Genomic DNA, 55,363 nt, shown 5'->3' on the forward strand with positions numbered 1-55,363 from the left:
ACATTTTTCAATGTACCCGATCTCATTGTAGGTGATGATCAGGGCGGAAATTTTTGAATGCTGGGGCATGGGCAGGTGTTCGTTTACCGGATTAGGGTAAAATCATAACAAAAAAACGACTAAAAAATTGTTTAAGCACCATAAAATCAGGGATTCGGGTGCGAATTATCAACAATTTAACAAGAACCCAATGGTTTTGAGCAAGTCGTAATTTTGCAGGAAAGGTATTACAAAAATATCAGGGAAACCCCTGTGGTTTTGCCATTTTTCCGAAATCCGGGAAAGGGAATCAGACCGCTACATCGTATTGACGAAGGGCGTCGTTCAGGGAAGTTTTCTTGTCCGTACTTTCTTTCCGTTTTCCGATAATCAGGGCACAGGATACCTGGTAATCCCCGGCCGGGAACGACTTGGTATAGCTCCCGGGGATAACCACGGACCGCGCGGGTACCCGCCCCTTGTATTCCACGGGTTCGCCGCCGCTTACATCAATGATTTTGGTAGAGGCGGTAAGGACCACATTGGCGCCCAACACGGCCTCTTTTTCCACATGTACGCCTTCCACCACAATACAGCGGCTGCCAATAAAGGCATTATCCTCTATAATCACCGGGGAGGCCTGCAGGGGTTCCAGGACGCCCCCAATGCCCACGCCCCCGCTCAGGTGCACGTGCTTGCCGATCTGGGCACAGCTGCCCACGGTGGCCCAGGTGTCTACCATGGTGCCCTCGTCCACATAGGCCCCGATATTCACATAGCTGGGCATGAGAATGGCTCCGGGCGCAATGTAGGCGCCGTGGCGGGCTACCGCATGGGGTACTACCCGGACGCCCTTTTCCTGATATCCGCGCTTCAGGGGAATTTTGTCGTGGTATTCAAAAATGCCGGCCTCCAGGGTTTCCATCTTTTGGATGGGAAAATACAGCACCACCGCTTTTTTCACCCAGGCATCGATAACCCATTGGTCCCCGTCCGGATGGGCGCAGCGCAGCTGCCCCTGGTCCAGCAGGTTTATGACTTCCCGTATAGCTTTTTGGGTCTGGTCTTCTTTCAGCAATTCCCGGTTATCCCAGGCCTTTTCGATGGTGGTGCGCAAGGCTTCCATAAGCGTGTTCAGATTTTGCGCAAATATACGGCGGGTCGGGCGGGGTACCCAGCAAAATTTAGAGCTGTAACGATTTATCCGTTATTTTTGTCAAAAATTTCCCTTGGGCAGAATTTTGGCATTGGACTATGGAAAAAAGCGGACCGGCGTGGCGGTTACGGACGCCCTGCGGCTGATCGCCTCCGGCCTGGAAACCGTGGCCACTTCCGAATTGTTGCCTTGGCTTGATGCCTACCTGGCCGCAGAGGCGGTAGACCTGATTGTGATTGGCGAACCCCGGCGGATGGATAACCGGCCCTCGGAGGTGGAAGCGGACATCCAGGATTTTATCGCCCGCCTGCTAAAGCGCCAGCCAGGGGTTCAAATCGCCCGGCAGGACGAGCGGTTCACCTCCAAAATGGCGGCCCGCGCCCTGGTTGAAGGGGGGATGAAAAAGAAAAAAAGGAGGGAGAAGGCGGTACTGGACGAAGTGAGTGCCACCCTGATCCTGCAATCGTATTTAAGCAGTAATAATTTATGATCTTGCCTATTGTAGCGTACGGAGACCCCGTATTGCGGAAAAAATGTGAGGATATCGATGCCGGGTATCCCGGGTTGGAAACCCTGCTCTCGGATATGTGGGAGACCATGTACCAGGCCAGCGGCGTGGGATTGGCCGCACCCCAGATCGGGAAGGCCATTCGCGTATTTCTGGTCGATACCAGCCCCTTTGCCGAAGACGATGTCCTGCCTGCAGCGGAGCGGGAGCTCCTTAAAAGCTTTAAAAAGGTTTTTATTAACGCCCGGATAGAATCCGAAACCGGGGAGAAGTGGGCCTTTAACGAAGGCTGCCTGAGTATCCCGGATGTGCGGGAGGACGTGCAACGCATGGATACCATTACCATGACCTATATGGACGAAGATTTCAAGGAGCATACCGAGACCTTCGATGGGCTGCTGGCCCGGGTTATCCAGCACGAGTACGACCATATTGAGGGCATCCTCTTTACCGACCACCTGTCTTCCCTGAAAAAGCGGCTGCTCAAAAGCCGGCTGGGTAATATTTCCAAGGGACGCATCCAGGTAGACTACCGCATGCGTTTCCCGGATGCCAAACGGGCCCGTTAACCGGAATCATCATTTTTTTTGACATCTTTGCAGCCAGATAAAAACGCGCTATGAGTTTAGATAAAATCCTTTCCATCGGAGGCAAACCCGGGTTGTACCGCCTGGTGACCCAGACCCGTACCGGCTTTGTGGCCGAGTCCCTGCTGGACGGTAAGAAGATCTCCGTGGGGATGGCCGGGAATGTAAGTGTGCTCTCGGAAATTGCCATCTACACCCTGGAAGAGGAAATGCCCCTTCGGGAAGTCTTCCGGAAAATCCACGAAAAGGAGGGCGGGGAGAAAACCCCGGTGAAGCACAAGGCGGACAAACTCGAATTGGAGGAATACTTTTTCGAGGTCATCCCGAATTATGACGAAGACCGGGTTTATGCCAGCGACATCCGCAAGGTTATCCAGTGGTATAACCTGCTTTGCGAGAACGGGATAACCGATTTTGCCGAAGCAGATCAGGGAGAGGAAGCGGCTGCAGGAGACGAGGCCTGATAGCGGGTGTGACAGGGGAGCTGAATATGCCTATCTTTAGGCCGCTAAGCTAAACCTGTATCACCGATGAAATACCTGAAACCCTGCCGGAGGTGGCTTCCGGCATTTGCCTGTATAATGGGCCTTATGGCCTTTGGGCAAGAAGCCTCCAAAGATTCCCTGCCGGACGGTAAGGAAGACCTCCCCCTAAAACCCACCCGGAACATTACCTTTGAAGCCCAGGAAGGAACCTGGATGTCCGTGGATGTAAGTCCGGACGGACAAACGGTGGTCTTTGACCTGATGGGCGACCTGTATACCGTTCCCATTACCGGAGGTACTGCCAAGGCCCTCACCCAGGGCCTGGCCTACGAAGTGCACCCCAGGTACAGCCCGGACGGGAAATCCCTCCTCTACATTTCCGATAAAAGCGGGGCCCAGAACGTCTGGATCATGGACCTGGAGACCCAGGAAGAAACCCAGCTCAGTAAGGAGAAAAACAAGGTATTCTTTTCTGCGGACTGGTCTGCAGATGGGGATTACGTGGTGGCCGCCCTGGGCCGCCGGAACATTAAACTACGCCTGTACCACAAGGACGGGGGCGGGGGAACAGCCCTGATTGCCAAGCCGGAAAACCTCAAGGCTATAGACCCGGCCTTTTCGGCCGATGGGAAAACCGTTTATTTCTCCCAGCGGCGGGGCGCCTGGAATTACAACGCACAATTGCCCCAGTACCAGATCGGGACCTACGATATGGCCGATGGGGGCATGGCGGTGATTACGGACCGGTACGGCTCCGCTTTTACCCCCACTCCAAGCCCGGATGGGAACTGGCTGGTCTATGGCACCCGTTTTGAAGACCAGACCGGGCTCAGGCTGCGCAACCTGAAAACCGGGGAGGAGCGCTGGCTGGCTTATCCCGTGCAGCGGGACGAGCAGGAGTCCATTGCCCCCCTGGGGGTACTTCCCGCCATGGCCTTTACCCCGGACAGCAAGGAATTGGTGGTATCCTACGGCGGGAAACTCCATGCCATAGCTATTGCCGACCAGGGGGTACGCGCCATTCCCTTTACCGCCCCGGTAAAGCTGGATCTGGGGCCGCGCCTGGAATTCAAATACCCGGTTTCGGATAGCCCGCAGGTACAGGTGACCCAGATCCGGGACGCGGTGCCTTCCCCGGACGGGACCCGCCTGGCTTTCACAGCCCTGAATCGGCTGTACGTGATGGATTTTCCAAATGGGACCCCGCGCCGGCTCACTAACCACGATTTTACCGAAGCCCATCCCGCCTGGTCGCCGGATGGTTTGGAGATTGTTTTTACCGGCTGGAAACCTGGCGGCGGCCACCTGTACAAAGTTCGCAGCGACGGCCGCAGGGCCCCGGTACAGCTCACCCGTACCCCCGGGATTTACAGCCAACCGGCCTGGTCCTACCGTTCCGGCCGGATTGCGTTTTTGCGCGGCACGGCCCAGGCCTACGAAGACGGGGTAGGGCCCCGTACGCGCGGTAGTGAGGAAGACCTGGTATGGATCCCCTCCGAAGGGGGGCAGGCGGTGCTGATCGACAAGGCCGAGGGCCGGACCACCCCGCATTTTACCCGGGTGGACGACCGGGTGTACCTGAGCCACCCGCAGCGGGGGCTGCTGTCCCTGCGCTGGGACGGCACGGACGAAAAGCAACACCTGATCCTTAAAGGGATTGAGACCTATGGCTCCCAGGATATCATGGTAGATGCCCATGATCATAATAACCCGAATGTGCTGCCCAACATAGCCGGGGAGCAGAACGACAAGGCCTCCCGCCCTTCGGAAATCCGGATGGCGCCGGATGGGGGCCATGCCCTGGCGCTGATCAACAATGACATTTATTCGGTAGTGGTGCCCAGGTTCGGGCAAACCCCCACTATTTCGGTCAGCAACCCGGAATCCGCCGCCTTCCCGGCGACCAAGCTCACGGAACTCGGCGGGGAATTTCCCGCCTGGTCCGGGAATAGCCGCTATGTGCACTGGTCCTTGGGCGCCAGCCATTTTCGCTACGACCTGCCCGAAGGCAAACGCTTCAGGGACAGTGTGGCCGCTGCGAAGAAAAAAGAAAAGGAAGACCCGGTAAAAAAGGATTCCACGGCCGGGAAGGAAACCAAAAAAGAGGAGCCCAAGACCTTTGAGGCCGAGGAATTCAAGATCAAGCTTACCTTTCCCCGGGACACGCCCCGAGGCACCCTTCTGTTAACCAACGCCCGCCTGGTGACCATGGAGGCAGAAGGGGTGATCGCTTCGGGCGATATCCTCATCCGCAACAACCGTATTGCTGCGGTAGGCCCCAGTGGCACCCTCGAGGTACCGGCGGGGACAGAAGTGCGGGACCTTTCGGGGAAAACGATTGTGCCCGGATTTGTGGATACTCACGCCCATATGTGGCCGGCCTGGGGCATTCACAAGAACCAGGTGTGGATCTATGCGGCAAACCTGGCCTACGGGGTCACCACCACCCGTGACCCCCAAACGGCCACCACCGATGTACTTACCTATTCCGACCTGGTGAAGGCCGGAAAAATGCCCGGCCCCAGGGTATACAGCACCGGCCCGGGCATAGGCTTCTGGCGGTATAAGCTTACCAGCCTGGACCACACCCGCAAGGTCCTGCGGCAGTACAGCGAATACTACGATACCAAAACCATCAAGATGTACCTGACGGGTAACCGGCAGCACCGCCAATGGGTAATCATGGCCGCCAAAGAGCTGGAGCTGATGCCCACCACCGAAGGCGGGCTGGATTTTAAACTGAACATGACCCAATTGCTGGACGGCTACCCCGGGCATGAGCACTCCCTGCCGATTTATCCCATCTACAGCGATGTGGTGCAGACCATTGCTCAATCCGGGATGGCCGTAACCCCAACCCTGCTGGTCTCCTATGGGGGGCCCTGGGCCGAAAACTATTTCTACGCCACGGAAGACGTTTGGGGCGATGCCAAACTGCAGCACTTTACCCCCTATGAGGAACTGGCCCAGAAATCGAGACGCCGGCCGGGCTGGTTTATGGAAGAAGAGCACGTCTTCAAAAAACATGCGGCTTTTATGAAAGACCTGGTGGAAGCCGGGGGCATTGCCGGGATCGGCAGCCACGGCCAGTTGCAGGGTCTTGGGTTTCATTGGGAACTCTGGGCGGTGGCCAGTGGGGGCATGAAGCCCATGGACGCCCTGAAGACCGCCACCATCCTGGGGGCTACGGCCCTGGGGCTGGATGGTGACCTGGGGAGCCTCAAGGCCGGGAAACTGGCAGACCTGGTGATCCTGGACGGGAACCCCCTGGAGGACCTGCGCCAGACCAACAGCATCCGCTTTGTCATGAAGAACGGCCGGATGTACACCGGCGACAACCTGGACGAAGTATGGCCCCGCCAGCAGGAAGGACCCCGTTTTTCCTGGCAGGGCGCCGCACCGGAAGGCGTTCCGGGTATGCGCGACTAGCACCTGACAGCAAGAAAAAGCCCCCCGAAATCCGGGGGGCTTTTTTGTTTAGTCGCGCAGGGGTTCCGGCAGGTCCGGCTCTTCCCAGGGTACCCGGGCCGAGGGGTAATACCGGATGTCCATCCGCTTGAAATACGGGGTCTGGGCGGCCAGCCGCAGCTTATACTCCTCCCAGGAACGCTGGCTTTCGGGGGTCCATCCCAATTCGGCATACCCCAGCAGGCGGGGGAAGGCCAGGTATTCCAATTCGGAAATCTCGGCTATGGTTTCGGACCACAGGGGGGCCTCAATGCCCAGGATGTGTTCCCGGGAAATCCCGGCCGCGTACGTGGCGGGGTTCCAGATGTAGGCCGTGTCTACCGGGATGTAGGCAGCCCAGTGCAGGCCGTATTCCGAAATACTGTCGTACTGCATGTCCAGGTAGGCCTTGCGGGCGGGAGAAAGCAAGACTTTCATCCCTTTTTCCACCGCCAGGGTGGCATTGTCCTCATCGGCCCAGAACTGGGCTATGGTGGTATTGTCCAGGTCTGCATGGGCCACTTCGTCCCAGCCGATCACCTGCTTGCCGTACTTCTGTACGATGGGCTCAACCTTGTTGATAAAGTAAACGTAGTCGTCCTCCTGGGTCACGTGGCTTTCATCCCCCCCGATGTGGAAATACGGGCCGGGGGTAATGGCCGAAATTTCCCGGACCACATCGTCGATAAACTGGTATACGGTGTCTTTGCGCGTGTCCCAGGTGCTGAAGCCCACCCGGGTACCGGTGTAAAGTTCCGGGGTTTTTCCGTTGCCGTTCAGCACGGGGTAGGCCACAGAGGCGGCATTGGTATGCCCGGGCATGTCTACCTCGGGCACAATGGTGATGTAGCGTTCGGCCGCGTAGCGAACCAGTTCTTTATAATCTTCCTGCGTATAGAAGCCCCCGGGGCCGCCGCCAACTTCCGTACTTCCGCCAACTTCCGTAAGGCGCGGCCAGGATTTGATCTCAATCCGCCAGCCCTGGTCGTCGGTCAGGTGCAGGTGCAGGACGTTCAATTTGTAATAGGCCATCACGTCCAGGTATTTCTTCACGTCTTCCACGGAAAAGAAATGCCGGGCCACGTCCAGCATGGCGCCGCGGTAGCCAAATTCCGGGACATCGGTGATTTCCCCCCCGGCCAGGGGCCAGATGGGGTAGGGGGCCAGGGTATCGTTGGCCTGTTCCGGGATCAGCTGGCGCAGTGTTTGGGCGGCCAGCATGGCCCCGTTCGCAGTGGCCGAGGTGATCAGAATGGAATCCGGGCTAATGCGCAGGTGGTAGGCTTCCGGATTATCCTGGGCACCTGCCTGCAGGTAGATGGCGCGGTGTACCTCCCCGTCCTGGGCATTCACCGGGAGGCGCAAGCCCGTTTTGCCCTGAATTTTATCGGAGAGGAAAGCCGCCACGGCCGCCCGGGGCGCATCGTCCTGGGGGCTATAAATTGCCGTGTACTGGTCCAGGCCAAAGGCCGCCCCGGAAGCGGTTACAGACACCGGTTTCGGGATCAGGGGCTGGGCCGCCAGGTCGGTTTGTGGGAAATCGATTTGCGGGGCGGGGTCCATACAGGCAGCCACTCCGGCCAGCAGGGCTGAGCCGGCCAGAAACCGGGTTAGACTACGGGGGATTGAAGGTGTTTTCATGGTTATGGTGTAATAGGGGTTGAAATCAGTTTGGGCGCAATGGCGGCACGCCACAGCCGGTAGCCGCTGGCATTCATGTGCAGGCCATCTTCGATAAACAGGTCGGGGTTGAGTTTCCGCCCTTGCAGCATGGGGGTCCAGACATCGGCAAAATCCACCCCGGGTGCCTTGCGGGCATGGCGGCGTAGCTTGCGATTAAAGCGGCGGTACCTGGAACGTAACTTCCAGCGGCTGATGCTGGGTTTTGCAGCAAGCCAGACTACGGAAGTACCCGGGTAACGCGCGTGGATTTGCGCGGTGATAGCCTGAAGGGTCTTCAGGATCCGTCGTGGGCGCTTGCCTTCGGCCAGGTCGTTGTCGCCTTCATAGATAAATACCTGTACGGGTTGGTAATCCAGGACCAGCGGGTCCAGGTAGTGATTCAGGTCGGTAGCCTGGGAACCGCCAAACCCGGTATTTAGGGTTTGGGTGCCGGGGAAGTCCTGGGCCAGGCTGGTCCACATCCGGATGCTGGAGCTACCGGTAAAAACCACCGCCGGTTGGGCGGGGTCCCAGAGGCTGTCCATCCGCGTTTGGATTTGGGCTACTTCGGTCGCAAACCGTTTGGGGTCCTGCCCCTGTGAAAGGATGGGGGCTATGCCGGCTAACAGCAGGCAGAGCCAGTTTCGTAAGGCCATATGTGGTCGGGATGTGGTTTTGAGTTGCACTAGGGAACTAAAATATGCACTTTGGCCCAATCGTAAAAGCGTTCAATCCAGTGGTCGGAAGGCAGGCCCTGGGGTTTCATGCCAAACCCGTGCCCCCCTTTGCTGTACATCTGCAAGGCGGCGGTTTTCCCGGCTTCCAGCCAGGCCGAATACAGGCGGGTGCTGCCGGCTGCCAGGCCCAGCGGGTCGTCCGAGGCGCAAATCACCAGCATGGGCGGGGCCCCTTCCGGCGCCGGCGCCACGGGATAGGCGTCGGTCCAGGGGTATACGGGAACCAGGAAATCCGGGGCACTATCGCCTTGCCCCTGGTAGCCGACCCCCATGGTTACGGCCCCACCTGCGGAGAAGCCCATAAACCCGATTTTATCGGGATCCAGGCCGTACGTGCCTGCATGCGCTCGTACATAGGCCATGGCCTGCAGCCCGTCTGCTACCGATGCCGGGAGGACTTTGCCAACCCGGGCCATCATTTCGCCGGGGTCCTTCTGGCTCAGGTCCATGATTTCTTTTACCCCGTCCACCCCGGTGGGGACCAGGCGGTATTTCAGGACAAAGGCGGTAAACCCGTGTTGCGCCAGCCACCGGGCCACCTGTTTGCCCTCGCTTTCAATACTGAGCCCGAACAGGCCGCCCCCTGGAGCCACCACCACGGCAGCCTGGTTCCCGGTACCCGCTACCGGGGTAAAAACCTCCATACTGGGACGGGAAACATTGGTCACCACCTGGGTATCCCAGATGGGGGAATAATAATGGTGTTCGCCCCCGGACCAAACCACCCCCGCTAGGGGATCAAAGGGGAGGGGGATACTGTCGGTCTGAGCCGGAGCCTGCCAGAGGATCAGCAGGGCGCACCCGGCCAGGAAGTTCATACGTTTCATAGGGTTACAGGGTTAGGGGTACATGCCTTTTACATCCATTTTCAGGGTATAGACGGCGTCCATGGCCGTGATGAAGAGGGTCCTGCCATCCTGCCCGCCAAAGGTAACATTGGCCGTCCAGTCTTCCGGCACTTCAATATGGCGCAGCAACTCCCCATCCGGGCTGTAGACATGCACTCCGTTTCCGGTCAGGTAGAGGTTGCCGGAGGCGTCCAGAGTCATCCCGTCCGATCCCATTTCCGCCACCAGGGTGCGCTCGCCCAGGCTTCCGTCCGGGGCTATGGGGTAGCTGTAGGTCTTATCGTCCCCGATATCTGCAATGTAGAGGGTTTTACCGTCCCGTGTTCCGATAATGCCATTGGGCTGCACAAAGTCTGTGGCGGCCAGGACCACACTGTCGGTTCCGGGCCGGATCATATACACCTGTTCTGCCTCAATTTCCTTGGCCTGCCGGGTCCACCAGGGGCGCTGGTAATAGGGGTCGGTAAAATAAATGGTGCCGTCCGGGTGTACCCAGATGTCGTTGGGGCCGTTAAAATGGGCGCCCTGGTAAGCATCGGCTAAAACTTCCACGGTCTGGTCCGGGCGAATGCGCCACAATTCGAATTTTTCGTCCGCTGCAGCCAGCAGGTTCCCTTCCAGGTCAAAGTAAAGGCCGTTGGCGCGACCGGCAGGCTGCATATAGGTATCTATGCTGCCGTCTGCCGCATTCCACCGCAGGATGCGGTCGTTGGGCTGATCCGTAAAGTAGATATCCCCGTTGGGGGCTGTGGCCGGACCTTCGGTGAAGGTGAAGGTCTCCGCCACCAATTGAAGTTCCGGTTCTGCCGGGGCTTCCGTTTTTTTTGGGGTGTCCTTGCAGGCCGCGACCCACAACAGCCCGGTAAGCAACCCGGTTTTAATCAGGAATGATTTCATAATCTGTTGGGTTTATTCGGTTTTTTGGTATCCGGGGCCTTTCACAAAGCGGCCGGGGGTGGCTCCGGTGTGTTCCCCGTTCCGCAATACCCCCACGCCGTTTACCCAGACGTGCTGTACGCCGGTGGCATACTGGTGGGGCGCTTCAAAAGTGGCATGGTCCTGAATAGTGGCGGGGTCAAAGGCCACCACATCCGCAAAATAGCCGGGCTGCAATAATCCGCGCCGGTCCAGTTTCAGGTTTTCAGCGGGCAGGGAAGTGAGGCGGCGGATGGCCTCTTCCAGGCTTATCACCCCTTCCTCCCTTACAAAATGGGCCAGCAGGCGCGCAAAGGAGCCATAGGCCCGGGGGTGGGTACTCTGTTCCAGGAAGACGCCTTCGTTGGTATAAGACCCGGCATCCGAACAGGCGGACATATAGGGGAGTGCCAGTTTCTTGCGGACGTTCTCCTCGCTCATGGAAAAATAGACCACCTGTATGCGGCTGTCGTCCTCGTAAATAAGTTCGGCTATGGCATCCGCCGGGGGAATGTCCCTTTCTTGCGCAACGTCGGCGAGGGTTTTACCGATCAGGTGGCGCATCTCGCGGTTGCGGAAGCCGACCAGCAGGATGTTTTCCGGGGGCACGTGGAATTGCACTTCACGGATCATCCGGCTGCGGGCTGCCGGGTCTTCCAGGTAACGCATGGTCTGCTCATGACCCCCGTCTTTGGCCCAGGCGGGCAGCAACACATTCAGGCCGGTAGAGCTGGCGTTGTACATATACATATCCGTGGTCACATGAAGCCCGCGGGCCCGGGCGTCCTCCACCAGGGTGATGGCACTGTCCAGCAGGTCCCAGTTGTCCTGGCCGGAGGCCTTGAAGTGGTAGATTTCGGAGCGGATGTCTGCAGCCTCGGCCACGGAGATCAGTTCCCGAACCGCGAACAGCAGGCTGTCTTCCTCGCTGCGGATGTGGGAAATATACATGCCGTCGTAGGCCGAAGCCACTTTGGCGAGTTCAATGATTTCAGCCGTGGAGGCATGCCCGCTGGGCACGTAAATGAGGGAGGTGGAAAGGCCTACGGCTCCTTCTTCCATCCCTTCGCGCAACAGGCGCTTCATAGTATCCAGTTCGGCCGGGGTGGGTTCCCGTTTTTCGTACCCCATCACGTATTCGCGCAGGGTGCCGTTGCCCACAAAGGAAGCGACGTTGGTCGAGACCCCTTTATCCTCCAGGTGCTGCAGGTATTCCCCAAGGGTTTTCCAGGGGACGTCGAACTGGAAATCCCCCTGGTCCGTGGCCATATCTTCGTGCATGGCTGCATTGAGCGGGCCCATGGAGCCGCCTTCCCCCATGACTTCCAGGGTAACCCCCTGCCGCAGGTCGCTCTGGGAACGCCCGTCTACCAGCAGGGAGACATTCGCCCAGCTGAGCATGTTGATAAAACCCGGGGCCAGGTGCAGGCCGGTGGCATCTACTTCCTCCAGGCCTTTCTGGCCAGAAAGGTCGCCAAGGGCGGCAATGGTGTCCGCACGGATCCCGATATCGGCCTGTACGGCCGGGGCCCCGCTGCCATCCAGCAGCATGCCGCCGCGGATCAGGACATCAAAGGGTTCGGGAGACTGGCAGGAAGCCAGGAGCAGGAGCAGGAGGAGCAGGCGCGGTCCCATAGGCGAGCGGTTAGGGTTGGTCCTGTTAAAATTACGCGAAAATATACGGGGTGCCAAAAACCCGGTCTTTGTACCTTTGCCCCAAATGCCACTGCCCATGAATTCCCGAGAAGCGCAATTGCAGGCCCTGGACCGCCTGATTACCATTATGGATGAACTCCGGGAGGGGTGCCCCTGGGACCGCAAGCAGACCATGCAAACCCTGCGGCAGCTCACCATAGAGGAAACCTACGAATTGGGCGATGCCATTCTGGACAACGATCTGGAGGAGGTCCGGAAAGAACTGGGCGACCTGTTGCTGCACATAGTGTTCTATGCCCGCATCGGCTCCGAGACCGGGGATTTTGACCTGGGGGACGTGGCCAACGGGATTTGCGAAAAACTCATCCGCCGCCACCCGCACATTTACGGGGATACCGAGGTTGCCGATGCCGAACAGGTAAAGGCCAACTGGGAAAAGATTAAGCTGCAGGAAGGCAAGAAAAGCGTCCTGGAGGGCGTGCCCCAGAGCCTCCCGGCCCTGGTGAAGGCCAACCGCATACAGGAAAAGGTGGCCGGGGTGGGCTTTGACTGGGAGGCCCCCGAGCAGGTTTTCCAGAAGGTACGCGAAGAGCTGGAAGAGCTGGAGGCCGAACGGGAAAATGGGAACCGGGCCGCCCTGGAGGCGGAAATGGGGGATGTGTTTTTCTCCCTGGTGAACTATTGCCGTTTTCTGGGTATCAACCCGGAAGACGCCCTGGAGCGCACCAACAAAAAATTCATCGGCCGGTTCCGGTTCCTCGAAGACCGGGCCCGCGATGCCGGCCGCAGCCTGCACGAGATGACCCTGGAAGAAATGGACGTCCATTGGGAGGCGGCCAAGAAATACGATACGCCCTAGCCGCCAACCCGCACGTTTTGCTCCAAGCCTATACCCGAGAATTCAAAACCAACTTTCGCCTGGCCTCCCCGGTTATCCTGGGAATGTTGGGGCATACGTTTGTGGCCTTTGCGGACAACCTGATGGTGGGGCAACTGGGGACGGCCGAACTGGCAGCGGTTTCCCTGGGGAATAGTTTTGTCTTTATCGCCATGTCCTTGGGGATTGGTTTTTCCACTGCCATCACGCCCCTGGTAGCCGAGGCCGATGCTGCCGGGAATCCGCAGGATGGCCGGAAGGTGTTGCAGAACGGCCTGGTGCTTTGCGCGGTGCTCGGGGTGCTGCTGTTCGGGATGATCCTGTTGGGCAAACCCCTGATGTACCTGATGGACCAGCCGGAAGAGGTGGTGCGCCTGGCCATGCCCTACCTGGACCTGGTGGCCGTTTCCCTGATCCCCCTGGTGGTATTTCAGGCCATGAAACAGTTTTCAGAAGGCCTGTCCCATACCCGCTACCCCATGTACGCCACCATTGTGGCCAATGTGATCAACATCGGGCTGAATTACCTATTGATTTTTGGCAGCCTGGGCTTCCCACGCCTGGGCGTGGTCGGGGCCGGGGTGGGGACCCTGGTGGCCCGGGTTGGCATGTGCGTGTTCCTCTGGTGGCTGTTCCACAAACGCCCCCTCTTTGCCCCCTATGTAAAACGCCTTAAATTCCGCCATGTGGAGCGCAAGGTGCTTCAGAAAATTGCCAACCTGGGGTTCCCCTCGGCCCTGCAGTTCTTTTTTGAGGTCGGGATTTTTACCGCCGCCATCTGGCTGAGCGGGGTGTTGGGGAAAAACCCCCAGGCAGCCAACCAGATTGCCCTGAACCTGAGCAGCATGACCTATATGTTCGGGATTGGGCTGGGGGTTACGGCCATGATCCGGGTGGGGAACCAGAAGGGCTTGCAGGATTACCCCGAACTCCGCCGCATTGCTACCTCCATCTTCCTGATGACCGTAATGCTGACGGCCTGTTTCGCCTTGCTGTTCCTGATCGGGCGGCACTGGCTGCCCACCCTGTACCTGGACCTGAACGACCCCGTGGGCCGGGCCGATGCCCTGGAGGTGACCGGCCTGGCGTCCACCCTGTTGCTGGTGGCGGCTATCTTCCAGATCTCGGACGGGGTACAGGTGGTAATCCTGGGCGCGCTGCGCGGGCTGCAGGATGTGCGCATTCCCACCCTGATTACCTTTGTGGCTTACTGGGTGATCGGTTTTCCTGTCAGCTATTACCTGGGGCTGCATACCCCCTTGCGCAGCACAGGCATCTGGATCGGTTTGCTGGCGGGGCTCACGGCCTCTGCAATAATGTTGTATCTTCGATTCCGGAATCGGACGGCGCGCCTGCTGGCGGCCCCTTAAACCCTTATCCATGGAACTGCCGAAATTCCTGCTCGCGGACAATACGGACCTGCCCACGGCCATTTTTGTGGTGCATACGGACTTCCCCCGCTTTATCCTGAACCTGGAGAACGACGAGGTGGAATGGCTGGAAGAATTTTCTGCAGACGAGCGGAAAGACCTGGAGGAAGAAGCCCTGAAGCTGATCTCTGAAGCTACTGAGTTTTACGACCGCGAAGTATCCCGATACGAAGACTGACATGTGGGAAGCCGCCTTGCAATGGGACCGCGATGCGCTGATCGCCCTGAATGCCTGGGGCGGCCCAGGCTGGGATCAGTTCTGGCTGGCCCTGTCCGGCAAATGGACGGCACTGCCCCTATACGTCCTGCTCCTGTACTGGGTGTTCCGGGCCCTGGGCTGGAAGCGCGCCCTGTTGCTGCTTGCCGGGATTGCCCTGATGATAACCTGCACAGACCAGTTATCGAATGTATTTAAAACCGGGGTGGGCCGCCTCAGGCCCTGCCACGACCCCGGGCTGGACGGCCTGATCCGGCTCGTAAAGGCCTCCTGCGGGGGGCGTTACGGCTATTTCTCGGCCCACGCTGCCAATGCCATGGCCCTTGCGGTATTCTTCGGCACCTACTGGGGGCGTGCCAAACGCTCCTGGGGCTTCTTGCTCCTCCTCTGGGCACTGCTGGTGGGGTACAGCCGCGTTTACCTGGGGGTGCACTATCCCCTGGATGTGCTGAGCGGCATGCTGGCAGGAGCCTTTTTCGGCTGGTTGTTTGCCCGTCTCACCGCCCTGGCCCTTCAAAAATGGATGCCATGATTTCCAAACGCTTTTTCTGGGTCGGGATACTGGGCCTGCTGGGGGTATACATAGCGGGGCTTCCCGCCACCCTGATGGAAAACGACTCGGCACAGTTTGCTGTCATGGCCATGCGCATGGTGCAGGAACACGATTTCTGGAGCCTCTGGAAAGGCCCGGAAGAATATTTGGACAAGCCCCACCTGCACTATTGGCTGGCGGCCTTTTCCTACCTGCTCTTCGGGGTACAGGACTGGGCCTACCGCCTGCCGGCGCTGCTGGCTACCTGCCTGGGGGCCTGGAGTGTTTTCGGGCTGGGGCGTATGCTTTATGGCACCCAGGCCGGTCGGATGGCGGCCCTGATCTTTATGAGTGCTCAGACCATAGTACTGGCCGGGATCGATGTGCGTACGGATGCCGTCCTGACCGGCTGTACGGCCTTTGCGCTCTGGCAATGGATGCGCTACCTGCGGGAGCAGCGCCTGTCCGGCCTGCTCTGGGGGGCTCTGGGCGCCGGCCTGGCCTTCTCTACCAAAGGGCAGATTGCCCTGGTGGTCATTGGGCTGCCCTTACTATGCCATGTAGTAGCCACCCGGGGCTGGAAAGCCATTTTTCACTCCAGGTTTTTACTGGCCCTGCTTGTATTTGGGCTGGTCATTTCGCCGGTCCTCTATGCCTATTACCTGCAATTTGACCTGCATCCCGAAAAAGTGATCCGGGGGCGCGACCACCGCAGCGGCGTGCTGTTTATCCTCTGGGAACAGAGCTTTGAGCGCCTGAGCGGGGAAGGGGTCGGAAAAAACAGCAGCGATTACTTTTTCTTTTTCCACACCTTCCTCTGGGTATTCCTGCCCTGGACCCTGATGGGGCTGGCTGCCTATGGCCGACGGCTCCGTGAGGCATGGCGGTACGGGAGGGGAAGGGGAGCCGGCCCTGCCGAATGGCTTACCCTGGGGGGGATTACCCTTATTTTTCTACTGATCAGTTTTGCCCAGTTCAAACTGCCCCATTACCTGAATATAACCATCCCGCTCTTTGCCGTGCTTACCGCAGGGTTCCTCTGGACCCTGCAGCAGGAAGGGCGTTTGCGCTGGCTGCGACGTGCCGCCCGGGTACAGGCGGGTATTTTCGTGATATTCCTGCTGGCCATGGCCGGAATTTTGTGCTGGGTGTTCCCCCAGCCTGCCTGGCAGGCCGTCCTCTGGATAGGGCTGGTAGTGGGGGTGGGCGCCTGGATGTTCAAAGGCGTGTCCCAACCCTTGCCGCGCCTGGTGGGCATCAGCCTGTGGGCCGCTGTGGCACTCAACGCGTTGATGAACGCCTATTTCTACCCCCACTTGTTGCGCTACCAGGCCGGTTCGGAGACCGCCCGCCTGATCCGGGATAAGCAACTCCCCGTGGACCGCATATACAAGTTGGATGCCGACCATACCTGGGCCCTGGATTTCTATTTCGGGCAGCCGGTGGAAATCACGACTGCAGAACAACTGGCGCAGAAAGGGAAAGCCTGGGTTTACCTGACGGCAGACCAACTGGATACCCTGAAACAGGGTGAATGGCAGGTTGCCGAGGAGTACCCGGTGGAGCAATTCCGAATCTCGCGTTTACAGGCGCGCTTCCTGAACCCTGAAACCCGGGGGCAGGTAGTGCGTTACCGCTACCTGGCCAGGGTTATTCCCGCCGCAGGTGAAGCTCCGGTTTCCGGAAGTGATAAATAATTCCGGCCAGGGAGACCAGGGCCGTAATCAGGAAGAAGGCCATGCTGATGGCTACCGCACTTTGCTCCTCCAGCTGAAACCATAAAGCCCCGTAATAAAAGACCAGTTCCCGGCTGCCTATACCACCAAGGGTAATGGGCAATACGGCCACAATGCTGCTCACCAGGAAGAGCAACAAATAGGGCAGGGGGTCTGCCGGGATCTGCAGTGCCAGTAAAATGCAATAGGCTGTGGCCAGTTGGGCCAACTGCACCCCGGCACTGTAGCCCAGGGAGTTCCAGAAAACGGGGTGCAGGTCCGTAAAAAACCTTCTGTGTCCCCAGAGGTACGCTACCAGGCTAAGCGGCAGGAGCAGGGCCAGCGCCCATGTATAGTCCGCCAGGGGGCCAGGGGCCGTCCACCACAGCAGGGCCACACTGTAGGCAAAAAGTAGGTACATACCGCTTACACGGTCCAGCAGGAGTACGGCAACCAGCCGCCTGACCGGATGGCCAAAGGCTTTACGCAGGGCATACCCCTTATAGGCGTCCCCGCCGATCCCCCCGGGCAGGAAGAGGTTATAAAACATGCCCAGCAGATAGAGTTTCAGGTTGCTGGCGTGGGTGAGCGGAATGCCAACCTGGCGGAAATAGGCATTCAGGCGGAATGCTGCCAGGATTTTGGATAACAGGAAGAACAGCAGGGCCAGCAGCAGGTATCCCACAAGGGCATTTTTTACCGTACCCCAGACCTCCCGGAAGGGAATGCGGTCAAAGACCAGGTACAGCAACAGGGCACTGAAAACAATCTTCAGGGCCGTGAGCCCTTTTTTACGAAGGTTTTCCACCCACTACAACCTTTTTGACCCGGTAGGGCCGCTTGCTCTGGGATTCGTAATAGGTGCGGATCAGCAATTCCATCACGATCCCGATAGTAAAGAGCTGGATGCCCCCAAGGATGAACATCATCCCGAAGATCAGTAAGGGGCGGGTGCCGATGTCTTGTCCAAACCCGAATTTGACCAGCAGCAGGTAGGCGTTAATGGCCAGCCCCAGCAGGATCAGCAGAACCCCGAAAATACCGAACAGGTGGATGGGCCGCTGGAAGTACTTGCGGATAAACAGCAACAGCATCAGGTCTGCAATCACTTTGAACACCCGCTCCAGGCCGTATTTGGATACCCCGGCGTTACGGGCGTGGTGACGAACGGGTACCTGTTTGATCTGGGCGCCTTCCAGGAAGGCAAGCAGGGTAATGAAGCGGTGCATTTCCCCATAGAGGTTCAGGTCTTTGGCAATCACACGGGTAAAGACCTTCAGGGCGCAGCCATTGTCCTTGATGTCCAGCTTGGTGGCCCGGCGCACCAGGAAATTGGCAATCTTGGAGGGGATTTTCTTGACCAGGGAATCCTTGCGTTTCTGCCGGATGCCGGTCACTACATCACAGGTGCCGTCCAGCACGTGGGGCAGCATCATGGGGATGTCCGCCGGGTCGTTTTGCAGGTCCCCGTCCATCGTGATGATGTATTCCCCTTCCGCATAGTCGATCCCTGCGGCCAGGGCCAGGCTTTGCCCGTAGTTTTTTTTCAGGCAGACCAGGTGTACTTGGGGATCATTCATGGCGTTGATCGCCTCCCGGGTGCCATCGGTGGAAAAGTCGTCCACATAGATGATCTGATAGCGGTAGCCTTCCAGGCTTTCGTGGATTTTGCGGGTGAGCAACACCACGTTATCCGCTTCGTTATACAGGGGGATGACAATGGAAAGCAGGGACTGGGTCAGGACCTCCATACTGGCGGAAATAAGGATTCGGCCTCAAAGGTAAACCTTTTCGTCCAATGGCCGGCGGCCGGTGGTTATCAGCCTTTACGGGTAAAGGCCTCCAGCAGGGCTTCGGCGGCCCCGAAGGGGCTCATCTCCAGGCGGGCAACGGCTTCCCGTTTTTCGGCATAAGCGGCCTGAAAGGCAGGATCCTCGTAGAACCTGCCAACCAGGCGGTCCTCTAAAGTGCGCCGCATCCATTCCAGGTTTTGTTCCGTGCGTTTGCGCCCGAACCAGCCCGAGGCCTTCATGATTTCGGTATACTCCCGGATCAGGGTCCAGAGGTCCTCGATCCCGCTTCCCTCCAGGGCGGAACACAACATGACCTTCGGGCTCCAGCCGCCGGCTTTGGGCGGGTAGAGGTGCAGGGCCTGCCGGAACTGGGTGGCGGCGCGGTTGGCGGCTTCCCGGTTTTCGCCCTCGGCCTTGTTGATGGCAATGGCATCCGCCATTTCCACAATCCCCCGTTTGATGCCCTGCAACTCGTCCCCGGCTCCTGCGATCTTGAGCAAAAGGAAGAAATCGGACATGCCGTGGACGGCCGTCTCGCTCTGGCCCACTCCAACGGTCTCGATCAGGATTACCTGGTAGCCTGCGGCTTCGCACAGGCTAATGGTCTCCCGGGTGCGACGGGTAACCCCACCCAGGGAAGTCCCGGCCGGGGAGGGCCGGATGTAGGCGTTTTCATGCCGGCTGAGCTCCTGCATTCGGGTCTTATCGCCCAGGATGCTGCCCCGGCTTATACGGCTGCTGGGGTCCACCGCCAGCACGGCCACCCGAATGCCCTGGTTGGCCAGCATTAACCCAAGCGCTTCGATAAAGGTGCTTTTGCCCGCCCCCGGGACGCCGGTTATGCCGATGCGAATGCTGTTCTTCCCGGAATCCAGGCAGGCTTCCACCAATTTGCGGACATCCACAGCGTCGGTCGCCAGGGCGCTTTCCACCAGGGTGATGGCCCTTGCCAGGGCACCCCGGTCTCCGGTCTTCATCGTCCGGATCAGGTGGTCCAGGTCCCTGGGTTTTCGCATTTTTTGGGGTGCCATGCTAAGGGGTTGGCAATTTAATTGGGGCGGATGGGCACCATGATCTGAGTTTGGTCCCAGGAAAGCAGCAGTACCACCTCGCTGCGCACAATCTGGAATTCCAGCGTCAGTTGTTCGACCGGGTCCGGAAGGTTCAGGGCGGGAACCACAACCTCCAGTACATCCGTGTCCGGGTTACGCGTGGTCTTGCGACCACCGCTGAGCAGGGTGGCACCCCAGTCCGGGATCTCGCTGTTCAGGATCAGGGTCCAGGCCTCCGGGTTGGGGATGGTCCATAAAGAATAGGTGCCTGCAGGCAGGGGTTGGCCACCTACCTCAACAGCATGGGAGGTGGTAAAGGTAGTGGGTTCGTTCGCCCCGGTACGCCAGACGCGGTTGTAGGGGACCAGCTCCCCGAAAATTTGGCGTCCTTTTTTATACGGGGCGCTGTAATGCACCTCCAGGGTAATCCCGGAGGCCTCGTACACCGCTTCGCGCTCCGGACTGTGTTTTTTGGTTTGTTCCCGCAGGTAAGGCATTCCAAAGAAGTAGCCCAGCAGTAACAGGGCAAGCAGGATGCCCAGGATCCATTTCAGGGTTTTCATGGCGGTCGTATTGGTTCCGTTAAAAATACGAAATCGGGCCCGAACGGCCACCGGTTAATGTGACATCCGAAGCCCCCCAATGCTAAATTTCCGACCTTTAGGAATGCCCCGGGCAGCAATTTTGGGAAAATCCCGAAATTTTTGAAACGCCTTCAGATTTCCCTCGTCTTTAAGGCAGCAACGAAAATCAACCCAACCTGGAACGTTCCGAACCGATAGCATCCGAGCTCATCCGCCAGTGCCGCAACCAGAACCGAAAGGCACAACTGGCCCTGTACCGCAAATACGCCCACGGCATGTATTGTGTAGCTATGCGGCTGGTGCAGAACCAGGCGGATGCGGAGGACCTTACCCAAGAGGCCTTCATCAAGGCCTTCCGGAAAATGGACCAGTATCGGGGCGAGGTGGCTTTTGGCGCCTGGCTCAAACGGATCGTCGTTAACCGGTGTATCGATTTCCTCAAAGCCCGCCGGCAGCATTTTGTGGAACTCGAGGAACACCGGCTGGTGGTAGCCGATGCCGACACCTGGGAGGTAGACGCCCCGGTAACTGCAGAGACCGTTTACCAGGCCATCGGGGAGTTGCCGGAGAAATACCGGTATGTGGTTCAGCTCTACCTGGTGGAAGGGTACGACCACGGTGAGATTTCCGAAATCCTGGGGATACGGGAAGCCACCTGCCGAACCCGCCTGATGCGGGGGAAGGGGGTTTTGAAAGAACGCTTAAAGGAACATCGTCATGTCGCAGAATCTTAAAGAACTATTTGAGCGGGAACGCGAGCGGGATTTCCCAATGCCGCCGGGCCATGAACAGCGGTTTGCGGCCCGTCTGGAAACGGAATTGCCTGCGCGCAGGCCCCGCACCTACCTTTGGGTGAGTATGGCTGCCTGTGTGGTGGGTCTGCTGGGCCTGGGACTCTGGTTTTACCGCCCGGCCCCGGATATAGGGGGAGGGGCTGCCGAAGTAGTGGTGCAGGATAGCACTGCCAATGGCAAGGGCCTGTCCCTGGGCGATCTTTCCCCGGACCTGAGGAAGGTGGAGCAGTATTACGCAGCCCAGATTGGGATGGAACTGGCTACGCTGGACATTTCGGATTCCTATAAGGCGGTGGCCGACGATTATTTGGGCCGCCTCAGGGAACTGGATGCCGCTTATCAGGACCTGAGCCGGGAATTGAATGAAGTGGGCCCCAACGAGGAGACTATCACCGCCATGATCCGGAACTTCCAGTTGCGGTTGGATTTGTTGCTGAAACTCAAAGCAAAGTTGAACGAATTAAAAACATCAAAAAATGAAACAGTCACTGGCAGCAGCGCTTAGCGGCCTGCTATGTATGGCCCTTACAGGGGGCGGGACGGCCTACGGACAACAGTCCAGGACCTACAAGGAAAGTTTTAAGGTAGACCCCGAGGTGGCCGTGCGGCTGAACACCAGCCATGCGGACATTGAATTCGAGACCTGGAACCGCAACGAGGTGGTAGTGGAAGCCGTCATAACCCTGAAAGGGGCCTCTGAGGAGGAAGCCCGGGCATATTTTGAGGCCGGGGGAATCAAGATTCTGGGCAACAGCTCCGAGGTAGAAATCAGCACAGGGGCCGAACCGGGTTGGGCCTTCCGGTTTAATGCCCCGGAGATCGAACACCTGGAAATCAACATCCCGGATATCCAAATCCCGGAGATTGCACCCATCCTGGAGGAACTGGACATTGCAGCCATGGTACCTCCCATGCCCCCTATGCCCCCGGTGCCCAGCTTTGATTACGAAGCCTATGAAAAAGATGGGGAAGCCTATATGAAACGCTGGCAGGAGGAATACAAGCAATCCTTCACCCCGGAACTGGAAGCGCGGATGAAAGAATGGTCCGAGCGGATGGAAGAACGCGGTGAGGAACTCAGCAAGCGCATTCAGGAACGCACCGCAGAAATGCAGGAGCGCATGGCCGCGCGGCAGGAGGAGATGCAACGCCGCAGCGAAGAACGGGCGGCGGCCATGGAGGAGCGTATGGAAGCGCGGGAACACGCCCGGGAAGAAGCAGCCAAAGCGCGTGAAATGGCACGGAAGGCCCGGGAAGATGCAGAGCGGTCGCGGGTATTTTTTATGCGCGGGGCGGAAGGCAATCGGAATTTCTCCATAGAGAAAACGATCCGTATCAAAATGCCTAAAAATGCCCGCCTGAAATTAAACGTGCGCCACGGCGAAGTTAAACTGGCCGAGAACGCACGGAACGTGCAGGCAACCTTGTCTTATGCAAGGTTGCTTGCCGCTTCCATTGTGGGGGATCAAACGGACGTTAGCGTCCGTTATTCCCCTGTGGCGGTGAAGGCCTGGAATGGCGGTCGCCTGCATGCGGATTTTTCCGAAGCCGTACAGCTGGACCAGGTGGAAACCCTGCAATTGTCCGCCACTTCCTCCGAGGTGACTATAGACCGGCTTACCCGGGAATTGTCCATCCGCAACAACCTGGGCGCCTTGCGCATCGGGGCCATTGCGCCTGAATTCAGCCGGTTGGAGGTAAACGTGCAGAACGGCAGCCTGGATTGCCTTTTACCGGATGCCCCCTACCGCATCAGCCTGAGCGATAATGCCTCCCGCGTGACCTATCCGGCCGGGGTGGTCTGGAATACCGGGCAAGGGTCTAAAGGCGGAAGCCGCAAGGGCTATTTCGGCCGGCAGGATGCACAACCCGCCATTGTGATCAACGCATCCTACAGCGATGTGAAATTGCGGGAATAATCCTGCGGGTGCCGGCCCTGGAGGCCGGGACCAACCTCTTCTTCAGGGGGCTGCCTTAATACCGTCATTCCAAAGCCCGTCCGGGTTCAGTGGGCATTCTCCTTTAAATATTCCGGAAAATTTTGTTTGAAGCGGTTCAGCCGCGGCACGGATACGTTCCGAACATAAGGGTTGTTCGGGTGTTTGCGCTCGTAGTCCTGGTGGTAGTCCTCTGCCTGGTAAAAGGTTGTAAAAGGGGTGACCTCGGTAACAATTGGGCTGTCGTATACCTTATTCTCTTCCAGGGCCTGCATGTAGGCCAGGATAATTTTTTGCTCCTCAGGAGTCTGATAAAAGGCTATGGACCGGTATTGCGCGCCCCGGTCCGGGCCCTGCCGGTTGGGGGTTGTGGGGTCGTGGGAACCAAAAAAAACTTGTACCAGTTCAAAGAAGCTCACCTGCTCCGGGTCATAAAATACCTGTACCGTTTCCGCATGCCCGGTTCTTCCGTAGCTTACCTCCTCATAGGTCGGGTTTTTCTCCAGCCCGCCTGCATAGCCGGAAACCGCTTCCTTTACTCCTTTCACGCTTTCGAAAATGGCTTCCACACACCAGAAGCAACCGCTGGCAAAATAGGCGGTCTGGTATCCCTCCAGGTCCTGTGGGGGCAGGGTATGGGTGACCGCGCTACTGGGGGCTTCAGTTTCGGGCTGTGCCGGGGTTTCTTCTTTTTTGGCCTGGGTCTGGCAGGAAACCAGCAATAAAAGGGCAAGGATCCAGCGCAGGGGATGAAATGCGGTGTACATAGCTATATTTTTCTTTTGATGTTCGAAGATACAAAGGGATTGGCGGTCCATTCCCCAATACCTTGTTAATATCCCTTTAGGTCGAAACCCAGGGTATAGTCTTACAGCCAGTCCAAAATATACCTGTTGCCGGAATTGGATTTTACCGATATTTGAGGTGATGAGACCCATTCTGGATATCCCCTATTCCCCCGGGGCGTACCGCCCTATTGATCTCACCGGCTTAACCGATGCGGGTTGCCGCGAGGCCCTGGCTGGCTATTGGGATATGCCCGGGGTACGGGTGGCATACGGCGGCTATATGGAACGGCGGGGCCTCTACGATGGGTTCTCCCATTTTCAACCCGCCCCGGGGCAGGAACGCAATATCCATCTGGGCCTTGACCTCTGGGCCCCGGCCGGCACCCCGGTCCTGGTTCCGGAAGCGGCCACGGTGCACAGTTGGGGTCATCGCAAGGCTCCCGGGGATTATGGCCCGGTTATCCTCTTACGCCACGAATCCGCTCAGGGTCCCTTATACACCCTATACGGGCATCTGAGCCCCGAAAGCCTGAAAGGGCTCGTTCCGGGTAAGGTGCTGCCGCAGGGAGCCCTGCTGGCTACCCTGGGGCAGGAATCCGTAAACGGGGGCTATGCGCCCCACCTCCATTTCCAGCTGATCCGAGATCCCGGGGATTACCGGGGAGATTACCCAGGGGTCTGTAGTTTGCAGGAGGTTGACTTTTACCGGGAGAATTGTCCCGATCCCCTGCCTTTCCTGGGGTGGTGACCGGGGAAATCCCCCGTTGAAAAACCTATTTTTTCGCTTACCGGTTCGTGGACCCGAATCCGTTCATCGGGGCTTTTAATCCCTTAATCTGAGAATTTGTCAAATACCGAAAAATAAGGGGCTTTGGCCGATTTGAGGCCTATGGGTATGCCTGGTCTGATGTTATTTTATCAGACAAGAAGCCCAAATCATGAAAGCCATTTTAACCTTCGTTTTTATCATTTTTCTCGGATTTTTCGTCCAGGCCCAGGAGCGTCCTGCTCAGGTTAAGGTAGAAGCCCTGCAGATGGAAATGGTTCAGGTGGCCCAGATTCAGCAAAACATGGCCATGGACAAGCAGGTAGCCCGCCTCTACCGTCGCAGTGGCTCCCGTGTGAAAAAGGCACTCAGCTTTGCGACCCTTAAGGATCGCGGAGTAGCCTAAGCTAAAAACACCGGCTTACCCCTGGGGTTTTACCCCCAGCCTCCCCTTTTTTTTCACGATAGAAAATTCCTACACCCCTCGATAAAATGCACCCAAAATCGCCCAGTGGTTTTTGGGGTATGTTCCGTTTATCGATCATTTTTTACCGCTTATCCATATTTTGGCCAGATACCGAAAATAAAGGGTTCTTCGACGAATGACACCCCTCCTCCAGGGGCTTTTTTCCGTTTTAATAATAGAAAAAGACCCCAAGTCATGAAAGCCATTGTAACCCTCATTTTTGTCCTTTTTATCGGTGTTGCCGCCCAGGCTCAGGTACGTCCTGCTCAGGTAAAAGTAGAGACCCTGCAAATGGAGCTGGTGCAGGTGGCCGAAATTCAACAAAACATGGCAACTGCCAAGCAGGTGGCCCGGCTGTATCGCCGCAGTGGTTCCCGTGTAAAGAAGGCGCTCAGCTTCGGTACCCGCAAGGATCGTCAGTACGCCTAGGGTTGGCCGGTCAGGGATTAAGAACGCCCTTCAAAACTTCCCATACATTATCTGCAACCATCTCATGCCCCTTTGCCGTGGGGTGGATGCCATCTGCCTGGTTCAATTCAGGTACACCCCCTACATCCTTTAACAGAAAAGGGATCAGGTAAGTTTCTTCCGCCTTGGCAATTTCAGGGAAGAGGTTCTGGAAGGTATCCGTGTATTCCGGGCCCATATTCGGGGGGATTTGCATCCCCGCCAGCACCACAGTTGCGTCCGGATACTTTTCCCGCACCCTGCGGATGATATAGACCAGATTTTCCCGCGTCTCGGTCAGGGGGATGCCCCGCAGCCCGTCATTGGCGCCGAGTTCCAGCACAAATACATCTACTTCCTGGCGCAGAATCCAGTCCAGACGGCTGCGCCCCCCTGCAGTGGTTTCCCCGCTAAGGCCGGCATTGACCACCCGGTAGGGATATCCCAGGGAGTCCAGGCGTTCCCCGATTCGCGCCGGGAAGGCCTGGGCGGGTTCCAGGCCGTAGCCCGCAGTCAGGGAGTCCCCGAAAAACAGGATCACGGCGGCTTCGGCTTTGGGTGCATCGGGTGTTTCGGCCTCCACCGCTTCGGGCCTGGCTTCCTTTTTTCCGGCCTCTGGCCCGCACCCCAATAACAGGAGTACAACTAAAAAATAACGAAATTTTAAGAGCTCTGCCATAGTGTGTATTCGGGTATTTCTTCCTGATATGCGTAATTTCAACCCTTTTAAAATCGGAATCTTAGGGGTTTATGTCAAAGATATTAAACGTGGACCAGCTACGGAAAACCTATCCCAGCGGGGATCAGGAGCTCACGGTGCTGGAAGATATTTCCTTTGCGGTGGAAACCGGTACCACCTTTGCCATTGTCGGGCCCTCCGGCAGCGGGAAAACGACTTTGCTGGGCCTTTGCGCCGGCCTGGATAAGCCGGATGAGGGCCGCGTGGCCCTGTGCGGGGAAGACCTGACCCTGCTGGACGAAGACCAGCGGGCCTTACTGCGCAACCGGGAGGTTGGGTTTATATTCCAAAACTTCCAGCTTTTGCCTACCCTTACGGCCCTGGAGAATGTGAGCCTGCCCCTGGAGCTCCGGGGGGAAAGCGGGGCTGCGGATACGGCCCGGACCCTACTCTCTAAGGTGGGGCTTGCAGATCGCCTCCACCACTATCCCAGTCAGCTTTCCGGGGGGGAACAACAACGGGTGGCCCTGGCCCGCGCATTTGCCAACCGGCCCAGCCTGCTTTTTGCGGACGAACCCACAGGCAACCTGGACGATGAGACCGGCAGCCGCGTGGTCGAATTATTGTTCGATTTGAACCAGGAAGCGGGTACCACGCTGGTAATCGTTACCCACGATATGGACCTGGCCCGCCGGTGCCATCAGATCCTTAAACTTAAAGGCGGCCGCGTACAGGTTTAGCTCCATGGACGGATACCCCCAAAATATTTCAAAGGTTAAAAACCGGGCATCGGTAGGCTGGCTGTTCCGGATGGCCTGGCGGGATGGTCGCGCCAGCCTCAGGCGGCTGCTGTTGTTTATGAGTTCTATAGTCCTTGGAATTGCAGCCCTGGTGGCGATTCAGCATTTCGGTCTCACCCTGGAAGCAAATATTTCGGGTCAATCCCGGGAATTGATGGGCGCAGATTACCTGGTAGATACCGATGCCACCCCAGGTCCTGAATTGCTGGACACCCTGGCCCAATTGCCCGGGGTTATGAAAAGGGAGGTAAATTTTGCCTCCATGTTGTCTTTCCCGGACCGCAGCGGCACCCGCCTGGTGCGTATTCGGGGGGTGGAGTCCGGATTTCCCTTTTACGGATCCCTGGTAACGGAGCCCGCAGGTGCAGGCATGCAGTTTGGCGCATCCCGCGGGGCCCTGGTGGATGCCACAGTCATGACCCAATATGCCCTGGAGCCCGGGGATTCCATACGTATTGGCCGGCTAACCCTGCCCATCTCGGGCAGCCTGGTAGATGCTCCGGGGAATACCCAAGTGTCTACCTCTGTAGCCCCTGCCATCTGGATTCCGTATCCCCTGGTCGAAGCCACCGGCCTGATCCAGGTGGGAAGCCGCGTGGAATATAATTTCTACTTCCAGGTACCTCCGGGAACAGAACTGGATGCGATATACGAACGCTGGGATCCCAGCCTGGATAACGCCCAGGCCGATATGGACCTGCATACGGACACCAGCGCACGCCTGGGCCGGCGGTTCAACAATGTGGGCCGCTTCCTGAAGCTCGTTGGTTTTATCGCCCTCTTACTGGGGTGTCTTGGGATTGCCAGTTCCGTACATATCTATATGCGGGAAAAGCGGGCTTCGATAGCCATCCTGAAATGCCTGGGAGCGTCCCGCAGGCAAAGCATGCTGATTTTCCTGATCCAGATTGCGGGCATAGGCCTGGCCGGGGGCCTGGTCGGTACCTTACTGGGGCTGGGACTGCAGGCTGTATTTCCTTTGCTGGTTGGGGAGTTTCTCCCGGTAACCCTCCAATGGGGCCTACACTGGGAACCTTTGGTGCTGGGGGTTTTGCTGGGGATTGGGATGGCCCTGCTTTTTGGGATCCTGCCCTTGTTAAGCGGGTGGTTTGTAAGCCCCCTGGCCGTACTTCGGGTAAACCTAAAGCCAACAGGTATTTCCAAACGGGTAACTGCGGCCATTCTCCTGTTGATCCTCTTTGTCCTTTGGGGGGTAACCTCCTTGTTGCTGGAGCGACCCCTGCGGGCCTTGTGGTTTGTCCTGGGCCTGGCGGTAGTCTTTCTGGTACTTACACTGATTGCCTGGGGCATTATGCGTGGCATCCGGAAATTTTTCCCCACGGGATGGGGCTTTGAAGCCCGGCAGGGGCTGCAGAACCTATTCAGGCCGAATAACCAGACCCTGGTTCTGGTGCTGGCCATTGGGATCGGTACCTTTTTAATCAGCACCCTCTATTTTACCCAGGATATGCTGCTGGCCCGGGCCCAGCTGGAAGATGCACGGCCCACGGCCAACCTGATTTTGCTGGACGTTCAACCGGAACAGACCGAAGCCGTGGCCGGGGTGATCCGGCCCACCGGGATGGAGGTCCTGGAAGACATTCCTATCGTTACCATGCGCTTGCTGCGCATTAAAGACCGTACGGTGGAAGCCCTCAGGGCCGATACCACCGCCACCCTGAACCGGTGGATCCTGAGTCATGAGTTCCGGGTAACGTACAGGGATTCACTCATTCCCTCCGAAATCCTGCGGGAAGGGGAGTGGGCTTCGTCCTACTCCGGCCAAGGCCCCGTGCCGATTTCCCTATCGGACAATGTAGCCCGGGACGCCCAGGTTGGGGTGGGGGACACCCTGGTATTTAACGTACAGGGGGTGCCCATGGAGACCTTTGTCAGCAGTATCCGGGAGGTGGATTGGGGCAGGATGCAATTAAACTTCTCGGTAGTCTTTCCTCCCGGGGTCCTGGAGGAGGCGCCCCGTTTCCACGTAATTACCACCCAGGCATCGGATGCGGAGCGTTCTGCCCGCCTGCAACAGGCCCTGGTACGCTCTTTTCCGAATATCACGGTGCTGGATATAAGGCAACTGCTCGGGGTGGTTGGAGACATCCTGAATAAGATCAGTTGGGTAATCCGCTTTATGGCCTTTTTCAGCATCCTTACCGGGTTAGTAGTCCTGCTGGGTGCCGTGCGTACCAGCAAGTATCAGCGTATACGCGAGAGCGTGCTGCTGCGCACCCTGGGCGCCACAGGAAAGCAGGTATTGCGGGTTGCGGCCCTGGAGTATTTGTTCCTGGGTGCCATTGGCAGCCTGCTGGGGGTATTCCTGGCCCTGGCGGCAACGGAGTTGCTGGCCCTGGGTGTTTTTGAGTTACCATTCCGGCCCTCCTGGGTCCCCTTTGGGGTGGTATTTCCTTTTATTACGCTACTGGTGCTCACCATTGGGCTGCTCAACAGCCGGGGCGTGGTAAAGAGCCCTCCGTTGCAGGTATTGCGGCGGGAGGGCGTGTAACCCGAAAGGCGGTCTGTTTTTTATTTGATTTGAGGTACGGGTCCCACCACCCTCCCACCCAATCACAAAATACCCTCCCGCCCCGCAACCTCCTTGCGGGATCAAAGCGAATGTTGATTATGGGCAATCGAATCTCAGGGCAGGCTGATGTCCATGGGAAAACGGAGAGCCACCCATTGGGTTTCCGTCGGGGTGAGTTCGGTCAGGGGTTTGCCTAATACGCGGCGCGCAAATTGATCCCTGGCTTCGGTAACCGCCCGCGCAATCTGGTCTTTCAGGCGGGTAAAGCCCCGGAATTTCACATCGGGTTCAGGCTCAATCAGGTAGCGGGCCTGGGCCCCGAACCGGCGGGCATGCTCAAAGATGCGGGCTTTCAGTATTTCTTCGGGTACCAACTGGTCGGCTACGACCACCTGCCCTCTTTCATTCAGGTACAGGCGCATCAGGTTGGCTCCCGGCGTAGGGGGCATCCCGGTAGGATTGTTAATGGGCTGAGCAGCTGCCGCTGCTGAGGCTGAGGCCTGCAGGGCTATCAGCGGGTAGGTCATCAGGCGGTAAAAGGGGTCTTCCAGGTCTGCCGGTTGCAGCAGGTCCAGCAGGGCTGAAGCCTGCAGGTCTGCGGGGGTATTTTCGGCCTGCAGTACCTGAAGACGGTCAAGAAACCGGGTCATCAGGGCATCCGGGTGGCGGGCTATCCAGGTGACGGCCTGATCCCGGCAGTCCTCGTTGGCTTCCAGGGGGGTGCCTTCGGTGCCGCTGCGCTGGGAAAAGGAAGGGCCGGTCCAGAAGTCCAGCCGAAGCCCGGAGGCCAGTTGTTGCAGCATCCCCCTGTAGGCATCTGCCCCGGGGGCTTCCAACAGGCCGGCATCCAGCAGGTCGGTCTCAAAAGCCTGCATAAGGCTGTCCAGGTTTTGACCGCGAAGGGCATAGGCCTCGCTAAGGCAGTTCATAACCATTCCGGTGCCATCCGGTGGCTCCGCCTCCTGTGCTCGAATAGGGGTATGGCCGGCCCAAAAACAGGCTAACAGGGTGCAAAGGGTAAATCTGGTGAAGTAGTTCCGTTCCAATGGTGTCCCGATTTATTCGAAAGATACAAAATTGTGACTTGGAGCACCTGTGGTTTTTAGGCAGGATTAACTATCCTTATTCCTGGTTTTCAGGCATTTTCAACTAATTATTAGGTGGTTCACCCGAAATCGGGTGTGGCAATGGTTATTTTTTCCTTACTTAGGTACACGATGCCGGTAGAGTTACCGGTATGTACAAACAACTCAGCCTATGATTGTTTTAGTGATTACCGGACTCCTGGGGGCCTTTTCCCTGGTCTTGTCAGGCATCCGAAAGCTGCGCCCCGTGCGCATTGAGAAGTAAAGTACAATCCCCCGAAAGGGGGATTTCTTATTCTACGCCGGGCTGCCGGATTTCATAACCTTCAGCGGCCTTAGCTTCTTTCACCTGGCGCCGGACATCTTCCAGCAATCCCTTGGCATCGAAGACAATACCGTCTTTGATGGTGTACTTCACCCCGCCCACGCGCACTACTTCGTTGTCTGCGGTGAGTTTAATGGCGCCGGTACCATACAGCACCTTCAGGTTTTCCAGCGGGTTTTCCTCCACCACTACCAGATCGGCCAGTTTACCTACTTCCACAGTACCCAGTTGCTGGTCCATGCCCAGGGCCTCCGCCCCATTCAGGGTAGCGGCCCGGATAATTTCCAGGGGGTGAAAGCCGGCTTCCCGCAGGAGTTCCAGTTCACGCACATAGGCAAAGCCGTATAATTGGTAGATAAACCCGGAATCCGAGCCTGCGGTGACCCGTCCTCCGCGGTTTTTGTATTCGTTGATAAAGGTCATCCACAGCTGGTAATTCTTTTTCCAGGCCACTTCCTGTTCGGTACCCCAGTAATGCCAGTAAGACCCGTGGGAAACCATGCTGGGCGCGTAGAAGCGCCACAGGGAAGGCAGGGTATAGTCCTCGTGCCATTCGGCCCGGCGTGCCCGGTGCAGGTCCCGGCTCGCCTCATAGATATTGAAAGTGGGGTCCAGGGTAAAGTCCAGGGTCAGCAATTCCTCCATAACGGCATTCCAATGGTCGGAGTAGGGGGGTGCGGCCTGTTCCCAGAGCTTGCCCGCCTCCTCAAAGCGGTGCTGTTCGTTGTTGTAGTTGTAGTCCAGGGGATAATTCTGGACGGTGCGATCCTGGAAAAGGGCCTCCGGGAGCCCGTACCAGTGTTCCATGCTGGTGAGCCCGGCCCGGGCGGAGTGCAATACATTCCATCGGGCTACGGCCAGTTGGGCATGGTGGCAGGCGGAACGCAGCCCCAGTTTCTTGTTTTCGTCCAGGGCAGCGGTCATGATATCCGGTGACGCCCCAAAGAATTTTATGCCATCCGCCCCTTTCTTAGCGTTGTTGCGAACCCATTCCCTGGCCTGTTCCGGGGTATTGACCTCTGCGCCCTGCCCAAAACCGGTATAGATAAACAACCTGGGGGCAATGATGCTATTGGAAGCGCTCTTGCGTTTCAGGTCCATGGAAAAGTCCACGCCACGCCCGCTGGGTTCCCGCACCGAAGTAATGCCGTGCCCCATCCAGAGTTTGAAAACGTAATCCGGTTCGGCTCCCTGTGCCGTGCCGCCAATATGGCCGTGCATGTCGATAAAGCCCGGGAGGACATACATCCCTGATGCATCGATCTCCCGCCCCCCGGGTTTCAGCTTGGGCCGGCGTTCCGGGTTGATGGCCACGCCGGGATAACCGACGGTTTCCACCCGGGTAATGCGGTTGCCTTCCACCACAATATCCACAGGTCCCATGGGCGGCGCCCCATTGCCGTTAATCAGGGTAGCGCCCCGGATGATGAGCTGTTCAAAAGGGCCTTCGGAAAGCGGTTGCTGTGCGCCTGCCGAAAACACGATGCCCAGTACGGCGGCCAGCAGGAGGTAAATGGATTTTTTCATAGTGGTTGGATGGTGTTTTGATTTCTAAGGTTCCGTCTTTTTTTAAAGTAGGTGGTTCAGTCCGGAACCTCAATATGGTTCCCCAAAAAGAGGGCGTTCAGGAACAAGCGGTTGGTACCATACCAGCTGCCTCGGAAATTCGGGTTGTCTGCAAAGAGTACCACCCGGCCCCTGCCCATGGGCGAAACCAGGAGGGAGGCAGATTTCCGTGCGAAATCATTCAGGTTTTCCGGGCTGATATACCCGTCTACATGGGGAGACTGGGTGTATTGGGCCACCGTGGCATAGGGGTTTTTACTGGGGGCCAGCCAAACCGTATTGTTTTTATAAACGGGGATCTGTTTCCGGGAGTACCCGAAGGCCAGGGGGTGGGTGAGGTCCAGGTCTGCCTCCAGGATTACGCCCCCTACTTCCTCCCGCCCCAGGTTTTCAGGGGCATCCGCATAAGGCAGGCGCCCGGCTGGGGCTGTACTGTCTTTTTCCGCTTCCAGCAGGATCTCTGAAACCCAGCCTTTTCGTATGGCATGGGCCGCCCCGCCGGCTATGGCAATCAGGGTATTACCACGCCCCACCCATTCGCGAAGCTTCTTTTCCTGGGCTTCGCTGAAGTTGTAGCGTCCGCTCACCAGCACCAGGGTATTGTAACCGTCCAGGCGGGCGCCGTCCAGGTCGCGCAAGGGGATTTTGGTAATGGGCATCCCCACCCGGGTATCCAGCAGGTGCCAGACCTCCCCGGCTTCGTAGGAGCGTACGCCTTCGCCAATCAGCATGGCGGCCTTGGGCCGGCGGATGGGCTGGGTATACCGGCTCCCCAGGTCTACCCCTTTCAGGTGGTATCCGGAGACCACGGCATAGGCGGGTACCTGGAATTCCTGTTGGGCTTCCAGCAGGATTTTATGTATTTCCGCCGCCGGTTTGCCCTGCGGTTGAACCGGCAGGACCAGGGTGCCGGCATCAAAGCTTTGCGCCTTTCCGTTTACCTGGGTGGTAAAGGGTTTGAAGGCGCTCGCCAGGGTGAGTCCCAGGGTTTGCAGCCGGTGCAGCAGGGCCGGGGCATTGTAGTCGTTCCAGTCGATCAGGTAAGCGTACTCAGACGGGGCCACGGGCTCCACGGGGAACAGGCCCTCCAGACTACTGATTTCTTCTCCGGCAGGGGCCGAACGCAGGGTCTGGTAGGGGATGTTGTAGAAATTGGCCACAGACCAGGCCGAGGCGTCGTAAAAGACAGAATCCCGGTACCGGCGGTAGGTTTCGAAAAAGGTTTGCACCATGCGATAATGCGGCTGGCTGGTCGGGATTACAAACTCCCCCTGGGCGGTTTTGCGCACTTCAACCCGGTGGATCAGGAGTTTGTCCAGCAGGGCTTTCATGCGGTTTGCATCCTTGCCTGGACGCAGGCGGTACGCGCCCACCCGCGAGGCTGCGGCATTGCGCAGGGCGCTGGTAAAAAAGTTTTTCTGGTACCGCCTCAGGTAATCCTTATTTTCCACGGCTGCCTTCACGGTAGCCATGGTGGAGACCAGCTGGTTGCGGATGGTAAAGGCAAAGGTAATTTGCCCGTAGGCTGTATTCTGTACATGCCCCCGGGAACTGGCCTGTTCAAAGAGCAGCCCCAGCCCACCCTGCAGGTCCGGGTAGGAGGACCCGTACCCGGGGTAGGTACCGTCAAAGACTTCTTTCGTAAAATACAGGGAGCCGATACTGTCCAGGGCCTCCGAGAAGTATTCCGCGAATTGGTTATTCAGGTCCACATAATTTTCTTTGGGCATAATGGGGTTAAGCGACCCGTTGGCCTTCATGGGCTCGAAAAAGTGGGTGCTCTGGGTGCCCATTTCGTGGAAGTCCGTCACTACATTCGGGTACCACTGGTGGTACCAGTTCAGTTTTCCGCGGCTTTCCGGGTTGATGGCCAGCAACCAGTCCCGGTTCAGGTCAAACCAGTAGTGGTTGGTGCGCCCGCCCGGGAAGTATTCATTGTGTTCGGCATCCTGAGCATCGGCTACAGGGGGCGTACCCCGGTAGGAATTGGCCCATTGGGTGTGGCGGTCCCGCCCGTCCGGGTTGATGGTAGGGTCTACAAAAACAACGGCCTGTTCCCGGTGGCGCGCTATGCGCGGGTGCTCCGAAGCCACCAGGATATAGGCTGCCAGCATGGCGGCTTCCGAACTGGAAGGTTCGTTTCCGTGTACGTTATACCCCAGATTTACAAAAACCGGGAGGTCCGGGTCTGCCCTAAAGGGGGTGGCAGGGTCCGTAAAAGCCAGGTGGCGTTCACGCAATTCGGGCAGGGCCGCCAGGTGTTCCGGGCTGCTGATGCGCAGGATCACCAAAGGGCGTTTTTCGTGCGTGTACCCGTAAACTTCTATTTCGGCCCGGTCGCTGCGTTCGGCCAGGGTCTGCAGGTAATGCACAATCCGGTCGTGGCGGGTGTGGTACTCCCCGATCCCATACCCCAGGAAGGTTTCGGGCGAAGGGATATCGGTCCGGTAGGGTTCGTATTGTTTCAGGAAATAGTCCTGGCAGAAGGCCTGTACGGCGGCCAGGGCCAGAATGGCGGATAGGAGTGTGGTTCGCATGGGTTGGTTTTCCTTGGTATCAGGTCCTTAAAGATAGGAATATTTCCTGCGTACGGCCAGCGGGATCAGGCCAGGGTATGGAAGGGAGCCTGGCTTATTTCCTCGAAGCGGATGATGTAGTTGGTGCCCTGCTTGGACAAATCCCGGATCACAGAGCCTTTGAGCTGGCGGGTAAGGTTGTGGATAAGCTTCAGTCCCAGGGATTTGGTGGTGGTGTGGCTCACGTTTTCGGCAAAGCCTACCCCGTTGTCCCCGATGTGGAGCACGTATTCTTTCTGGTCTTCCTGCTGGAGCACAATGGAAATCTCCCCGGAATCCTGGTCTTTGAAGCCGTATTTCAGGGCATTGGTCACGGCTTCGTTGATCAGCAACCCCAGGGGAATGGCTGTATCGATCCCCAGCTCGATATCAGGGATGTCGATATTGAGGCGGATATTGCTCTCCGGGCCCTTAATGGATTTTACGAGGTAGTCCCCCAGGTCCTGTACATAGGAGCGGTATTCGATTTTGGCCAGGTCGTCCCGCATGTACAGCATTTCATGGACCATGGCCATGCAGACCACGCGATTCTGGCTGCTCTGGATCAGGTTCTGGATATAGGGATCTTCCACACCCCGGCTTTGCATGCGCAGGAGGCTAGAAACCGTCTGCAGGTTGTTCTTAACCCGGTGGTGTACCTCCTTCAGGAGCATTTCCTTCTCCTTCATGCGTTTTTCCATCTTGCTTTTGGTGCGGTACAGCCGATGCTGGGTTTCCATCAGCTGGTAGCCAAAGACCCCGCCCAGCAGGAACAGGGCCAGCAGGATGCTCAGGAAGGCGAAGGCATCCCGGGAGCCTTCGGGCACGGTATTTTCCGCTATGCTGTATTCGGAGAGGCTCTGGGAGTACACCAGGACCAGGATCAGCATACTCAGGGTGAGGTAAATCCGCCCATATCTGGGGGCCTGTACATATCCCGAAAATACCACCAGGGCCAGGGTAAAGATAAAGGGGCTGTTGATGCCGCCGCTATATAGCACTACGCTCACTGCTCCAATCAGGGCCAGGAACTGGGTGATGTGGTAGGTGACCTTCAGGTTCTTGTGGGAACGGTGGAGCCAGAGATTCAGGCTATTAGATAGGGCAAAGCCCAGGAGCATGGCCGGGACAACCCCTTGCATGTCCAAAAGGAACCAGGCAATCAGGGCAAAGAGCAGGCAGGATGCAGAAGTGGAAAGGCTCACCTTAAAAAACAGGGTGGTCTGGTCCTGCAATTGTTCGAGGTGCCGTTCCTTTTTCCGCATTTTAATAAATATCGGCTTTTCGGACATTTCAGCTGGCTGGCCGGGGGATCACTCCGGCTATGTAAAACTAGGTTTAATTCCCCATAAAATCCAAATTCCCGAGTCCCGAAACCAAAAAAAGCGACCCCGGGGGATCGCTTTGTTCGCATAGGCGGGGATTTCTATTCGTCCACAAGCACCCATTCGCCTTTGGCGATCAGGGGTTCCGCCTGTTTGAATTTCAGGGTCTTGTTTTCCCCGGACATCACATTTTTGATGGTGACCCGCTCATTCCGGCCAATTTTGGGTTTTTCCCGCGTAATGGTCTCGGTAATCTGGGTCCGCTGCCCGGCACCGGCCCCTGCTGCCCGGTTGCGCGCGGCCAGTTCGTCGCTGTTGGGGATTTCCTCCTTGCTGGTTTTCAGGTTTTCCTTGGGCCGGCGTACCTGGCGGGCTTCCTGGATCTGCTGGGTGTTGGCCGAGGGCAGTTCCCCTTTGTAGAGGAAGGAAACCACGTCCTTGTTCACCTTGTCGATCATCTCCTTGAAGAGCTCAAAAGCCTCGAACTTGTAGATCAGCAATGGATCCTTTTGCTCGTGCACCGCCAGCTGTACGGACTGTTTCAGTTCGTCCATCTTCCGCAGGTGCGTTTTCCAGGATTCGTCAATGATGGCCAGGGTGATGTTCTTCTCGAAGTCCGCAACCAACTGCTTACCCTGGCTTTCATAAGCCTTTTTCAGGTCGGTCACTACATTCAGGGTCTTGATGCCGTCCGTAAACGGAACCACGATCCGCTCAAAGCGGTTGGCTTCGTCCTCGAAGACTTTCCGGATTACCGGGAAAGCGGTCTCGGCCGAACGCTGCATCTTGTCGTGGTAATGTGTATAGGCTTCGGTGTAGACCCGCTGGGCGATTTCCTGGAACCCGAGCTTGGTAAATTCCTCCTCGGCAATGGGGCTGGTAATGGAGAAATACTTAATAAGCTCGAATTCAAAATTCTTGTAGTCGCTGGCTGCCTTGTTCGTATCGGCAATGACCTCGCAGGTGTCGTAGATCATATTGGCGATATCCACCTTAAGGCGGTCCCCCTGCAGGGCGTGCCGCCGCCGCTTGTAAACCACTTCCCGCTGGGCATTCATCACGTCGTCGTATTCCAGCAGGCGTTTACGGATACCAAAGTTGTTTTCCTCCACCTTTTTCTGGGCCCGTTCTATGGAACGGGTCATCATGCTGTGCTGGATCACTTCCCCTTCCTTCAGACCCATGCGGTCCATCATCTTCGCCACCCGCTCGGAGCCGAAAAGGCGCATCAGGTTGTCTTCCAGGGACACGTAGAACTGGGAACTTCCCGGGTCTCCCTGTCGTCCGGAACGCCCGCGCAACTGCCGGTCCACCCGGCGGGAGTCGTGGCGCTCGGTCCCGATAATGGCCAGGCCTCCGGCTGCCTTTACCTCAGCGGAAAGCTTGATGTCCGTACCCCGGCCCGCCATGTTGGTCGCAATGGTAACCACCCCGGCATTCCCGGCTTCGGCCACAATGTCGGCCTCCTTTTTGTGGAGTTTTGCGTTCAGCACGTTATGCGGGATCTTCCGGATGTGGAGCATGCGGGAGAGCAGCTCCGAAATTTCCACGGAAGTAGTACCGATCAGAACGGGCCTGCCACTCTCGGAAAGTTGGGTCACCTCCTCGATGATGGCGTTGTATTTTTCTCGTTTAGTCTTGTAAATCAGGTCGTTGCGATCATCCCGGGCAATGGGGCGGTTGGTGGGGATTTCCACCACGTCCAGCTTGTAAATTTCCCAGAATTCCCCGGCTTCGGTTACGGCCGTCCCTGTCATCCCCGCCAGTTTGCGGTACATCCGGAAGTAGTTTTGCAGGGTAATGGTGGCAAAAGTCTGGGTCAGGGCTTCGATTTTCACACTCTCTTTGGCTTCAATGGCCTGGTGCAGCCCATCGGAGTAGCGGCGCCCATCCATAATACGGCCGGTCTGCTCGTCCACGATCATGACCTTGTTCTCGATCACCACGTATTCCACGTCCTTCTCAAAGAGGGTATAGGCCTTCAGCAACTGGGTCAGGGTGTGTACCCGCTCGCTCTTAACGGCAAAGTCCTTGAAGAGCGCTTCCTTCAGTTCGGCCTCCTTTTCGATCTCCAGGTCCTGTTTCTCAATGGCCGCGATCTCGCTGCCAATGTCCGGCATGATGAAGAAGTCCTTCTCCTGGTCTCCGGAGAGGGATTCAATTCCCTTGTCGGTCAGTTCAATCTGGTTGTTTTTCTCGTCGATCACAAAGAGCAGTTCCGCATCCACCTTCGGCATTTCGCGGTTGTTGTCCTGCATGTAGAAGTTTTCGGTCTTCTGCAGCAGCTGCTTGATGCCCTCTTCGCTCAGGAACTTGATCAGGGCCTTGTTCTTGGGGAGCCCGCGGTGTACCCGCAACAGCAGGAACCCGCCTTCTTTCAGGTCGCCTTCGGCAATTTTCTTCTTGGCTTCGGCCAGTACCCCGGTCAGGTAGCGATGCTGGCGTTGTACCAACTCGGATACCTTGGGCTTCAGGTCATTGAATTCGTGCCGGTCGCCTTCCGGGACGGGGCCGGAGATGATCAGGGGGGTCCGGGCGTCGTCGATCAGCACGGAGTCCACCTCATCCACAATGGCGTAGTGGTGGGGGCGCTGCACCAGGTCGCCCGGGGTATGGGCCATATTGTCCCGCAGGTAGTCAAACCCGAATTCGTTGTTCGTCCCGTAGGTTATATCCGCATTGTAGGCGGCGCGCCGGCCTTCGGAATTGGGCTGGTGCTTGTCGATGCAATCCACGGAAAGGCCATGGAATTCGAAAATAGGAGCCATCCAGGCGCTGTCCCGCTTGGCCAGGTAATCGTTTACGGTAACCAGGTGCACCCCGTGACCGGCCAGGGCGTTCAGGTAAACCGGCAAAGTGGCGACCAAAGTCTTTCCTTCCCCGGTCTGCATCTCGGCAATCTTCCCCTGGTGGAGCACAATCCCGCCAATGAGCTGTACATCGTAGTGGACCATGTCCCAGGTTACCGGCTTGCCGGCTGCATCCCAGGAATTCTTCCAGACCGCCTTATCCCCTTCCAGGGCCACATAGTCCGCCCGGGCGGACAACTGCCGGTCAAATTCGCTGGCAGTGACCTCTAGCGTGGGGTTTTCCGCAAAACGGCGGGCCGTTTCCTTCACCACGGCAAAGGCCTCGGGCAGGATTTCCTCCAGGGTCTCCTCCGTTTTCTGGTGGGCCTGTTCGCGCAAGGCGTCAATCTGTTCGTAAAGCCGCTCGTTCTGGTCAATATCGTCAGAGGCATTCACTTCTTCCTGAAGCGCCGCAATCTGTTGCTGCAAATCGGCAATCCGTTCTGCTATAAGGGATTTAAAGGTTACGGTTTTCTGACGCAGGGCGTCGTGGGAGAGCTCCTGCATTTCCGGTCCGTGGGCTTTGATTTTGGCCACGATGGGCTGCAGGGCATTCACGTCTTTCTTGGCTTTGTCGCCGACAAATGCCTTTAAGACTGTATTGATAAAACTCATATTCTGCTGTTTTTTACCGCCTTTCCGGTGTAGTATACTGGACGGCAACCGGAAATGGGAGCTGTTACTGTTCGGGATGCTTTCCCGTATGGCCAGCGGCGCAAAAGGTGTTCCAGTTTCAACACCACCCCTGAAAAAGGGATGGGACCTGCCAAAATTACACAAAAAAAAAGCCTCAAACGAGGCTTTTTCCAGGAAACTTCCTGCCGTTTATTAATATTCGTCCTCGTTCCAGAGGTAGTCTTCTTCCGTTGGATAATCCGGCCAGATCTCTTCGATGGATTCGTAGATCTCTCCGCCTTCTTCCTCCATGGATTGGAGGTTTTCCACGACTTCGAGTGGCGCTCCCGTACGGATGGCATAGTCGATCAGCTCGTCTTTGGTAGCCGGCCACGGTGCATCACTCAGATAGGAAGCCAATTCAAGTGTCCAATACATCGCAGTAGATTGATTTTAAATTTTTTGCAAAAATATTTTTTATTCCTAAACGTCCAAGGAAATTATAACTTATTTACGCTGCCCGCCCAAATTTTGCGATTTGAGCAAATTCATAACGCGCAAATTGTGGAATTATTCCCCCGGCGCCCGCGGAATCCATTTTATTTCATCCGCTCCCAAAACTGCGGACAATTTCCGTGCCAATACGAAGAGGTAATCGGAAAGGCGGTTCAGGTATGCCAGCAGGACTGGGTCTACCGGACTTTGCTCGTGCAGCAGGGTGGTCATCCGTTCTGCACGCCTGCAGACGGTTCGTGCAATATGACAGTATGACACCGCCGGGTGCCCCCCGGGCAATACAAAATGCGTCATCGGTGGCAGGCTCTCGTTCAGCCGGTCAATTTCGGTTTCCAGAACCTGGATATCTGCCTCCCCCAGCAATGGGATGTTCAGCCTGGGTTTTCCGCTGCGCAATTCGGCCTTCTCCGGTTCGGTGGCCAGCATGGAGCCCGCCGTGAACAACTGGTCCTGTACACCTTGCAGGAAGGTGTGTATGCCTTCTTCCGGGGCGTGGTCCCGCAGCAACCCGATCCAGGCGTTCAATTCGTCCACGGTGCCGTAACTCTGGATGCGGATGTGGTGTTTCGGGACCCGGGTCCCGCCAAAGAGGCCGGTAGATCCGGCATCCCCGGTTTTGGTGTAGATCTTCATAGCGGTGGTTTGGCGGTCAGGCGTTGTCGTTTTGGGAATCGGACCGGCGGTCCCTCAGGCGCCGACCGTCCATAAAGGATCGGGATTTGCGCTGGCGGCCCTGTTTGCGGTTGTAGGCAGCTATCAGGAAATAGATCAGCAACAGTCCTCCGAGAATAAAATACAGCGTTTGGTCCATGGCGACTAAAAATAACGGTTTAAATCCGGATTTTAAAATGCTGGGGCGCTTGCGCGGCCCGGAAACACAACAGGGCAGCGGCATGGGTTTCGAGCAGCACGCAGGGGCCGGTTTCGGCCAGCAAGGCCTGCCAGTTGGCCCGTGCCTTCCGGTTTTTCCGGATCCCGCCAACATACAGGCAGGCATCCGCGTTCCGCCCGTGTCGCCTGAAAGGCCCTGACCGGGCATCCCCGGGGGTTTCGGCCAGGAAAAAATCATAGGGCGGGCCACCCCAGGCCTTTACCCGGCCCGTAGAGAGCAGCCATTGGGCCATGGGCCCATCCGGGGAGGCCGTGCCCACGCGTTCCGGTTCCAAATGGTCCAGGGCAGCGCAAAGCAGGCGGCGTTCCGTATCCATTCCCTTGTATTTCCGGGAGTACAGGGCCTGGTCCAGGAAAGCATAGGCGAATGGCGAATGGGTGCCGTGTCGGTTTCGGGCGCGCAGGTTAAACCACAGGCGGTGCAGCATGCCGGAATTTTTGTGCAAAGATACGGCTGGCCCTGGGAATTAACCGCCTTCCTCAATAGCGGCCAGTTCAAACCAGCGTTCGGTTTTGGCTTCCAGGGATTGCAGGAGCCCGGCCATTTCGATGGAAAGGGCGTCCATGTCTGCCCCGTCGGCATCCGGCCGGGCAAAGGCGGCTTCAATCTCCGATTTGCGTGCCTCCAGGGCCTCGATTTCCTTTTCCAGGGTCTCGTATTCCCGCTGCTCCCGGTAGGAGCGCTTGCCCTGCCTCATCCCACTACCTGGCGTTTTGGGCTGGGTTTTCGGGGCCTCCTCCATCCCGGCATCCCCGGATTCCGTTTCCGGAAAGCCCGTCAGGCGGTAGTCCGTATAATTCCCGGGGAAATCGCGAATGCCCCCCTTGCCGTCAAAGACAAAGAGGTGGTCCGTAATCTTGTCCATGAAATAGCGGTCGTGGGAAACGATCAGCAGGGTGCCGGGAAAATCCTGCAGGAAGGCCTCCAGCACGGTCAGCGTGAGGATGTCCAGGTCGTTGGTCGGTTCGTCCAGGATCAGGAAGTTGGGGTTCTGGATCAGCACGGTGCAAAGCATCAGCCGTTTTTGTTCGCCCCCGCTCAGTTTTTCAATAAAGTCGTATTGCGCTTTGCGGTCAAAGAGAAAGCGTTCCAACAATTGCTGGGCCGAGAGCTGCCGGCCTTTTTTAAGCGGGATGTAATCCCCGAATTCCCGTACAGCGTCAATGACCCGCTTGCCGGGGTCGGGCCTGAGTCCCTTCTGGGTGTAATATCCAATCTGTACGGTTTCTCCGTGCACCACCTTCCCGGCTGTAGGTTCCAGGGTGCCGGCCACCAGGTTCAATAAACTGGTCTTCCCGCTGCCGTTGGGCCCGATCAACCCCACGCGCTCCCCCCGCTTAAAGGCATAGGAGAATCCCTGGAACAGGGGCTCATCCCCAAAGCGTACCGCCGTGTTGTGCAGCTCCACTACTTTGGTGCCCAGGCGTTCCATGTTGATTTCCAGCTCCATCTCCCGCTCCTGCGGCCGGTTCAGGGCTTTTTGTTTCAGGGCGTGGAAATCTTCGATGCGGGATTTGGATTTGGTGGTTCGGGCCTTGGGTTGTTTGCGCATCCATTCCAGCTCCTGCTTGTACAGGGATTGTGTTTTTTTGGCCGTGGTAGCGGCCACGGCTTCGCGGGCCTCCTTTTCCCGCAGGTACTCCTGGTAATTCCCTGGATAGGGGTTTAACCGGCCACCATCAAGTTCCAGGATGCCGGTACAGGTACGGTCCAGGAAATAGCGGTCGTGGGTAACCATCAGCAGGCTGGTGTCCTGAACCCGGATATAGTCCTCCAGCCATTCGATCATTTCCAGGTCCAGGTGGTTGGTGGGTTCATCCAGCAGCAACAGGTCCGGGGTATCTATCAGGGTATGGGCCAGGGCCAGCCGTCGGCGTTGTCCGCCGGAAAGGGTCCCCACGCGGGCCTCGGGGTCGTCCAGCTTCAGGCGGGAGAGGATCTGGTTGAAGCGGGTCTCCAGGTCCCAGGCCTGGGCGCGCTCCATGGCGTCAAAGGCCCGCTGGTAGCCCTTGGTGTCTTCCGGCCGTTTCAGGGCTTCTTCGTATTGCCCCAGGATGCGGACGGTTTCGTTGTCCGAGGCAAAAAGGGTCTGTGCAACAGTCAGCCCCGGGTCCAGGGCCGGTTCCTGCTCCAGGTAGGCCACCCGGATGCCCTTGCGGTAGGTAACCTGCCCGCTGTCCGGCGGGTGCTTCCCGGCCAGGATATCCAGCAGGGTGGATTTCCCGCTGCCGTTGCGGGCGATCAGGGCAATCTTCTGCCCCTGGTTAATGCCCAGGGTAAGCCCGGAAAACAACTCCCGTTCCCCGTAGGCCTTGGACAGGTTTTCGGCGGAGAGCAGGTTCACTTGGCGGGTTTGAAATAATGGATCAGATAGGCGTAACGCAGCGCCAGGGCGGCCCAGGCAATGGGAATGACCGGTGAAAAGGATTGCAGCCCGGCGGCCCAGATGGGGAGGCAGAGGCCCAGCAGGGCCAAGGCCACCCAGAGCAGCCTGTAAATGGACGCTATGCGGGGATTGGCCCGGACCAGCAGCCATGCCGCGTACAGATTAGCGGGAAAGGCCCATAAGAGGTTGGCATTCCAGGCGGTAGAGGTATGGTCGGTCAGGAACCAGAGAAACAACAGCAATAACCCGGCAGCACCAGTGGTGAAAAAGAGCACAAAATCCAGAACCCTGCTGCGCGTCCCGTTCTGGTAGTCAATGCCCGTAATGGCCAGGGTAAAGCCCAGCAGCAGCAGGAGCCAGAACACGGGGGTTGCCGTAAAGTACTGGGAAACCTTGGGGTTCGGCAGGTCCAGGATAACGCGTTCCCGTTCCACCAGGGCGGAGTTGCCCAGGGAGGTGTGCTCCATTTGCTGCCGCACGTATGCCGGCAGAAACATGTATTCCTCCGGCTGGGCATCCCGGTCAATGACAGCCCCCAGGGCCAGGTCTATCCCCATACTGGACCAGGTGTTGGGTTCCAGGTTTTCCTGGATCAGTTCCCTGAAACTGCGGGGATCGCCTTCCAGGTACTCCGGGTGGAACACCAGGGAGGGGCCCAGGACCTGCTGCAGTACTTCCGGAATTTTGGTGGCGCAGTTTTCAAAGAGGAAATCGTAGGTGTAGTACCGGTTCTCCGGCAGGTTGTTGGTTTCCAGGAAGGACAGCAGGGCTTCCATCTGGGCGGGGTCCAGGTTCAGGAGTTGTTCCCGTACCCACCGGCGTTCCCACTGATACACATACAGGAAGTCCTCAAAGCTGGACTTGCTCAGGGCATAAGGCAACTTGCCGCGGGCAAATTTCAGGTAGAAGTTGGGGGTGTTGAAATCGAAGGTGCCATAGTTGTAGACCCAGTCGATGCCCCGGGCCGGATCCTTCAGGCGGAATGCGCTGTGGCCGAAGGTGGCATAGAGGTCGGTTCCCGGGCCGCAGGTCACCACGCTAAACCGGGCCTGTGTGCTCAGGGTAGGTTGTTGTCCGCGGGACCAGTGCACTGCCAGTGCCAGGAAGATCAACAGCAAGGTTCGGGTCCGCTTCATAAGGGAAAACGGGCCTTGAAGCCCGGTTGAACAAATATCCTAATAATTTGGCAATGTACAAGGCGGGGCAGCGGCCCAAAGCAGGGGGCTTCGCCTCGCCGGAATTGATTATTTTAGCGGAAGACCTTAAGATCGACCATGAAACACCTGCCCAACCTCCTGACTCTTTTAAACCTGTTCTGCGGCTCGGTAGCCGCGGTCCTGGCTGTGCTTAACCGCCTGGAATGGGCCGCTTTGTTTTTCCTTTTGGGGGTATTTTTCGACTTTTTTGACGGGCTCCTGGCCCGCGCCATGGGCGTGCAGTCCGAGCTGGGGGTGCAACTGGATTCCCTGGCGGATATGGTGACCAGCGGGCTGGTTCCCGGCCTGGTCATGTGCCAGATGCTGGGGATGTCTGCAAGCGGGGGCTGGAACCACGACGGGTTTTTTCAGCACTCCCTGGAGCTTACCGGCATGTTGCCCTTTGCGGGCCTGCTGATCACGCTGGGTACCTCCTGGCGCCTGGCGCGGTTCAATATTGATGAAAACCAGGTGCGTTCCTTTGTGGGCCTGCCTTCTCCGGCCAATGCCCTCTGGGTGATTTCCCTGCCGCTGATCCTGATGTACAACGGCAGCGAGTGGACCAATGCCGTTTTGCTCAATACCTGGGTCCTTTTGGGGCTCACGGTGCTCTCCACCTTCCTGCTGAATGCCCCTATTCGCCTGTTTGCCCTGAAATTCAAATCCTGGGACTTCCGGGAAAATGGACTGAAGTACCTGTTTTTGCTGTTGAGTGCGGTATTGCTTGCCACCCTGCAGTATCTGGCAGTGCCCCTCGTAATCCTGATGTATGTGCTTTTCTCCCTGGGCGTTCGTGAAGACGAACCATAGGGCAGGGAAGGCTATTCCTGAAAGAGCTTTTTCTTGCGCAGTTCGAAGTTCTGCCCCAGGTAGACCTTGCGGACCATTTCGTCCTCGGCCAGTTCCTCCGGGATCCCGGATTTGAGGATGCCCCCTTCAAACATCAGGTAGGACCGCTCGGTAATGGCCAGGGTTTCCTGCACGTTGTGGTCCGTGATCAGGATCCCGATATTCCGGTGTTTAAGCTGGGCCACAATGCGCTGGATGTCTTCCACGGCCACCGGGTCCACCCCGGCAAAGGGCTCATCCAGCAGGATAAATTTCGGATCCGTGGCCAGGGCACGGGCAATTTCCGTCCGGCGGCGTTCCCCTCCGGAAAGCAGGTCCCCGCGGTTCTTGCGGATATGGGTGATCCCGAATTCCTCCAAAAGGCTTTCCATGCGCATGTGCTGCTCCTTCTTGCTGAGGTTGGTGAGCTGAAGGACGCTCAGGATGTTTTTTTCGACGCTCAGTTTACGGAATACAGAGGCTTCCTGGGCCAGGTAGCCAATCCCGTACTGGGCGCGCTTATACATGGGGAAATGGGTGATCTCGGTCTGGTCCAGGAAAATGCGCCCGCCATTGGGTTTGATCAGCCCCACAATCATGTAGAAGGAGGTGGTCTTCCCGGCCCCGTTGGGTCCCAGCAAGCCTACAATCTCCCCCTGGTTCACTTCCAGGGAGATGCCGCGGACCACTTGCCGGCCCCGGTAGGATTTCATGATATTTTCGGCGCGCAATTTCATCTAAACCGGTTCAAACATACGTTTTTTAACGGGCCAGGGGAAGGGATTGGCAATTTTTTAACCCTGAGCTTCCAGGGCTTCCCAGAACTCGTGTGCCCGCCTCAGGTGCGGGATTACTATGGTGCCCCCAACCAGGGTGGCTATCCCCAGGGTCTCCATGACTTCTTCCCGCGTGGCCCCGTTCTGATAGAGGGTTTGCAGGTGGTACCGCACGCAGTCGTCGCAGCGTAAAACCGCAGAGGCCACCAGCCCCAGCAGTTCTTTGGTCTTTACATCCAGGACCCCGGGCGCGTAGGCGTTGGTGTCCAGGTTAAAGATGCGTTTGATGAGTTTGGAGTTGCCTTCCAGGAGCTTTTCGTTCATCCGCTCCCGGTAGCTGTTAAATTCCTCAACTGGATTGCTCATGCTTTGCTTTGGCTTTGGCCTCCCGCTTCAACACCACGGAAGAGATATGGATACTCGCCTGGTAGAGGATCAGTACCGGCACCGCCACAATGATCTGGCTGGCCACGTCCGGGGGGGTAATTACCGCAGACACGATCAGGACAATCACCAGGGCAATTTTCCGGTATTTCCTGAGGATTTCCGGAGTGACCAGGCCCACTTTGGTCATGAAAAAGATAATGATGGGCAGTTCGAACATGATCCCGCAGGCCACCACGGCCGCCCGTACTGTCGAGATAAAGGAACTGATGTCGATTTCGTTCAGGACCTCCTTGCTTACCTGATAGGTGCCCAGGAAGTTGATGGAGAGCGGGGCCACCACGTAGTAGCCAAAGAGCACGCCCATAAAGAACAGCAGGGAAGCCACCAGGATAAAGCCCCGGGAATACCGGCGTTCTTTTTCGTACAGCCCCGGGCTGATAAACCGCCAGATTTCCCAAAGGATGTATGGGAAACCGATAATGAAGCCCGCCCAGATAGAGGTCCAGATGTGGGCCGAAAACTGCCCGGCCATGGTGCGGTTTTGTATGGTAAAGGGCAATTCCTCCGCACAGAAGGCAGATTCAAACCCCAGGGAGGTGGCAATCCGGCAGAACAGGCGGTAGGTGGGGAAGTCCATCTTCTTGGGCCCGAAAATGATGGTGTCGAAAATAAAGTCCTTCATCAGGAAGGCCACAAGCCCAATAATCACCACGGCCATGGTAGAGCGGATCAGGTGCCACCGCAATTCTTCCAGGTGGTCCAGAAAGGACATTTCGTTGGGGTCCCTAGTGTTTTTAGCCATCAGAGTATACCTTCCTTAATGAGGTTATGGATGTGGACCACGCCGGCATAAGCGCCATTTTCGGTGGCCAGCAACTGGGAAATATCATTTTCGCGCATCTGCTTCAGGGCCTTTACGGCCAGGACTTCGGCATCCACCGTTTTGGGGTTGCGGGACATGATATCTGCGGCCCTGAGGTCCCCGATATTGTCATATTTATTAAGCATGCGGCGGATATCCCCATCGGTGATGATCCCCACAATGCGCTCCCCATCCAGTACTGCGGTTACCCCCAGCATCTTTTCGGAAATTTCCAGAATGGCATCCTTAACCGGGGTGTCCGGCTGTACGCGGGGCACCAGGTTTTGGGGAATGATGTCCGCCACCCGAAGGTACAGCTTCTTACCCAGGGTGCCCCCCGGGTGGTACCGCGCGAAGTCGCTGCTGCTGAACCCGCGCAATTTCAGCAGGCAGATGGCCAGGGCATCGCCCACCACCATCTGGGCGGTGGTGCTGGTTGTGGGGGCCAGGTTGTTGGGGCAGGCCTCCTTCTCCACATAGGTGTGCAGCACGTGGTCTGCCTGTTCGGCCAGGTAAGACTCCCGCTCCCCGGTCATACCGATCAGCAGGTTGCCCCCCTGCTTGATCAGGGGTACCAGCATCTTGATTTCGGGAGTGTTTCCGCTCTTGGAAATACAGATCACCACGTCGTCCTGCTGAATGGTGCCCAGGTCTCCGTGGATGGCATCCGCCGCGTGCATGAAAATGGCCGGGGTCCCTGTGGAATTCAGGGTAGCCACAATTTTGGAGGCGATTATGGCGCTTTTACCGATGCCGCTGATCACCACCCGCCCCGGGGAGGCGAGGATGGCGCCCACCGTTTGGGCAAACCCTTCGTCCACCTGGGCCGAAAGGTGCCCGATGGCTTCGGCTTCCGACCGGATGGTGTCCCGTGCCATCTCCAATATAGCCTTACTGTCCTTCAAGGTTTTAAGTGGTATTTTAACGCTTTATAGCCTTCCCAAAAAGTGATAAAAAAAGGCCGTTTTGTAAAAGAATATGCTATATTTAAGAAAACAAAAGTACGCAAACTTAACAGAAACGATTCCAGGTTTTCTGCAATTCAATTCGGCGGTGCCGCATCCGGCGGCCGGACCGGACCCCACGGGCGAAAAGATCCCCCTTTCTTCACGCTCCCGGGGGTTTGCCGAACCTATTTGAAAGGAGTTTATGGACAAAATGGATCTGAGGGCATCGCTCAAGCGATATTTTGGTTTTAACCAGTTCAAAGGGCTGCAGGAAGATGTCATCAGCAATGTGGTGGGCGGAAAGGACACCTTTGTGATCATGCCCACCGGCGGTGGCAAATCCCTCTGTTACCAGTTGCCGGCCCTGATCCAGGAAGGGACCGCTATTGTGGTCTCCCCCCTGATTGCCCTGATGAAGAACCAGGTGGATGCCATCCGCGGGCTTTCCGATCACCAGGGGGTGGCCCATGTGCTGAATTCATCCCTGACCAAGGGGGAGGTGCGGCAGGTGATGGAGGATATGGAAGCTGGCATCACCAAACTCCTGTATGTGGCCCCGGAGTCCCTTACCAAGGAAGACTATGTAAACTTCCTGCAGGGCATCCGGATTTCCTTTGTGGCCATAGACGAGGCCCACTGTATCTCCGAATGGGGGCACGATTTCCGCCCCGAATACCGCAACCTGCGTTCCATTATCAACCGGCTGGGCGACAATATCCCCATCATAGCCCTGACCGCCACGGCTACGCCCAAGGTGCAGGAAGACATCCTCAAGAACCTGAACATTACGGATGCGGCCGTTTTTAAAGCCTCCTTTAACCGGCCAAACCTGTTTTACGAGGTACGGCCCAAGACCAAAAATGTAGATGCGGACATCATCCGCTTTGTGAAGAAAAACGCCGGGAAATCCGGTATCATCTATTGCCTGAGCCGCAAGCGGGTGGAAGAGCTGGCCCAGGTATTGCAGGTAAATGGCGTAAGCGCCGTACCCTATCACGCCGGCTTTGACGCCAAGACCCGGGCCAAGTACCAGGACATGTTTCTGATGGAGGAGGTAGATGTGGTGGTGGCTACCATTGCCTTTGGCATGGGGATAGACAAACCCGACGTCCGCTATGTGATCCACCACGACATCCCCAAGAGCATCGAGAGCTATTACCAGGAAACGGGCCGGGCCGGTCGGGACGGGGGAGAGGGCCATTGCCTGGCCTTCTATTCCTATAAGGATGTGGAGAAACTCGAAAAGTTCATGGCCGGCAAACCCGTGGCTGAGCAGGAAATCGGTAACGCCCTGTTGCAGGAGATCGTAGCCTATGCAGAAACCTCCATTTCCCGCCGTAAATTTATCCTGCATTACTTCGGGGAGGAATTTGACGAGGTAAACGGGGAAGGGGCGGACATGGACGACAATGTGCGCAACCCCAAGAAGAAAGAAGAAGCCCGGGAGCAGGTACTGAAACTGATCCGGGTGGTACAGGAGACCAATGAGAAATTCAAGGCAAAGGAAGTGGTCAAGACGCTTGTCGGGACTACCAATGCCCTGATATCCTCCCACAAGACGGACGAAAAGGAAATCTTCGGAATCGGGGTCGACCGCGATAAGAGCTACTGGATGGCCCTGATCCGGCAGGTGCTGGTGGCCGGGCTGCTGCGTAAGGAGATCGAACAATACGGCATCCTTCACGTAACGGATGCAGGAAGGGACTTTTTAGATAACCCTTCATCCTTTATGATGACCCTCGATCACGACTACAGCGAGGGGGAAGGCTCCCAGGCCGGGGCCGTAGTGCGTCCCAAGGCCGGTTCCGGGGACGATACCCTGATCCGTCTGTTGCGGGATTTGCGCAAGAAGGAGGCCCACAAACGCGGGGTGCCGCCCTATGTGATTTTTCAGGACCCCTCCCTGGAAGACATGGCCCTGAAATATCCCATCCGCATGGAAGAGCTGGTGAGCATCCACGGGGTGGGCGAGGGGAAGGCCCGCAAATACGGAAAGCCCTTTGTAGACCTGATTGCCCGTTATGTGGAAGAAAACGACATCAGCCGCCCGGACGACTTGGTGGTGCGCAGTACCGGGGCCAATTCCGCCCTGAAGCTGTACATCATCCAGAACATCGACCGCAAACTGCCTCTGGAAGATATTGCCGCCGCCAAAGGCCTGGAAATCCCGGAACTGGTAAAGGCCATGGAGCAGATTGTCTTCAGCGGTACCCGCCTGGACCTGGATTACTACATTGACGACATCCTGGACGAAGACCAGCAGGAGGAAATCCATGAATATTTCCTGGAGTCCGAAACCGATAATATCGACGCTGCCCTGAAGGAATTTGAGGGGGAGTACGAAGACGAGGAACTACGGCTCTACCGCCTGAAATTCATGAGCGAAGTGGCCAACTGATTCCCGCTAGGGGGCCAGGCTTTGGAAGGGTTCCCAGGGCAGGTTGCGCAGGACCGAGAAAACCAGGATTACCCAAAGGATAACCCGCGGCGCCCGCACGGCTGCCAGCGGGCTTTTTATTTTTTCACCTTGGTATAAGGAGGCGGCCAGGTGCCAGATCACCAGGGCCAGGGCCGGCAACAGCAACAGGTTATGTCCCAGGCTGGAGGCCCAGTGCCCGTGAACCAGGTCGTGCAGGGCGCGCTGGCTGCCGCAGCCGGTGCAATACAACCCGGTAAGCCGGAAGAACGGGCAGGCGGGAAAGCCCCCATGCTGGGGGTCGTAAAAATAATATAGGGGCAGGATGGCCAGTATGGCCCCTGCCCCTGCAAGGATATAAACCCGGTTGTACTTAATACTGGGCATTTTCCAGGATGCTGGCAAAAGCGCCAAAACCGATCAGGCCAACGTAAAGGATTACGCCAATACCACCCACAACCAACCCCACAATACCCCAGGTTCGGGCGTTGCGGGAATATTGCTGGGCCAGGTCGTATTCGCCCCGGGCATAGGTTTCATTGACTTTTGCTGCGTACACAATACTCACGATCCCGGCCGGGAGGCAGCAGCATACCGTACATATAATGGCAAGCACCAGGTAGTTGTTGGGCTTGGCAGGGGCGTTACTCAATTCGCTCATGTGTTAAAATAGGATTTGTGATTGCAAATAGTTCGGGTGAAGGCGGGTGGCCTACTCTTCAATACCCCAGTTTTCCAGGATAGAACGGGATTGTTCCATGGCCGCTTCCCAGCCGCCCATCTCATAGATGCGGTAGAGGGAAAGCCCGAAATACAATGCCCCGATCACCACAGCCACGATACAGAGGATACGGGCCGTTTTCCAGGTATTGTAATTGCTGTACCCCTCCGGGTTTTCCGCATACTTCTTGGCGTCGGATCTGAGCAACACCAGGCCTATCCCTCCCATGAGGATGGCCGGGAGCCCCCAGATGCAGCAGCAAACATAACCGATAATAGCCAGGACAATGGCCGCCGTAACATTCGGTAATTTTTGTTGTTCCATAGGTGTGGTTATTTAGGTGAGAAGATTGATTGTAAAATTAGTCAGGATGGCGCCAACGGTGAGCAGGGCCAGTGCTATGGTAATCTTATTGGCCCGGGGGATGGGCAGAATTCGGTCTGCGGCCATAAACCCGAAGAGGCACAACATGGGAAACAGCCCGGGGTACATCAGGAAGGACTCCCAGAATTCGCCCCGCAGTAAGAGGGCTACCGAGCGCTGCAGCCCGCATCCCGGGCAATCCATGCCCAGCAGTTGCTTGCTCAGGCAGGGCAGCATGTCCGCTTCGGAAAGGGAAGGGAGGGCCCAGGCGGTTTCTGCCGTCAGCGAAAGGTTCATGCTCGGAAAATTACTACTATTTTTGAGCAATGAAAATAAAACCCTTCATTTATTTCGCCTCCGCTGCCGCAGGGGTCCTGGCACTGTTCCTGGGCCCGGGCTGGCTGGGATCGGAACTGGGACTGGCCCTTGGTTTTGTCCTGTTGCTCTTCGGGTTGTACGGGATTTCCCGGGGTATCCCGTCCCGGGATGCCAATAAGGACGAAACGGATGTCCTTTAAGCCGGGAGATCGGGTCCAGTTGCTGGACGAGGCCCTGGAAGGCACCGTGGAAGCGGTCCGGGGTACATCGGTCCTGATCCGTACCACCGACGGTTTTCCTATGGAGGTATCGGCAACGGGCCTGGTACGCCTGCCCGAAGCCGTGCTGCCCGATTTCCACGTTCCGGAAGGATTTGCAAAGGCCGAAAACCAAAAGCCGGGGCCTACCCGGCGCAAAGGGAAGAAGGGCCGCCAGGCCCCGGCCCTGGAAGTAGACCTGCATCTGGAAAAGTTATTACCTGTCCCTGCAAAACTCAATCCTTATGAAGCCCTGGATGTGCAATTGGATGCGGCCCGCGGGCAATTGGAATTTGCGCTGCGCAAACGCATACAGCGGGTCGTATTTATCCATGGGGTGGGTCAGGGGGTGCTTAAGGCCGAACTGGATACCTTGCTGCGCCGCTATGACGGCTTGAAAGTAGCTCCCGCAGACCCTCGGGAATACGGGCAGGGCGCTACGGAAGTCTGGATTCCCCAGGAGTTGTTTTCCTAGTTCGAAGTGGTGGCCACGGTGCCAAAGGAGGTAAGCGACAGGTTAGACAGGCGTTCTCCTTTACTATTCACCAGGGTTATCCCGCTTAATGCGATGGTATGTTCAAAACGGGTGCTGTCCACCGGGTCCTGCACCGTAGTGACCAGTACGGCCCCGGACTGGGCCGAAATATCTTCGAGTACCGCAGGGGCTGCCGGGGGGATAGCATCGCAGAAGTGACTGGCTGTGGCGTTACTGTCAAAAATCCGGTAGGTAAGTTTGGACTGCCCGGGGATACTGCTTTCCAGGGCGCCGGCCGAGGCCTCATTGCGCAACAGGCCGGGGGCCAGCTGGAGGACCAGGGCCTCGGTCCCGTTTAGCTTGAACAGCAGGGTGGTTTCCGTGTTTAGCGTTCCGCAATACTGTACGCTGGCCTGGTCAAAGTCGATGGTTTCGATCTGAAGATCCCCGGTGCCGCACCCCAGCAGGAAAATGGGCAGCCAAAGCAGTAAATGTTTCCTCATGCCCCCAAAGATAGTTTAAAGTGTGCTTTTCCTGCCCGGGCCCGGTTTCAATTTAGGTGCTTTCCATGGAAATCGATACTTTTGGCGGGCGAACCCAATGCACCCTTTTACATGCCGAATATTTACCTGGACAACGCCGCCACCACCCCCATCCGCGAAGCGGTTGTGGCCTGTATGAGCAAGGCCCTGACCGAGTGTTACGGGAACCCTTCTTCTACCCATGCCTTCGGGCGTTCGGCCCGGACCGGCATTGAGCAGGCCCGCAAGGCGATTGCTGCCCGGCTGGGCGCCAAGCCGGGTGAAATCATTTTCACCTCGGGGGGCACGGAGGCCGATAACATGATCCTGCGCTGTGCGGTGCGGGACCTGGGGATCCGCACCCTGATTACCTCCCGTATTGAACACCATGCCGTACTCCATACGGCCGAGGCTTTGGCCCGGGAAACCGGGATCCGCCTGGAGTTTGTGCCCCTGGACGGCAGCGGCAACCCGGATATGGATGCCCTGGAAGCCCTGCTCAAAGCGGACACCTCCCGGAAGCTGGTGAGCCTTATGCACGTAAATAACGAGATCGGAAACATGATCGACGTGCAGGCTGTAGGCCAGTTGTGCCGGGATCACGAGGCGCTCTTCCATTCGGATACGGTACAGTCCATCGGGCATTTTCCCTGGGATTTCAGCCAGACCCCCATCGACTTTGCCACGGCGGCCGCCCATAAATTCCACGGCCCCAAGGGTGTGGGCTTTGCCTACATCCGCCGCAATACCGGTTTGGGCGGGCTTATTCTGGGCGGGGCCCAGGAACGCGGTTTCCGCGCCGGCACGGAAGCCTATCACAACATTATGGGGTTGTTAACTGCCTTTGAGGCGGCCTACGACAACCTCGAAGAAGAGCGGCAGTACGTTGCCGGCCTGAAGCAATACCTGGTAGAGCAATTGCGCCAGGCCATTCCCGGGGTGGCATTTAACGGCCTTTCCGGGGAGGCGGAAGGCAGTACCTATACCCTCGTTAATGTACGCCTGCCTTTAAGCGAAAGCCAGGGGCAGTTGTTGCTGTTTCACCTGGACCTGAAAGGCATTGCCTGTTCCAAAGGCAGCGCATGCCAGTCCGGGGCGGACAGCGGGTCCCATGTACTGAATGAAATTCTGGACGAAGACCAGCGCCGCCAGCCGTCACTGCGCCTTTCCCTGTCGCACTACAATACGCGGGAGGAAATCGACACAGCCGTTGCCGTTTTGAAAGGTTTTACCGAGAACCCCCAGGTTTAATCCGGCATATCCGCTGCTGTGGGTACCCGCGCAACTTCTTGTGCCTGGAAGGTATCCGTATACTGTTGGAAAGAAATGGCCAGGGTGTCCCGGAATTTCCATACATGGGCAAACTGGGCATCCAGGCTAACTCCGGTTGGTTTGTAAAGGCCGCGATAGCGCCCCATGACCAGCACGGCATTCGAATCTACGTTGTGGAAGGTGGCTTCTTCCAGGCGAAAGCCGTCCCAATCCTCCCCAATCCGGCCGAAAACGCCCTTCAGAATGGCATCTGAACCTATATACGGATTGCCGTCCGCATAGATAAAATTTTCAGCTTCATTCCAGACAATGGCGGGATCCCAGCCCGCCACAACGGCCTCGATGTTTCCCTGTTCAAAATCCGCGTACATGATACGGGCGCGGTCGGCCAGCGATGATGTTTCCGGTTCTGGTTTCGGAGATTGGCAGGCCACCAACAGGGCGGCGGCATAAATTGCCAGGATCAGGATTTTCATAAGGAAGAGGTTTGGTTGTCCCCTAAATATAATGAAAATCAGTG

The 55,363-nt window shown here is 57.4% G+C and carries 56 protein-coding genes (1 of these 56 running past the window's edge); 22 read left to right on the plus strand and 34 right to left on the minus strand.

Annotation, left to right across the window (positions count from 1 at the left end):
- Together OZ410_RS08565 and OZ410_RS08570 are read right to left on the minus strand one after the other, a co-directional pair.
- Positions 1-69, minus strand: the start of a protein-coding gene (locus tag OZ410_RS08565; protein WP_277707535.1) for a glycosyltransferase family 2 protein. Its footprint begins 723 nt before the window's first position; the window shows 69 of its 792 coding nt (coding positions 1-69); it begins with the start codon at positions 67-69; its stop codon lies off the left edge, out of view.
- Positions 70-289: 220 nt separating this feature from the next.
- Entirely contained in the window at positions 290-1,105 is an 816-nt protein-coding gene (locus tag OZ410_RS08570) for a 2,3,4,5-tetrahydropyridine-2,6-dicarboxylate N-succinyltransferase (RefSeq protein WP_277707536.1), read from the minus strand.
- 103 nt (positions 1,106-1,208) lie between these two features.
- Here OZ410_RS08570 and ruvX point away from each other — a divergent pair, with 103 nt between their 5' ends.
- The 4 genes from ruvX to OZ410_RS08590 all read left to right on the plus strand — a co-directional run bounded on the left by ruvX (position 1,209) and on the right by OZ410_RS08590 (position 6,144).
- The gene (gene ruvX, locus OZ410_RS08575; protein WP_277707537.1) at positions 1,209-1,625 is read left to right on the plus strand and encodes a Holliday junction resolvase RuvX; all 417 of its coding nucleotides are present in this window, start codon (positions 1,209-1,211) and stop codon (positions 1,623-1,625) included.
- Positions 1,622-2,212, plus strand: a complete 591-nt coding sequence (gene def / locus OZ410_RS08580) for a peptide deformylase (RefSeq protein ID WP_277707538.1) — start codon at positions 1,622-1,624, stop codon at positions 2,210-2,212. Before ruvX ends, def begins: the two co-directional genes overlap by 4 nt.
- A gap of 50 nt (positions 2,213-2,262) precedes the next feature.
- Positions 2,263-2,694: a DUF5606 family protein gene (locus tag OZ410_RS08585; protein WP_277707539.1), complete on the plus strand. Its 432-nt coding sequence runs from the start codon at positions 2,263-2,265 to the stop codon at positions 2,692-2,694.
- Between the two features lie 126 nt (positions 2,695-2,820).
- Positions 2,821-6,144 carry an amidohydrolase family protein gene (locus OZ410_RS08590; protein ID WP_277707540.1) on the plus strand — a complete coding sequence of 1,108 codons (3,324 nt, stop codon included), beginning with the start codon at positions 2,821-2,823 and terminating at the stop codon, positions 6,142-6,144.
- Positions 6,145-6,192: 48 nt separating this feature from the next.
- On the opposite strand, the gene OZ410_RS08595 is transcribed toward OZ410_RS08590, so the two are convergent.
- Genes OZ410_RS08595 through OZ410_RS08615 form a run of 5 tightly spaced genes read right to left on the minus strand, consistent with a single transcriptional unit; the run spans position 6,193 to position 11,959 of the window.
- Positions 6,193-7,803: a family 20 glycosylhydrolase gene (locus tag OZ410_RS08595; protein WP_420917750.1), complete on the minus strand. Its 1,611-nt coding sequence runs from the start codon at positions 7,801-7,803 to the stop codon at positions 6,193-6,195.
- A gap of 2 nt (positions 7,804-7,805) precedes the next feature.
- Positions 7,806-8,480 carry an SGNH/GDSL hydrolase family protein gene (locus OZ410_RS08600; protein WP_277707541.1) on the minus strand — a complete coding sequence of 225 codons (675 nt, stop codon included), beginning with the start codon at positions 8,478-8,480 and terminating at the stop codon, positions 7,806-7,808.
- 29 nt (positions 8,481-8,509) lie between these two features.
- Positions 8,510-9,388 (minus strand): alpha/beta hydrolase, encoded by an 879-nt coding sequence (locus OZ410_RS08605; RefSeq protein ID WP_277707542.1) that lies wholly within the window; start codon positions 9,386-9,388, stop codon positions 8,510-8,512.
- A gap of 12 nt (positions 9,389-9,400) precedes the next feature.
- Positions 9,401-10,306, minus strand: coding sequence for an SMP-30/gluconolactonase/LRE family protein (locus tag OZ410_RS08610; RefSeq protein ID WP_277707543.1), 906 nt, complete (start codon positions 10,304-10,306; stop codon positions 9,401-9,403).
- A 12-nt stretch (positions 10,307-10,318) separates the two neighbouring features.
- On the minus strand, positions 10,319-11,959 hold the full coding sequence (locus tag OZ410_RS08615; RefSeq protein WP_277707544.1) for an N-acyl-D-amino-acid deacylase family protein: 1,641 nt from the start codon (positions 11,957-11,959) through the stop codon (positions 10,319-10,321).
- Positions 11,960-12,056: 97 nt separating this feature from the next.
- Here OZ410_RS08615 and mazG point away from each other — a divergent pair, with 97 nt between their 5' ends.
- Genes mazG through OZ410_RS08640 form a run of 5 tightly spaced genes read left to right on the plus strand, consistent with a single transcriptional unit; the run spans position 12,057 to position 16,733 of the window.
- Positions 12,057-12,839 carry a nucleoside triphosphate pyrophosphohydrolase gene (mazG, locus tag OZ410_RS08620; protein ID WP_277707545.1) on the plus strand — a complete coding sequence of 261 codons (783 nt, stop codon included), beginning with the start codon at positions 12,057-12,059 and terminating at the stop codon, positions 12,837-12,839.
- 17 nt (positions 12,840-12,856) lie between these two features.
- On the plus strand, positions 12,857-14,227 hold the full coding sequence (locus OZ410_RS08625) for an MATE family efflux transporter (protein ID WP_277707546.1): 1,371 nt from the start codon (positions 12,857-12,859) through the stop codon (positions 14,225-14,227).
- A gap of 10 nt (positions 14,228-14,237) precedes the next feature.
- Positions 14,238-14,465: a hypothetical protein gene (locus OZ410_RS08630; protein ID WP_277707547.1), complete on the plus strand. Its 228-nt coding sequence runs from the start codon at positions 14,238-14,240 to the stop codon at positions 14,463-14,465.
- 1 nt (position 14,466) lies between these two features.
- Positions 14,467-15,036 carry a phosphatase PAP2 family protein gene (locus tag OZ410_RS08635; protein WP_277707548.1) on the plus strand — a complete coding sequence of 190 codons (570 nt, stop codon included), beginning with the start codon at positions 14,467-14,469 and terminating at the stop codon, positions 15,034-15,036.
- The gene (locus OZ410_RS08640) at positions 15,033-16,733 is read left to right on the plus strand and encodes a glycosyltransferase family 39 protein (RefSeq protein WP_277707549.1); all 1,701 of its coding nucleotides are present in this window, start codon (positions 15,033-15,035) and stop codon (positions 16,731-16,733) included. Before OZ410_RS08635 ends, OZ410_RS08640 begins: the two co-directional genes overlap by 4 nt.
- On the opposite strand, the gene OZ410_RS08645 is transcribed toward OZ410_RS08640, so the two are convergent.
- From OZ410_RS08645 to OZ410_RS08660, 4 genes are all read right to left on the minus strand, one after another.
- Positions 16,687-17,559, minus strand: a complete 873-nt coding sequence (locus OZ410_RS08645; protein ID WP_277707550.1) for a lysylphosphatidylglycerol synthase transmembrane domain-containing protein — start codon at positions 17,557-17,559, stop codon at positions 16,687-16,689. The two genes, OZ410_RS08640 and OZ410_RS08645, sit on opposite strands and share 47 nt — an antisense overlap.
- Positions 17,543-18,502, minus strand: coding sequence for a glycosyltransferase family 2 protein (locus OZ410_RS08650; RefSeq protein ID WP_277707551.1), 960 nt, complete (start codon positions 18,500-18,502; stop codon positions 17,543-17,545). The genes OZ410_RS08645 and OZ410_RS08650 overlap by 17 nt, the downstream gene beginning before the upstream one ends.
- 68 nt (positions 18,503-18,570) lie before the next feature.
- A complete protein-coding gene (gene meaB, locus OZ410_RS08655; RefSeq protein ID WP_277707552.1) occupies positions 18,571-19,575 on the minus strand; it encodes a methylmalonyl Co-A mutase-associated GTPase MeaB in 1,005 nt (334 codons plus the stop codon).
- 17 nt (positions 19,576-19,592) lie between these two features.
- Positions 19,593-20,159, minus strand: a complete 567-nt coding sequence (locus OZ410_RS08660; RefSeq protein ID WP_277707553.1) for a DUF2911 domain-containing protein — start codon at positions 20,157-20,159, stop codon at positions 19,593-19,595.
- A 272-nt stretch (positions 20,160-20,431) separates the two neighbouring features.
- Here OZ410_RS08660 and OZ410_RS08665 point away from each other — a divergent pair, with 272 nt between their 5' ends.
- Genes OZ410_RS08665 through OZ410_RS08675 form a run of 3 tightly spaced genes read left to right on the plus strand, consistent with a single transcriptional unit; the run spans position 20,432 to position 22,893 of the window.
- Positions 20,432-20,914, plus strand: a complete 483-nt coding sequence (locus tag OZ410_RS08665) for an RNA polymerase sigma factor (protein ID WP_338156660.1) — start codon at positions 20,432-20,434, stop codon at positions 20,912-20,914.
- Positions 20,898-21,479 carry a hypothetical protein gene (locus tag OZ410_RS08670; RefSeq protein WP_277707554.1) on the plus strand — a complete coding sequence of 194 codons (582 nt, stop codon included), beginning with the start codon at positions 20,898-20,900 and terminating at the stop codon, positions 21,477-21,479. Before OZ410_RS08665 ends, OZ410_RS08670 begins: the two co-directional genes overlap by 17 nt.
- Positions 21,451-22,893 carry a hypothetical protein gene (locus tag OZ410_RS08675; RefSeq protein ID WP_277707555.1) on the plus strand — a complete coding sequence of 481 codons (1,443 nt, stop codon included), beginning with the start codon at positions 21,451-21,453 and terminating at the stop codon, positions 22,891-22,893. Before OZ410_RS08670 ends, OZ410_RS08675 begins: the two co-directional genes overlap by 29 nt.
- 86 nt (positions 22,894-22,979) lie before the next feature.
- Here the strand turns inward: OZ410_RS08675 and msrA are convergent, their stop codons facing one another.
- Complete coding sequence (msrA, locus tag OZ410_RS08680) at positions 22,980-23,678, minus strand: peptide-methionine (S)-S-oxide reductase MsrA (RefSeq protein WP_277707556.1); 699 nt, start codon at positions 23,676-23,678, stop codon at positions 22,980-22,982.
- A 160-nt stretch (positions 23,679-23,838) separates the two neighbouring features.
- Here msrA and OZ410_RS08685 point away from each other — a divergent pair, with 160 nt between their 5' ends.
- The 3 genes from OZ410_RS08685 to OZ410_RS08695 all read left to right on the plus strand — a co-directional run bounded on the left by OZ410_RS08685 (position 23,839) and on the right by OZ410_RS08695 (position 25,360).
- Positions 23,839-24,447, plus strand: coding sequence for a peptidoglycan DD-metalloendopeptidase family protein (locus OZ410_RS08685; RefSeq protein ID WP_277707557.1), 609 nt, complete (start codon positions 23,839-23,841; stop codon positions 24,445-24,447).
- Positions 24,448-24,637: 190 nt separating this feature from the next.
- The gene (locus OZ410_RS08690) at positions 24,638-24,871 is read left to right on the plus strand and encodes a hypothetical protein (RefSeq protein WP_277707558.1); all 234 of its coding nucleotides are present in this window, start codon (positions 24,638-24,640) and stop codon (positions 24,869-24,871) included.
- Positions 24,872-25,126: 255 nt separating this feature from the next.
- Positions 25,127-25,360, plus strand: coding sequence for a hypothetical protein (locus tag OZ410_RS08695; RefSeq protein ID WP_277707559.1), 234 nt, complete (start codon positions 25,127-25,129; stop codon positions 25,358-25,360).
- A 10-nt stretch (positions 25,361-25,370) separates the two neighbouring features.
- On the opposite strand, the gene OZ410_RS08700 is transcribed toward OZ410_RS08695, so the two are convergent.
- A complete protein-coding gene (locus tag OZ410_RS08700; RefSeq protein WP_277707561.1) occupies positions 25,371-26,057 on the minus strand; it encodes an arylesterase in 687 nt (228 codons plus the stop codon).
- Positions 26,058-26,128: 71 nt separating this feature from the next.
- Between OZ410_RS08700 and OZ410_RS08705 the strand changes: the two genes are divergently transcribed.
- Positions 26,129-26,797: an ABC transporter ATP-binding protein gene (locus OZ410_RS08705; protein ID WP_277707562.1), complete on the plus strand. Its 669-nt coding sequence runs from the start codon at positions 26,129-26,131 to the stop codon at positions 26,795-26,797.
- 4 nt (positions 26,798-26,801) lie between these two features.
- Entirely contained in the window at positions 26,802-29,369 is a 2,568-nt protein-coding gene (locus tag OZ410_RS08710; protein ID WP_338156651.1) for an ABC transporter permease, read from the plus strand.
- A gap of 134 nt (positions 29,370-29,503) precedes the next feature.
- On the opposite strand, the gene OZ410_RS08715 is transcribed toward OZ410_RS08710, so the two are convergent.
- The 11 genes from OZ410_RS08715 to OZ410_RS08765 all read right to left on the minus strand — a co-directional run bounded on the left by OZ410_RS08715 (position 29,504) and on the right by OZ410_RS08765 (position 44,640).
- Positions 29,504-30,319: a hypothetical protein gene (locus tag OZ410_RS08715; RefSeq protein ID WP_277707563.1), complete on the minus strand. Its 816-nt coding sequence runs from the start codon at positions 30,317-30,319 to the stop codon at positions 29,504-29,506.
- Between the two features lie 448 nt (positions 30,320-30,767).
- Entirely contained in the window at positions 30,768-32,327 is a 1,560-nt protein-coding gene (locus OZ410_RS08720; protein WP_277707564.1) for an amidohydrolase family protein, read from the minus strand.
- 56 nt (positions 32,328-32,383) lie between these two features.
- Positions 32,384-34,903, minus strand: coding sequence for a M14 family metallopeptidase (locus OZ410_RS08725; RefSeq protein WP_277707565.1), 2,520 nt, complete (start codon positions 34,901-34,903; stop codon positions 32,384-32,386).
- A 65-nt stretch (positions 34,904-34,968) separates the two neighbouring features.
- On the minus strand, positions 34,969-36,186 hold the full coding sequence (locus tag OZ410_RS08730; RefSeq protein WP_277707566.1) for a sensor histidine kinase: 1,218 nt from the start codon (positions 36,184-36,186) through the stop codon (positions 34,969-34,971).
- A gap of 161 nt (positions 36,187-36,347) precedes the next feature.
- Positions 36,348-39,710: a preprotein translocase subunit SecA gene (secA, locus tag OZ410_RS08735; protein WP_277707567.1), complete on the minus strand. Its 3,363-nt coding sequence runs from the start codon at positions 39,708-39,710 to the stop codon at positions 36,348-36,350.
- A 213-nt stretch (positions 39,711-39,923) separates the two neighbouring features.
- The gene (locus tag OZ410_RS08740; protein ID WP_013551418.1) at positions 39,924-40,148 is read right to left on the minus strand and encodes a DUF2795 domain-containing protein; all 225 of its coding nucleotides are present in this window, start codon (positions 40,146-40,148) and stop codon (positions 39,924-39,926) included.
- 132 nt (positions 40,149-40,280) lie between these two features.
- The gene (locus OZ410_RS08745; protein WP_277707568.1) at positions 40,281-40,859 is read right to left on the minus strand and encodes a cob(I)yrinic acid a,c-diamide adenosyltransferase; all 579 of its coding nucleotides are present in this window, start codon (positions 40,857-40,859) and stop codon (positions 40,281-40,283) included.
- A gap of 16 nt (positions 40,860-40,875) precedes the next feature.
- Positions 40,876-41,037 carry a hypothetical protein gene (locus OZ410_RS08750; protein WP_277707569.1) on the minus strand — a complete coding sequence of 54 codons (162 nt, stop codon included), beginning with the start codon at positions 41,035-41,037 and terminating at the stop codon, positions 40,876-40,878.
- A 19-nt stretch (positions 41,038-41,056) separates the two neighbouring features.
- Positions 41,057-41,545, minus strand: a complete 489-nt coding sequence (locus OZ410_RS08755; protein ID WP_277707570.1) for a hypothetical protein — start codon at positions 41,543-41,545, stop codon at positions 41,057-41,059.
- Between the two features lie 39 nt (positions 41,546-41,584).
- Positions 41,585-43,462 (minus strand): ABC-F family ATP-binding cassette domain-containing protein, encoded by a 1,878-nt coding sequence (locus OZ410_RS08760; RefSeq protein WP_277707571.1) that lies wholly within the window; start codon positions 43,460-43,462, stop codon positions 41,585-41,587.
- The gene (locus OZ410_RS08765) at positions 43,459-44,640 is read right to left on the minus strand and encodes an Lnb N-terminal periplasmic domain-containing protein (protein ID WP_277707572.1); all 1,182 of its coding nucleotides are present in this window, start codon (positions 44,638-44,640) and stop codon (positions 43,459-43,461) included. Before OZ410_RS08765 ends, OZ410_RS08760 begins: the two co-directional genes overlap by 4 nt.
- 138 nt (positions 44,641-44,778) lie before the next feature.
- Here OZ410_RS08765 and OZ410_RS08770 point away from each other — a divergent pair, with 138 nt between their 5' ends.
- Complete coding sequence (locus OZ410_RS08770) at positions 44,779-45,510, plus strand: CDP-alcohol phosphatidyltransferase family protein (protein ID WP_277707573.1); 732 nt, start codon at positions 44,779-44,781, stop codon at positions 45,508-45,510.
- A gap of 11 nt (positions 45,511-45,521) precedes the next feature.
- On the opposite strand, the gene lptB is transcribed toward OZ410_RS08770, so the two are convergent.
- Genes lptB through OZ410_RS08790 form a run of 4 tightly spaced genes read right to left on the minus strand, consistent with a single transcriptional unit; the run spans position 45,522 to position 48,458 of the window.
- On the minus strand, positions 45,522-46,265 hold the full coding sequence (gene lptB / locus OZ410_RS08775; RefSeq protein WP_277707574.1) for an LPS export ABC transporter ATP-binding protein: 744 nt from the start codon (positions 46,263-46,265) through the stop codon (positions 45,522-45,524).
- A gap of 57 nt (positions 46,266-46,322) precedes the next feature.
- The gene (locus tag OZ410_RS08780; protein WP_277707575.1) at positions 46,323-46,670 is read right to left on the minus strand and encodes a carboxymuconolactone decarboxylase family protein; all 348 of its coding nucleotides are present in this window, start codon (positions 46,668-46,670) and stop codon (positions 46,323-46,325) included.
- Positions 46,654-47,493, minus strand: coding sequence for a twin-arginine translocase subunit TatC (tatC, locus tag OZ410_RS08785; protein ID WP_277707576.1), 840 nt, complete (start codon positions 47,491-47,493; stop codon positions 46,654-46,656). Before tatC ends, OZ410_RS08780 begins: the two co-directional genes overlap by 17 nt.
- A complete protein-coding gene (locus tag OZ410_RS08790; protein WP_277707577.1) occupies positions 47,493-48,458 on the minus strand; it encodes a KpsF/GutQ family sugar-phosphate isomerase in 966 nt (321 codons plus the stop codon). The genes tatC and OZ410_RS08790 overlap by 1 nt, the downstream gene beginning before the upstream one ends.
- Before the next feature lie 244 nt (positions 48,459-48,702).
- Here OZ410_RS08790 and recQ point away from each other — a divergent pair, with 244 nt between their 5' ends.
- Positions 48,703-50,898: a DNA helicase RecQ gene (gene recQ, locus OZ410_RS08795; RefSeq protein WP_277707578.1), complete on the plus strand. Its 2,196-nt coding sequence runs from the start codon at positions 48,703-48,705 to the stop codon at positions 50,896-50,898.
- Positions 50,899-50,904: 6 nt separating this feature from the next.
- On the opposite strand, the gene OZ410_RS08800 is transcribed toward recQ, so the two are convergent.
- From OZ410_RS08800 to OZ410_RS08815, 4 genes are read right to left on the minus strand one after another with little or no spacing between them, the layout of a single operon-like run.
- Positions 50,905-51,303, minus strand: coding sequence for a DUF2752 domain-containing protein (locus OZ410_RS08800; protein ID WP_277707579.1), 399 nt, complete (start codon positions 51,301-51,303; stop codon positions 50,905-50,907).
- Positions 51,290-51,577: a CD225/dispanin family protein gene (locus tag OZ410_RS08805; protein WP_277707580.1), complete on the minus strand. Its 288-nt coding sequence runs from the start codon at positions 51,575-51,577 to the stop codon at positions 51,290-51,292. Before OZ410_RS08805 ends, OZ410_RS08800 begins: the two co-directional genes overlap by 14 nt.
- 51 nt (positions 51,578-51,628) lie before the next feature.
- The gene (locus OZ410_RS08810; protein ID WP_277707581.1) at positions 51,629-51,961 is read right to left on the minus strand and encodes a CCC motif membrane protein; all 333 of its coding nucleotides are present in this window, start codon (positions 51,959-51,961) and stop codon (positions 51,629-51,631) included.
- A 12-nt stretch (positions 51,962-51,973) separates the two neighbouring features.
- On the minus strand, positions 51,974-52,297 hold the full coding sequence (locus OZ410_RS08815) for a DUF2752 domain-containing protein (RefSeq protein ID WP_277707582.1): 324 nt from the start codon (positions 52,295-52,297) through the stop codon (positions 51,974-51,976).
- Between the two features lie 29 nt (positions 52,298-52,326).
- Here OZ410_RS08815 and OZ410_RS08820 point away from each other — a divergent pair, with 29 nt between their 5' ends.
- Positions 52,327-52,518 carry a hypothetical protein gene (locus OZ410_RS08820; protein ID WP_277707583.1) on the plus strand — a complete coding sequence of 64 codons (192 nt, stop codon included), beginning with the start codon at positions 52,327-52,329 and terminating at the stop codon, positions 52,516-52,518.
- Positions 52,508-53,050 carry a Smr/MutS family protein gene (locus OZ410_RS08825; RefSeq protein ID WP_277707584.1) on the plus strand — a complete coding sequence of 181 codons (543 nt, stop codon included), beginning with the start codon at positions 52,508-52,510 and terminating at the stop codon, positions 53,048-53,050. Before OZ410_RS08820 ends, OZ410_RS08825 begins: the two co-directional genes overlap by 11 nt.
- Here OZ410_RS08825 and OZ410_RS08830 read toward each other — a convergent pair.
- Positions 53,047-53,553 (minus strand): hypothetical protein, encoded by a 507-nt coding sequence (locus OZ410_RS08830; RefSeq protein ID WP_277707585.1) that lies wholly within the window; start codon positions 53,551-53,553, stop codon positions 53,047-53,049. The two genes, OZ410_RS08825 and OZ410_RS08830, sit on opposite strands and share 4 nt — an antisense overlap.
- Positions 53,554-53,664: 111 nt before the next feature.
- Between OZ410_RS08830 and OZ410_RS08835 the strand changes: the two genes are divergently transcribed.
- Positions 53,665-54,822 (plus strand): cysteine desulfurase family protein, encoded by a 1,158-nt coding sequence (locus tag OZ410_RS08835; protein WP_277707586.1) that lies wholly within the window; start codon positions 53,665-53,667, stop codon positions 54,820-54,822.
- On the opposite strand, the gene OZ410_RS08840 is transcribed toward OZ410_RS08835, so the two are convergent.
- Positions 54,819-55,319 carry a nuclear transport factor 2 family protein gene (locus tag OZ410_RS08840; RefSeq protein ID WP_277707587.1) on the minus strand — a complete coding sequence of 167 codons (501 nt, stop codon included), beginning with the start codon at positions 55,317-55,319 and terminating at the stop codon, positions 54,819-54,821. The two genes, OZ410_RS08835 and OZ410_RS08840, sit on opposite strands and share 4 nt — an antisense overlap.
- Between the last annotated feature and the right edge of the window lie 44 nt (positions 55,320-55,363).

It is taken from the genome of Robiginitalea aestuariiviva, assembly GCF_029537735.1.
Classification (GTDB): Bacteria; Bacteroidota; Bacteroidia; order Flavobacteriales; family Flavobacteriaceae; genus Robiginitalea; species Robiginitalea aestuariiviva.

Excerpts from the sequence above, each read along its gene's own strand:
- OZ410_RS08590 (WP_277707540.1), top strand. The coding sequence starts at position 2,821 with ATGGCCTTTGGGCAAGAAGCCTCCAAAGATTCCCTGCCGGACGGTAAG.
- OZ410_RS08615 (WP_277707544.1), bottom strand. The coding sequence starts at position 11,959 with ATGGGACCGCGCCTGCTCCTCCTGCTCCTGCTCCTGGCTTCCTGCCAG.
- OZ410_RS08745 (WP_277707568.1), bottom strand. The coding sequence starts at position 40,859 with ATGAAGATCTACACCAAAACCGGGGATGCCGGATCTACCGGCCTCTTT.
- OZ410_RS08740 (WP_013551418.1), bottom strand. The coding sequence starts at position 40,148 with ATGTATTGGACACTTGAATTGGCTTCCTATCTGAGTGATGCACCGTGG.
- OZ410_RS08770 (WP_277707573.1), top strand. The coding sequence starts at position 44,779 with ATGAAACACCTGCCCAACCTCCTGACTCTTTTAAACCTGTTCTGCGGC.
- OZ410_RS08725 (WP_277707565.1), bottom strand. The coding sequence starts at position 34,903 with ATGCGAACCACACTCCTATCCGCCATTCTGGCCCTGGCCGCCGTACAG.
- OZ410_RS08570 (WP_277707536.1), bottom strand. The coding sequence starts at position 1,105 with ATGGAAGCCTTGCGCACCACCATCGAAAAGGCCTGGGATAACCGGGAA.
- recQ (WP_277707578.1), top strand. The coding sequence starts at position 48,703 with ATGGACAAAATGGATCTGAGGGCATCGCTCAAGCGATATTTTGGTTTT.
- OZ410_RS08685 (WP_277707557.1), top strand. The coding sequence starts at position 23,839 with ATGAGACCCATTCTGGATATCCCCTATTCCCCCGGGGCGTACCGCCCT.
- OZ410_RS08585 (WP_277707539.1), top strand. The coding sequence starts at position 2,263 with ATGAGTTTAGATAAAATCCTTTCCATCGGAGGCAAACCCGGGTTGTAC.
- OZ410_RS08780 (WP_277707575.1), bottom strand. The coding sequence starts at position 46,670 with ATGAGCAATCCAGTTGAGGAATTTAACAGCTACCGGGAGCGGATGAAC.
- OZ410_RS08610 (WP_277707543.1), bottom strand. The coding sequence starts at position 10,306 with ATGAAATCATTCCTGATTAAAACCGGGTTGCTTACCGGGCTGTTGTGG.
- OZ410_RS08695 (WP_277707559.1), top strand. The coding sequence starts at position 25,127 with ATGAAAGCCATTGTAACCCTCATTTTTGTCCTTTTTATCGGTGTTGCC.
- msrA (WP_277707556.1), bottom strand. The coding sequence starts at position 23,678 with ATGTACACCGCATTTCATCCCCTGCGCTGGATCCTTGCCCTTTTATTG.
- OZ410_RS08720 (WP_277707564.1), bottom strand. The coding sequence starts at position 32,327 with ATGAAAAAATCCATTTACCTCCTGCTGGCCGCCGTACTGGGCATCGTG.
- OZ410_RS08765 (WP_277707572.1), bottom strand. The coding sequence starts at position 44,640 with ATGAAGCGGACCCGAACCTTGCTGTTGATCTTCCTGGCACTGGCAGTG.
- OZ410_RS08830 (WP_277707585.1), bottom strand. The coding sequence starts at position 53,553 with ATGAGGAAACATTTACTGCTTTGGCTGCCCATTTTCCTGCTGGGGTGC.
- OZ410_RS08840 (WP_277707587.1), bottom strand. The coding sequence starts at position 55,319 with ATGAAAATCCTGATCCTGGCAATTTATGCCGCCGCCCTGTTGGTGGCC.
- OZ410_RS08820 (WP_277707583.1), top strand. The coding sequence starts at position 52,327 with ATGAAAATAAAACCCTTCATTTATTTCGCCTCCGCTGCCGCAGGGGTC.
- OZ410_RS08835 (WP_277707586.1), top strand. The coding sequence starts at position 53,665 with ATGCCGAATATTTACCTGGACAACGCCGCCACCACCCCCATCCGCGAA.
- lptB (WP_277707574.1), bottom strand. The coding sequence starts at position 46,265 with ATGAAATTGCGCGCCGAAAATATCATGAAATCCTACCGGGGCCGGCAA.
- OZ410_RS08595 (WP_420917750.1), bottom strand. The coding sequence starts at position 7,803 with ATGAAAACACCTTCAATCCCCCGTAGTCTAACCCGGTTTCTGGCCGGC.
- OZ410_RS08700 (WP_277707561.1), bottom strand. The coding sequence starts at position 26,057 with ATGGCAGAGCTCTTAAAATTTCGTTATTTTTTAGTTGTACTCCTGTTA.
- OZ410_RS08750 (WP_277707569.1), bottom strand. The coding sequence starts at position 41,037 with ATGGACCAAACGCTGTATTTTATTCTCGGAGGACTGTTGCTGATCTAT.
- secA (WP_277707567.1), bottom strand. The coding sequence starts at position 39,710 with ATGAGTTTTATCAATACAGTCTTAAAGGCATTTGTCGGCGACAAAGCC.
- tatC (WP_277707576.1), bottom strand. The coding sequence starts at position 47,493 with ATGGCTAAAAACACTAGGGACCCCAACGAAATGTCCTTTCTGGACCAC.
- mazG (WP_277707545.1), top strand. The coding sequence starts at position 12,057 with ATGAATTCCCGAGAAGCGCAATTGCAGGCCCTGGACCGCCTGATTACC.
- OZ410_RS08640 (WP_277707549.1), top strand. The coding sequence starts at position 15,033 with ATGATTTCCAAACGCTTTTTCTGGGTCGGGATACTGGGCCTGCTGGGG.
- OZ410_RS08825 (WP_277707584.1), top strand. The coding sequence starts at position 52,508 with ATGTCCTTTAAGCCGGGAGATCGGGTCCAGTTGCTGGACGAGGCCCTG.
- OZ410_RS08675 (WP_277707555.1), top strand. The coding sequence starts at position 21,451 with ATGAAACAGTCACTGGCAGCAGCGCTTAGCGGCCTGCTATGTATGGCC.
- OZ410_RS08805 (WP_277707580.1), bottom strand. The coding sequence starts at position 51,577 with ATGAGCGAATTGAGTAACGCCCCTGCCAAGCCCAACAACTACCTGGTG.
- OZ410_RS08810 (WP_277707581.1), bottom strand. The coding sequence starts at position 51,961 with ATGGAACAACAAAAATTACCGAATGTTACGGCGGCCATTGTCCTGGCT.
- OZ410_RS08635 (WP_277707548.1), top strand. The coding sequence starts at position 14,467 with ATGTGGGAAGCCGCCTTGCAATGGGACCGCGATGCGCTGATCGCCCTG.
- OZ410_RS08600 (WP_277707541.1), bottom strand. The coding sequence starts at position 8,480 with ATGGCCTTACGAAACTGGCTCTGCCTGCTGTTAGCCGGCATAGCCCCC.
- OZ410_RS08800 (WP_277707579.1), bottom strand. The coding sequence starts at position 51,303 with ATGCCCAGTATTAAGTACAACCGGGTTTATATCCTTGCAGGGGCAGGG.
- OZ410_RS08815 (WP_277707582.1), bottom strand. The coding sequence starts at position 52,297 with ATGAACCTTTCGCTGACGGCAGAAACCGCCTGGGCCCTCCCTTCCCTT.
- OZ410_RS08660 (WP_277707553.1), bottom strand. The coding sequence starts at position 20,159 with ATGAAAACCCTGAAATGGATCCTGGGCATCCTGCTTGCCCTGTTACTG.
- OZ410_RS08705 (WP_277707562.1), top strand. The coding sequence starts at position 26,129 with ATGTCAAAGATATTAAACGTGGACCAGCTACGGAAAACCTATCCCAGC.
- OZ410_RS08630 (WP_277707547.1), top strand. The coding sequence starts at position 14,238 with ATGGAACTGCCGAAATTCCTGCTCGCGGACAATACGGACCTGCCCACG.
- OZ410_RS08690 (WP_277707558.1), top strand. The coding sequence starts at position 24,638 with ATGAAAGCCATTTTAACCTTCGTTTTTATCATTTTTCTCGGATTTTTC.
- OZ410_RS08715 (WP_277707563.1), bottom strand. The coding sequence starts at position 30,319 with ATGAACTGCCTTAGCGAGGCCTATGCCCTTCGCGGTCAAAACCTGGAC.
- OZ410_RS08730 (WP_277707566.1), bottom strand. The coding sequence starts at position 36,186 with ATGCGGAAAAAGGAACGGCACCTCGAACAATTGCAGGACCAGACCACC.
- OZ410_RS08650 (WP_277707551.1), bottom strand. The coding sequence starts at position 18,502 with ATGGAGGTCCTGACCCAGTCCCTGCTTTCCATTGTCATCCCCCTGTAT.
- OZ410_RS08755 (WP_277707570.1), bottom strand. The coding sequence starts at position 41,545 with ATGCTGCACCGCCTGTGGTTTAACCTGCGCGCCCGAAACCGACACGGC.
- OZ410_RS08710 (WP_338156651.1), top strand. The coding sequence starts at position 26,802 with ATGGACGGATACCCCCAAAATATTTCAAAGGTTAAAAACCGGGCATCG.
- def (WP_277707538.1), top strand. The coding sequence starts at position 1,622 with ATGATCTTGCCTATTGTAGCGTACGGAGACCCCGTATTGCGGAAAAAA.
- OZ410_RS08605 (WP_277707542.1), bottom strand. The coding sequence starts at position 9,388 with ATGAAACGTATGAACTTCCTGGCCGGGTGCGCCCTGCTGATCCTCTGG.
- OZ410_RS08670 (WP_277707554.1), top strand. The coding sequence starts at position 20,898 with ATGTCGCAGAATCTTAAAGAACTATTTGAGCGGGAACGCGAGCGGGAT.
- meaB (WP_277707552.1), bottom strand. The coding sequence starts at position 19,575 with ATGGCACCCCAAAAAATGCGAAAACCCAGGGACCTGGACCACCTGATC.